Annotated in this window: 52 protein-coding genes (1 of these 52 running past the window's edge); 27 read left to right on the plus strand and 25 right to left on the minus strand. The window is 59.1% G+C overall.

All coding sequences use genetic code 11. The annotated features are described in order from the left end of the window. Nucleotides 1-64 precede the first annotated feature (64 nt). Entirely contained in the window at nt 65-1,264 is a 1,200-nt protein-coding gene (gene tyrS / locus ACM6IN_RS05315) for a tyrosine--tRNA ligase (RefSeq protein WP_414915544.1), read from the minus strand. Nucleotides 1,265-1,476: 212 nt separating this feature from the next. Here tyrS and ACM6IN_RS05320 point away from each other — a divergent pair, with 212 nt between their 5' ends. Together ACM6IN_RS05320 and ACM6IN_RS05325 are read left to right on the plus strand one after the other, a co-directional pair. Then, complete coding sequence (locus tag ACM6IN_RS05320; RefSeq protein ID WP_414915545.1) at nt 1,477-2,895, plus strand: peptidoglycan DD-metalloendopeptidase family protein; 1,419 nt, start codon at nt 1,477-1,479, stop codon at nt 2,893-2,895. Nucleotides 2,896-2,898: 3 nt separating this feature from the next. After that, a complete protein-coding gene (locus tag ACM6IN_RS05325) occupies nt 2,899-3,990 on the plus strand; it encodes an anhydro-N-acetylmuramic acid kinase (RefSeq protein WP_414915546.1) in 1,092 nt (363 codons plus the stop codon). Nucleotides 3,991-4,063: 73 nt separating this feature from the next. On the opposite strand, the gene erpA is transcribed toward ACM6IN_RS05325, so the two are convergent. Beyond that, complete coding sequence (gene erpA / locus ACM6IN_RS05330; RefSeq protein ID WP_007918905.1) at nt 4,064-4,414, minus strand: iron-sulfur cluster insertion protein ErpA; 351 nt, start codon at nt 4,412-4,414, stop codon at nt 4,064-4,066. A gap of 168 nt (nt 4,415-4,582) precedes the next feature. Next, on the minus strand, nt 4,583-5,617 hold the full coding sequence (gene argC, locus ACM6IN_RS05335) for an N-acetyl-gamma-glutamyl-phosphate reductase (RefSeq protein WP_007918900.1): 1,035 nt from the start codon (nt 5,615-5,617) through the stop codon (nt 4,583-4,585). A 133-nt stretch (nt 5,618-5,750) separates the two neighbouring features. Between argC and hemJ the strand changes: the two genes are divergently transcribed. The 6 genes from hemJ to coq7 all read left to right on the plus strand — a co-directional run bounded on the left by hemJ (nt 5,751) and on the right by coq7 (nt 10,328). Then, complete coding sequence (gene hemJ / locus ACM6IN_RS05340) at nt 5,751-6,179, plus strand: protoporphyrinogen oxidase HemJ (protein ID WP_007918898.1); 429 nt, start codon at nt 5,751-5,753, stop codon at nt 6,177-6,179. 33 nt (nt 6,180-6,212) lie between these two features. Continuing rightward, nucleotides 6,213-7,181, plus strand: coding sequence for an NAD(P)H-dependent flavin oxidoreductase (locus ACM6IN_RS05345; RefSeq protein WP_414915547.1), 969 nt, complete (start codon nt 6,213-6,215; stop codon nt 7,179-7,181). Nucleotides 7,182-7,259: 78 nt separating this feature from the next. Continuing rightward, entirely contained in the window at nt 7,260-8,210 is a 951-nt protein-coding gene (locus tag ACM6IN_RS05350; protein ID WP_414915548.1) for a DUF805 domain-containing protein, read from the plus strand. 61 nt (nt 8,211-8,271) lie between these two features. Continuing rightward, nucleotides 8,272-9,060 (plus strand): SDR family NAD(P)-dependent oxidoreductase, encoded by a 789-nt coding sequence (locus ACM6IN_RS05355; RefSeq protein ID WP_095112697.1) that lies wholly within the window; start codon nt 8,272-8,274, stop codon nt 9,058-9,060. A gap of 81 nt (nt 9,061-9,141) precedes the next feature. Beyond that, on the plus strand, nt 9,142-9,480 hold the full coding sequence (locus tag ACM6IN_RS05360) for a histidine triad nucleotide-binding protein (protein ID WP_003228789.1): 339 nt from the start codon (nt 9,142-9,144) through the stop codon (nt 9,478-9,480). Between the two features lie 200 nt (nt 9,481-9,680). Continuing rightward, nucleotides 9,681-10,328: a 2-polyprenyl-3-methyl-6-methoxy-1,4-benzoquinone monooxygenase gene (gene coq7 / locus ACM6IN_RS05365; RefSeq protein ID WP_007918889.1), complete on the plus strand. Its 648-nt coding sequence runs from the start codon at nt 9,681-9,683 to the stop codon at nt 10,326-10,328. A gap of 111 nt (nt 10,329-10,439) precedes the next feature. Here coq7 and speD read toward each other — a convergent pair whose 3' ends face one another. Together speD and ACM6IN_RS05375 are read right to left on the minus strand one after the other, a co-directional pair. Then, the gene (speD, locus tag ACM6IN_RS05370; RefSeq protein ID WP_007918883.1) at nt 10,440-11,234 is read right to left on the minus strand and encodes an adenosylmethionine decarboxylase; all 795 of its coding nucleotides are present in this window, start codon (nt 11,232-11,234) and stop codon (nt 10,440-10,442) included. 237 nt (nt 11,235-11,471) lie between these two features. After that, the gene (locus ACM6IN_RS05375; RefSeq protein ID WP_003228794.1) at nt 11,472-11,894 is read right to left on the minus strand and encodes an OsmC family protein; all 423 of its coding nucleotides are present in this window, start codon (nt 11,892-11,894) and stop codon (nt 11,472-11,474) included. Nucleotides 11,895-12,130: 236 nt separating this feature from the next. Here ACM6IN_RS05375 and crp point away from each other — a divergent pair, with 236 nt between their 5' ends. After that, complete coding sequence (gene crp, locus ACM6IN_RS05380; RefSeq protein WP_007918881.1) at nt 12,131-12,775, plus strand: cAMP-activated global transcriptional regulator CRP; 645 nt, start codon at nt 12,131-12,133, stop codon at nt 12,773-12,775. A gap of 9 nt (nt 12,776-12,784) precedes the next feature. Here the strand turns inward: crp and ACM6IN_RS05385 are convergent, their stop codons facing one another. The 4 genes from ACM6IN_RS05385 to ACM6IN_RS05400 form a co-directional block, all read right to left on the minus strand. Beyond that, nucleotides 12,785-13,486, minus strand: a complete 702-nt coding sequence (locus tag ACM6IN_RS05385; protein WP_414915549.1) for a biotin/lipoate A/B protein ligase family protein — start codon at nt 13,484-13,486, stop codon at nt 12,785-12,787. A 135-nt stretch (nt 13,487-13,621) separates the two neighbouring features. Beyond that, nucleotides 13,622-14,458 carry an indole-3-glycerol phosphate synthase TrpC gene (trpC, locus tag ACM6IN_RS05390; protein WP_007918803.1) on the minus strand — a complete coding sequence of 279 codons (837 nt, stop codon included), beginning with the start codon at nt 14,456-14,458 and terminating at the stop codon, nt 13,622-13,624. Then, nucleotides 14,455-15,504, minus strand: a complete 1,050-nt coding sequence (gene trpD / locus ACM6IN_RS05395; RefSeq protein ID WP_007918805.1) for an anthranilate phosphoribosyltransferase — start codon at nt 15,502-15,504, stop codon at nt 14,455-14,457. Before trpD ends, trpC begins: the two co-directional genes overlap by 4 nt. A 9-nt stretch (nt 15,505-15,513) precedes the next feature. Then, nucleotides 15,514-16,107: an aminodeoxychorismate/anthranilate synthase component II gene (locus tag ACM6IN_RS05400; protein WP_007918806.1), complete on the minus strand. Its 594-nt coding sequence runs from the start codon at nt 16,105-16,107 to the stop codon at nt 15,514-15,516. A gap of 408 nt (nt 16,108-16,515) precedes the next feature. Between ACM6IN_RS05400 and estP the strand changes: the two genes are divergently transcribed. Then, nucleotides 16,516-18,423, plus strand: coding sequence for an esterase EstP (gene estP, locus ACM6IN_RS05405; protein ID WP_414915550.1), 1,908 nt, complete (start codon nt 16,516-16,518; stop codon nt 18,421-18,423). 173 nt (nt 18,424-18,596) lie between these two features. Here the strand turns inward: estP and trpE are convergent, their stop codons facing one another. From trpE to ACM6IN_RS05455, 10 genes are all read right to left on the minus strand, one after another. Then, nucleotides 18,597-20,078: an anthranilate synthase component I gene (trpE, locus tag ACM6IN_RS05410; protein ID WP_414915551.1), complete on the minus strand. Its 1,482-nt coding sequence runs from the start codon at nt 20,076-20,078 to the stop codon at nt 18,597-18,599. A gap of 70 nt (nt 20,079-20,148) precedes the next feature. Next, entirely contained in the window at nt 20,149-20,967 is an 819-nt protein-coding gene (locus tag ACM6IN_RS05415; RefSeq protein WP_414915552.1) for a phosphoglycolate phosphatase, read from the minus strand. Next, nucleotides 20,964-21,638, minus strand: coding sequence for a ribulose-phosphate 3-epimerase (gene rpe, locus ACM6IN_RS05420; protein WP_007918813.1), 675 nt, complete (start codon nt 21,636-21,638; stop codon nt 20,964-20,966). Before rpe ends, ACM6IN_RS05415 begins: the two co-directional genes overlap by 4 nt. Nucleotides 21,639-21,752: 114 nt before the next feature. Then, nucleotides 21,753-22,901 (minus strand): iron-containing alcohol dehydrogenase, encoded by a 1,149-nt coding sequence (locus tag ACM6IN_RS05425; protein ID WP_007918817.1) that lies wholly within the window; start codon nt 22,899-22,901, stop codon nt 21,753-21,755. Nucleotides 22,902-23,189: 288 nt separating this feature from the next. Next, nucleotides 23,190-24,014, minus strand: a complete 825-nt coding sequence (locus ACM6IN_RS05430) for an ABC transporter permease (protein WP_007910157.1) — start codon at nt 24,012-24,014, stop codon at nt 23,190-23,192. 12 nt (nt 24,015-24,026) lie between these two features. Further along, nucleotides 24,027-25,274, minus strand: coding sequence for an ABC transporter permease (locus ACM6IN_RS05435; protein ID WP_007910155.1), 1,248 nt, complete (start codon nt 25,272-25,274; stop codon nt 24,027-24,029). 200 nt (nt 25,275-25,474) lie between these two features. Next, complete coding sequence (locus ACM6IN_RS05440) at nt 25,475-26,518, minus strand: ABC transporter substrate-binding protein (RefSeq protein ID WP_038363355.1); 1,044 nt, start codon at nt 26,516-26,518, stop codon at nt 25,475-25,477. A gap of 48 nt (nt 26,519-26,566) precedes the next feature. Then, nucleotides 26,567-27,691: an ABC transporter ATP-binding protein gene (locus tag ACM6IN_RS05445; RefSeq protein WP_007910151.1), complete on the minus strand. Its 1,125-nt coding sequence runs from the start codon at nt 27,689-27,691 to the stop codon at nt 26,567-26,569. A 348-nt stretch (nt 27,692-28,039) separates the two neighbouring features. Continuing rightward, nucleotides 28,040-28,669 (minus strand): response regulator transcription factor, encoded by a 630-nt coding sequence (locus tag ACM6IN_RS05450; RefSeq protein WP_007910149.1) that lies wholly within the window; start codon nt 28,667-28,669, stop codon nt 28,040-28,042. A gap of 84 nt (nt 28,670-28,753) precedes the next feature. Next, the gene (locus ACM6IN_RS05455; protein WP_414893110.1) at nt 28,754-31,150 is read right to left on the minus strand and encodes a PAS domain S-box protein; all 2,397 of its coding nucleotides are present in this window, start codon (nt 31,148-31,150) and stop codon (nt 28,754-28,756) included. Nucleotides 31,151-31,223: 73 nt separating this feature from the next. On the opposite strand from ACM6IN_RS05455, the gene ACM6IN_RS05460 reads away from it, so the two are divergent. After that, nucleotides 31,224-32,213, plus strand: coding sequence for an alpha/beta hydrolase family protein (locus ACM6IN_RS05460; RefSeq protein ID WP_095112707.1), 990 nt, complete (start codon nt 31,224-31,226; stop codon nt 32,211-32,213). A 122-nt stretch (nt 32,214-32,335) separates the two neighbouring features. Here ACM6IN_RS05460 and ACM6IN_RS05465 read toward each other — a convergent pair whose 3' ends face one another. The 3 genes from ACM6IN_RS05465 to ACM6IN_RS05475 are packed head-to-tail and all read right to left on the minus strand — an operon-like array spanning nt 32,336 to nt 34,792. Then, nucleotides 32,336-33,103 carry a TerB family tellurite resistance protein gene (locus ACM6IN_RS05465; protein WP_007910140.1) on the minus strand — a complete coding sequence of 256 codons (768 nt, stop codon included), beginning with the start codon at nt 33,101-33,103 and terminating at the stop codon, nt 32,336-32,338. 1 nt (nt 33,104) lies between these two features. Next, nucleotides 33,105-33,776, minus strand: coding sequence for an N-acetylmuramate alpha-1-phosphate uridylyltransferase MurU (gene murU / locus ACM6IN_RS05470; RefSeq protein ID WP_414915553.1), 672 nt, complete (start codon nt 33,774-33,776; stop codon nt 33,105-33,107). Then, nucleotides 33,773-34,792, minus strand: coding sequence for an aminoglycoside phosphotransferase family protein (locus ACM6IN_RS05475; RefSeq protein WP_414915554.1), 1,020 nt, complete (start codon nt 34,790-34,792; stop codon nt 33,773-33,775). The genes murU and ACM6IN_RS05475 overlap by 4 nt, the downstream gene beginning before the upstream one ends. A 130-nt stretch (nt 34,793-34,922) precedes the next feature. On the opposite strand from ACM6IN_RS05475, the gene ACM6IN_RS05480 reads away from it, so the two are divergent. The 11 genes from ACM6IN_RS05480 to ACM6IN_RS05530 all read left to right on the plus strand — a co-directional run bounded on the left by ACM6IN_RS05480 (nt 34,923) and on the right by ACM6IN_RS05530 (nt 49,013). Further along, nucleotides 34,923-37,718, plus strand: coding sequence for an LPS-assembly protein LptD (locus ACM6IN_RS05480; RefSeq protein ID WP_007910133.1), 2,796 nt, complete (start codon nt 34,923-34,925; stop codon nt 37,716-37,718). Continuing rightward, entirely contained in the window at nt 37,699-39,015 is a 1,317-nt protein-coding gene (surA, locus tag ACM6IN_RS05485) for a peptidylprolyl isomerase SurA (RefSeq protein ID WP_045121567.1), read from the plus strand. The genes ACM6IN_RS05480 and surA overlap by 20 nt, the downstream gene beginning before the upstream one ends. Beyond that, complete coding sequence (pdxA, locus tag ACM6IN_RS05490) at nt 39,012-40,001, plus strand: 4-hydroxythreonine-4-phosphate dehydrogenase PdxA (RefSeq protein ID WP_414915555.1); 990 nt, start codon at nt 39,012-39,014, stop codon at nt 39,999-40,001. The genes surA and pdxA overlap by 4 nt, the downstream gene beginning before the upstream one ends. Beyond that, nucleotides 39,998-40,816: a 16S rRNA (adenine(1518)-N(6)/adenine(1519)-N(6))-dimethyltransferase RsmA gene (rsmA, locus tag ACM6IN_RS05495; RefSeq protein ID WP_414915556.1), complete on the plus strand. Its 819-nt coding sequence runs from the start codon at nt 39,998-40,000 to the stop codon at nt 40,814-40,816. The genes pdxA and rsmA overlap by 4 nt, the downstream gene beginning before the upstream one ends. Nucleotides 40,817-40,929: 113 nt before the next feature. Continuing rightward, on the plus strand, nt 40,930-41,310 hold the full coding sequence (gene apaG / locus ACM6IN_RS05500; RefSeq protein WP_007910127.1) for a Co2+/Mg2+ efflux protein ApaG: 381 nt from the start codon (nt 40,930-40,932) through the stop codon (nt 41,308-41,310). Continuing rightward, complete coding sequence (locus tag ACM6IN_RS05505) at nt 41,310-42,191, plus strand: symmetrical bis(5'-nucleosyl)-tetraphosphatase (RefSeq protein WP_007910125.1); 882 nt, start codon at nt 41,310-41,312, stop codon at nt 42,189-42,191. Before apaG ends, ACM6IN_RS05505 begins: the two co-directional genes overlap by 1 nt. A gap of 33 nt (nt 42,192-42,224) precedes the next feature. After that, a complete protein-coding gene (glpE, locus tag ACM6IN_RS05510) occupies nt 42,225-42,554 on the plus strand; it encodes a thiosulfate sulfurtransferase GlpE (protein ID WP_016983139.1) in 330 nt (109 codons plus the stop codon). 297 nt (nt 42,555-42,851) lie between these two features. Beyond that, complete coding sequence (locus ACM6IN_RS05515; RefSeq protein WP_007910115.1) at nt 42,852-44,774, plus strand: PrkA family serine protein kinase; 1,923 nt, start codon at nt 42,852-42,854, stop codon at nt 44,772-44,774. A gap of 121 nt (nt 44,775-44,895) precedes the next feature. Continuing rightward, on the plus strand, nt 44,896-46,167 hold the full coding sequence (locus ACM6IN_RS05520; RefSeq protein ID WP_414893105.1) for a YeaH/YhbH family protein: 1,272 nt from the start codon (nt 44,896-44,898) through the stop codon (nt 46,165-46,167). Further along, entirely contained in the window at nt 46,164-47,726 is a 1,563-nt protein-coding gene (locus tag ACM6IN_RS05525; RefSeq protein WP_007910113.1) for a SpoVR family protein, read from the plus strand. The genes ACM6IN_RS05520 and ACM6IN_RS05525 overlap by 4 nt, the downstream gene beginning before the upstream one ends. 63 nt (nt 47,727-47,789) lie before the next feature. Next, the gene (locus ACM6IN_RS05530; RefSeq protein ID WP_095112711.1) at nt 47,790-49,013 is read left to right on the plus strand and encodes a multifunctional CCA addition/repair protein; all 1,224 of its coding nucleotides are present in this window, start codon (nt 47,790-47,792) and stop codon (nt 49,011-49,013) included. Nucleotides 49,014-49,101: 88 nt separating this feature from the next. On the opposite strand, the gene folK is transcribed toward ACM6IN_RS05530, so the two are convergent. Together folK and folB are read right to left on the minus strand one after the other, a co-directional pair. Beyond that, nucleotides 49,102-49,617, minus strand: coding sequence for a 2-amino-4-hydroxy-6-hydroxymethyldihydropteridine diphosphokinase (gene folK, locus ACM6IN_RS05535; RefSeq protein ID WP_007910111.1), 516 nt, complete (start codon nt 49,615-49,617; stop codon nt 49,102-49,104). Further along, nucleotides 49,608-49,964, minus strand: a complete 357-nt coding sequence (gene folB, locus ACM6IN_RS05540; RefSeq protein ID WP_007910104.1) for a dihydroneopterin aldolase — start codon at nt 49,962-49,964, stop codon at nt 49,608-49,610. The genes folK and folB overlap by 10 nt, the downstream gene beginning before the upstream one ends. Before the next feature lie 74 nt (nt 49,965-50,038). Between folB and plsY the strand changes: the two genes are divergently transcribed. Then, the gene (plsY, locus tag ACM6IN_RS05545; protein ID WP_007910103.1) at nt 50,039-50,608 is read left to right on the plus strand and encodes a glycerol-3-phosphate 1-O-acyltransferase PlsY; all 570 of its coding nucleotides are present in this window, start codon (nt 50,039-50,041) and stop codon (nt 50,606-50,608) included. A gap of 23 nt (nt 50,609-50,631) precedes the next feature. Here the strand turns inward: plsY and tsaD are convergent, their stop codons facing one another. Beyond that, on the minus strand, nt 50,632-51,657 hold the full coding sequence (gene tsaD, locus ACM6IN_RS05550; protein WP_007910097.1) for a tRNA (adenosine(37)-N6)-threonylcarbamoyltransferase complex transferase subunit TsaD: 1,026 nt from the start codon (nt 51,655-51,657) through the stop codon (nt 50,632-50,634). A gap of 199 nt (nt 51,658-51,856) precedes the next feature. Between tsaD and rpsU the strand changes: the two genes are divergently transcribed. The 4 genes from rpsU to ACM6IN_RS05570 form a co-directional block, all read left to right on the plus strand. Next, a complete protein-coding gene (rpsU, locus tag ACM6IN_RS05555; protein WP_002551877.1) occupies nt 51,857-52,072 on the plus strand; it encodes a 30S ribosomal protein S21 in 216 nt (71 codons plus the stop codon). Between the two features lie 485 nt (nt 52,073-52,557). Further along, nucleotides 52,558-54,522, plus strand: coding sequence for a DNA primase (gene dnaG / locus ACM6IN_RS05560; protein WP_095112712.1), 1,965 nt, complete (start codon nt 52,558-52,560; stop codon nt 54,520-54,522). A gap of 67 nt (nt 54,523-54,589) precedes the next feature. Next, complete coding sequence (gene rpoD, locus ACM6IN_RS05565; RefSeq protein ID WP_414915557.1) at nt 54,590-56,434, plus strand: RNA polymerase sigma factor RpoD; 1,845 nt, start codon at nt 54,590-54,592, stop codon at nt 56,432-56,434. 126 nt (nt 56,435-56,560) lie between these two features. Beyond that, nucleotides 56,561-57,671, plus strand: partial view of a bifunctional diguanylate cyclase/phosphodiesterase gene (locus ACM6IN_RS05570; protein ID WP_414915558.1) — the beginning only. Its footprint extends 2,636 nt past the window's final position; only the first 1,111 of its 3,747 coding nucleotides appear in the window; the start codon lies at nt 56,561-56,563; its stop codon lies beyond the right edge, outside the window.

Raw genomic sequence — 57,671 nt, forward strand, 5'->3', positions numbered from 1 at the left:
ACTGCGCCGGAAGTGGGGCGAATTATAGACATCTAAAATTCGCCGTCAACACTTATTTTCAGAATCACTCAGATTTCAGAGTGATGCGTGCAAATGCCTTCTTGCCTGCCTGGCAAACGTGGGTCGCACCCAGTACATATATAAAGGAGCGATCAACCACTTCACCATCAATGCGCACCCCACCAGACGCCAGCAGATCGCGCGCCGCCGCCGAGTTCTTCACCAGGCCTGCCTTATTAAGGACAGCCGCGATCGGCATATCTTCAGTAGAAGCCAGTTCGACCTCCGGCAGATCATCCGGCAACTCACCATCCTTCATACGGTTACCCGCCGCACGATGAGCGTTGGCCGCTGCCTCTTCACCATGGAAGCGCGCAACGATCTCTTCAGCCAGCTTGATTTTGACGTCGCGCGGATTGGCGCCCACTTCTACATCGGCACGTAACGCATTGATCTCATCCATCGAGCGGAAGCTGAGCAGCTCGAAGTAACGCCACATCAACGCATCCGGAATCGAAACCAGCTTGCTGTACATGACGCCCGGCGCTTCCTGAATGCCGACGTAGTTGCCCAATGACTTGGACATCTTCTTCACGCCATCCAGCCCCTCAAGCAGCGGCATGGTCAGAATGCATTGAGCCTCTTGACCATAACCGCGCTGCAGCTCGCGCCCCATCAGCAAGTTGAACTTCTGATCAGTGCCACCCAACTCCACATCCGCGCGCAGGGCCACCGAGTCGTAACCCTGAACCAGCGGATAGAGAAACTCGTGAATCGCGATTGGCTGGTTAGTCGTGTAGCGCTTGTCGAAGTCATCACGCTCAAGCATGCGCGCGACGGTGTACTGTGAAGTCAGACGAATGAAGTCCGCCGGCCCCATCTGATCCATCCAGGTGGAGTTGAATGCAACTTCAGTTTTCGCCGGATCAAGAATCTTGAACACCTGAGTCTTGTAGGTCTCGGCGTTTTCCAGAACCTGCTCACGAGTCAGCGGAGGACGAGTGGCGCTCTTGCCGCTCGGATCACCGATCATCCCGGTGAAGTCACCTATAAGGAAGATTACCTGATGCCCCAGCTCCTGGAACTGGCGCAGCTTATTAATAAGCACGGTATGACCCAGGTGCAGATCCGGAGCGGTCGGGTCAAAACCAGCCTTGATCCGCAGCGGCTGGCCGCGCTTGAGCTTCTCGATCAGCTCGGACTCGACCAACAGTTCTTCCGCACCACGTTTAATCAGCGCTAGCTGCTCTTCAACCGACTTCATAACAGACCCGCAAGGCTCAGATTCAAAGGGAACCAACCATACAAGATCGCGCACCAATTACAAGTTTTGCCCGGCGCACGGACACCAATCCACAGACGTGCTGTCTGTAGACTTGCTTCAGAGATGATTTGGTTATATTTTATACAGTTATTTCATCTTCATCATGTCATTCATCTTTTCCAATTCATCATTTTTCAAAGTCAAAATTACCTATGACCACAGAACCGTCTAAAGCGCCTCCGCTTTACCCGAAGACCCACCTGCTCGCCGCAAGTGGAATCGCCGCCCTTCTCAGCCTGGCTCTCCTGGTATTTCCTTCCAGTGATGTAGAAGCCAAAAAGACGACCCTGAGCCTTGAACTGGAAAGTCCTGCTGAACAACTGACACAAGATCAAGACGCAGCTGATGCGACTCAAGCCACAAATGAGCCAGTAACTTCGCCGTTTGCTCAAATCGAAAACAGTAACGAAAACACCCCGCAAACCGCCGAAGCAGCACCTGCGCCAGCCGCCGAAAAGCCAAAGTCACCTGGCCACCGTGAAGTCATCGTTGCCAAGGGCGATACGCTGTCGACCCTGTTCGAAAAGGTCGGCCTGCCTGCCGCCTCCGTTCACGAAGTCCTGGCCAGCGACAAGCAAGCCAAACAATTCAGCCAGCTTAAACACGGCCAAAAACTCGAATTCGAATTGAACCCTGAAGGACAGCTGACCAGCTTGCACAGCAAGGTCAGCGACGTCGAAACCATTACCCTGACCAAGAATGACAAGGGTTATGCCTTCAACCGGGTTACCGCAAAACCAACTGTTCGTACCGCTTACGTGCACGGCGTCATCAATAGCTCACTCTCGCAATCCGCGGCCCGTGCCGGCCTCTCGCACAGCCTGACCATGGATATGGCCAGTGTCTTCGGCTACGACGTCGACTTCGCTCAGGACATCCGTCAGGGTGACGAATTCGACGTGATCTACGAGCAGAAAGTGGTCAACGGCAAAGCCGTCGGCACTGGCCCCATCCTGTCCGCACGCTTCACCAACCGCGGCAAGACTTACACCGCCGTGCGTTACACCAACAAGCAAGGCAACAGCAGCTACTACACCGCTGATGGCAACAGCATGCGCAAGGCGTTCATCCGTACGCCGGTGGACTTCGCCCGCATCAGTTCGAAGTTCTCCATGGGCCGCAAGCACCCGATCCTCAACAAGATCCGCGCCCACAAAGGTGTCGACTACGCAGCGCCACGCGGCACGCCGATCAAGGCTGCCGGCGACGGTAAAGTACTGCTGGCCGGCCGCCGTGGCGGCTACGGCAACACGGTGATCATCCAGCACGGCAACACTTACCGCACGCTGTACGGCCACATGCAAGGCTTCGCCAAAGGCGTGAAGACTGGCGGTTCCGTGAAGCAAGGCCAAGTCATCGGCTACATCGGTACTACAGGCCTCTCAACCGGCCCACACTTGCACTATGAGTTCCAGGTCAATGGCGTTCACGTCGATCCGCTGGGGCAGAAGCTGCCAATGGCTGATCCGATTGCCAAAGCCGAACGTGCTCGCTTCCTTGCACAGAGCCAACCGCTGATGGCGCGCATGGATCAAGAGAAGGCCACCATGCTGGCTTCGAGCAAGCGCTAAGTCATGGCCCTGTATATCGGCGTGATGTCCGGAACCAGTCTCGACGGTCTGGACATTGCCCTGATCGAACAGACCTCGGCGATCAAACTGGTCGCCACGCACTACATTCCCATGCCTGCCCCCCTGCGCACAGAGCTGCTTGGCTTGTGCGCCAGCGGCCCCGATGAAATCGCCCGCTCGGCGATTGCCCAGCAGAACTGGGTGAAGCTCGCGGCGCAGGGCATTCATACCCTCCTCGATCAGCAGCAGCTCAAACCACGAGACATTCGCGCGATCGGCAGCCACGGCCAGACCATCCGCCATGAGCCGGCGCGCGGTTTCACCGTGCAGATCGGCAACCCCGCTCTGTTGACTGAGCTGACCGGTATCACCGTAGTCAGCGACTTCCGCAGTCGCGATGTCGCAGCTGGCGGCCAAGGTGCTCCGTTGGTTCCTGCATTCCATGAAGCTTTGTTCGAAGAGCGTACCGGCAATCAGGCCGTCTTGAATGTCGGCGGTTTCAGCAATTTGAGTCTGATAGAGCCGACCAAGCCTGTAGCCGGTTTCGACTGCGGCCCTGGGAATGTGCTGATGGACGCCTGGATTCAGCAGCAGCGTGGTGAAAACTATGATCGTAATGGCGAATGGGCAAAAACCGGTACGGTAGAACCGATGTTGCTGGAAGCACTGCTCAGCGATCCGTTCTTTATTACCAAGGGCCCAAAAAGTACCGGCCGCGAAGTATTCAACCTGCCATGGCTGGAGCAACATCTGTCACGGCTCCCAGCCTTCGCTGCGGAAAACGTGCAGGCCACGTTGCTTGAGCTGACTGCGCTGACCATCGTCGAGTCGCTGCACAGCGCTCAATCCGACACCCAAGAGTTGTTGGTCTGCGGCGGCGGCGCACACAACAGCACACTGATGAAACGCTTGGCCGACCTGCTACCCAACACGACGGTAGCCAGCACCCAGACCCACGGCGTTGATCCGGACTGGGTAGAAGCGATGGCTTTCGCATGGCTGGCCCATTGCTGCCTCGAAGGGATCGCCGCCAACCGCCCAAGCGTCACCGGCGCACGCGGTCTGCGGATACTCGGCGCCATCTATCCAGCCTGATCAACTCGCACACAGCAAAACGCCGCAGAACCGTAAGGCTCTGCGGCGTTTTGTTGTCTGTAACGAAGAGCGATCAGATCGAGAACGAAGACCCGCAACCACAGGTTGTGGTGGCATTCGGGTTCTTGATCACGAAGCGCGAACCTTCCAGACCTTCCTGGTAATCCACTTCAGCACCGGCCAGGTACTGGAAGCTCATCGGATCAACCACCAGACTCACGCCTTCGCGCTCAACGATCGTGTCGTCATCGGCCACGTCTTCATCGAAGGTGAAACCATATTGAAACCCTGAACAACCGCCGCCCGTAACGAATACGCGCAGCTTCAAGCGATCATTCCCCTCTTCATCGACCAGGCTCTTCACCTTGTGCGCAGCACCTTGAGTGAATTGCAAAGCCGTGGGGGTGAAGGATTCGACGCTCATGCTGACTATCTCCCGGCGTTACGCCGCCATAATGCGTGATGACGCGCATTATCCGCTTGTCCTAGAAAATCGGTCAACTATTGTTACGGTATATCAATAAAGCCGACGAGCTGTTCACAATGCAAAAAGGCCCGCTTGACGGGCCTTTTCGCTGTGCGGCTTAAAGTGTTACGGCAGCATACCGGCGTGGGACAGGCCGAAACGCTCGTCCAGCCCGAACAGAATGTTCATGTTCTGCACCGCCTGACCCGACGCGCCTTTGACCAGGTTGTCGATCACCGACAGTACGACCACAAGATCGCCATCCTGCGGACGGTGAACGGCGATACGGCAAACGTTGGCACCACGCACACTACGGGTTTCCGGATGGCTGCCGGCAGGCATTACATCGACGAACGGTTCGTTGGCATAACGCTTTTCGAACAGCGCCTGCAGATCCACCGAGCGATCAACCACGGTCGCGTAGAGCGTCGAGTGAATGCCACGGATCATCGGGGTCAGGTGCGGAACGAAGGTCAGACCAACGTCCTTACTCGCTGCGCGACGCAGACCCTGGCGAATTTCCGGCAAGTGACGGTGACCCTTTACCGCATAGGCCTTCATGCTTTCCGACGTCTCGGAGTACAACGAGCCTACAGCCGCACCACGACCGGCACCACTGACACCGGATTTGCAGTCGGCGATCAGACGCGAAGTATCGGCCAGTCCAGCTTCAAGCAGCGGCAGGAAACCCAGCTGCGTCGCGGTTGGATAGCAACCTGGCACAGCGATCAGGCGAGCTTTCTTGATCTGCTCGCGATTGACTTCCGGCAGGCCATAAACCGCCTCGTCCAGCAATTCAGGCGCGCCGTGCGGCTGGCCGTACCATTTGGCCCACTCTTCAGCGTCTTGCAGACGGAAGTCTGCCGACAGGTCGATGACCTTGGTGCCCGCCGCCAGCAATTCACCGGCCAATGCGTGAGCCACACCGTGCGGCGTGGCGAAGAACACCACGTCGCAAGCGCCGAGGGTCTTGATGTCCGGCACGCTGAAGGCCAGGCCGTCGTAGTGACCGCGCAGGTTCGGGTACATGTCAGCCACGGCCAGCCCGGCCTCGGATCGGGAAGTGATCACAACCACTTCTGCTTGCGGATGCTGCGCCAACAGACGCAGCAGTTCGACACCGGTGTACCCCGTGCCGCCGACAATACCGACCTTGACCATAACCTGCCCTCAAAGAACCCACTGGAAAGCCGTCGATAATAGGGGCCGCGCACGTCTGCGACAACCGTCAAGGTGACGTGCGGACGCTCAAGCCTCTACTATCCGGCTTACCGTGAATTAGGAATAACTAAAAATGCTCTATCTGTGGGTAAAAGCGTTTCACATTGTCAGCGTCGTTTGCTGGTTTGCCGGGCTGTTCTACTTGCCGCGTCTGTTCGTGTATCACGCGCAAAGCGAAGACACGATCAGCAAAGAGCGCTTCAGTGTCATGGAGCGCAAGCTGTATCGCGGCATCATGGGCCCGGCGATGATCGCCACGCTGATCTTCGGCGGCTGGCTGATCTATCTGAACCCGAGCCTCTTCAGCATGGGCGGCTGGATTCACGCCAAGCTGACCCTTGTCGTCTTGCTGATCGGCTACCACCACATGTGCGGCGCGCAGGTAAAACGTTTTGCCCGTGGCGAGAACACCCGCAGCCATGTCTTTTATCGCTGGTTCAATGAAGTACCGGTTCTGATATTGCTGGCTATCGTAATTCTGGTCGTGGTCAAGCCGTTCTAACTTCAACAACTACAGATCTTTGGGGTATCCATAATGTCGCTGCCCGCTTTGCTCGAACAACGTCTGCGTCTGCCCGTGGTGGCCGCGCCGATGTTTCTGATTTCCAACCCGGAACTGGTACTCGCCTGCTGCCGTAATGGCGTCGTTGGCAGCTTCCCGGCGCTGAACCAGCGTGAAAGTAGCGGGTTCAAGGCCTGGCTGGAACAGATCGAAGCGGGACTGGCGACACTTGAGAATCCGGCCCCCTATGCAGTGAACCTTATCGTGCACAACAGCAACCCGCGCTTGCAGGCGGACCTGAATATCTGCGTCGAACATAAAGTGCCGATCGTCATCACCAGCCTCGGCGCGGTAAAGGAATTGGTCGATGCGGTACACAGCTACGGCGGTCTGGTCTTCCATGACGTCACCACTCGCCGGCATGCAGAGAAAGCGGCCGAGGCCGGTGTCGACGGCTTGATCGCCGTTGCTGCGGGCGCCGGGGGCCATGCCGGGACCTGGAGCCCATTCGCGCTGATCGCGGAGATCCGCCAGTTCTTCGATAAAACCCTGTTGCTTGCAGGATGTCTTAACCACGGTCATGAGATTCTCGCCGCGCAACTGCTCGGCGCGGATTTGGCCTACTTCGGTACGCGATTTATCGGCACCACCGAAAGTCATGCGCCTGACGCCTACAAGGAGATGCTGCTGACAGCCAAGGCTGCAGACATCATCCATACTCCAGCGGTGTCGGGGGTACCGGCGAGTTTTATGCGCCAGAGTCTGGAGGCGGCCGGCTTCGATATGGCGGCTCTGCAAGGCAAAGGCGAAGTGAATTTTGGTGACAAGCTCAAGCCGATCAGTGATGAAGCCAAAGCCTGGAAAACCGTGTGGTCTGCCGGTCAAGGCGTAGGGCAGATCGATGATCTGCCGAGCGTGGATGATTTGATCGCACGACTGGATGCCGAGTATCGCCAGGCACAGGAACGCGCGGCACAATTGCCGAAACGCTGGCCACGCTAAGAAAAACCAGGCCGGCCCCAATGGACTGGCCTTACACTGCTGACCTTTCAATTCATTCGCGACAAGGATGCCTCGGCCATGAGCGAACCCCGTTACAAGATCGTGTTCGACGGTGCTCTACAGCCCGGTGTCGATATCACCACTGCCAAACTCAATCTGGCGGATCTGTTCAAAAGCGATGTGACCGCGATTGAGCGCCTTTTTAACGGCAGCGTCGTCGCACTCAAGCGCGAACTCTCCCACATTGATGCTCAAACGTACCTGCAGGCACTGAACAAAACCGGGATTGCTGCGCGAATCGAAACGGAAACAGCCATTGAGCTGAATCTGGCCGATGTCCATGAGCAGGCTCAGGTTGTTGCCGAACCTGACTCGCCTTACGCGGCACCTCGCGCCAACGTCGGTGAAAATCTGCCGGAGTTCGCCACGCTCAAGCCGTTCAGCGTCGAAGGGCGGATCGGACGCCTGCGTTTTCTGGCCTGGACAATGGTGCTGAGTCTGGTGACATTGCCCATTGTCGGCGTGTTCGCCCTGTTGGCTCTGGGGCTGGTCAGCGGTGATTCCACTACCGGCCTGATCATCGGCGGGATCTTCGCGTTTTTCCTGTTTATCGCTTTCCTGATTGTCAGCATTCTGTTCAGCGTTCAGCGTCTGCACGATATCGGCTGGTCGGGCTGGCTCTGGCTATTGAACCTTGTACCCTTTGTGGGCAGCTTCTTCCCGCTGGTGATCATGGTCGTACCGGGCAACACCGGCGCCAATCGCTATGGCCCTCCCCCTCCGGCAAACAGTACCGCAGTAAAAGTGCTGTGCTCCCTGTGGATTGTGTTCTTCGCGCTGATTTTTGCGGGTGGAATGCTGGGCGGGATCTCGGCGATCCAGCAGGAATACGAAAGCAACCTGGAAAGCAGCTACGAAAGTGGCTCGGTGACCACCGATGAAGTCGAAGTAGAAGTCGAATCACCCGTGGATTCCGCCGACGAAGCAGCCGAAGCGGCGCAGGCCCCTGTAGACTCTGCGAAAGAATGAACAGCGCTCCCCGCCGTGACACCCGCGTCGCTGGCGCGGAGCTGTTGCGATGGAGAATTGCATGACCCGTTACGCACTGATCACCGGCGCTTCCAGCGGCATTGGCTTGGCCATGGCCGAAGCGCTGGCCCGGCGCGGCCGCAGCCTGATTCTGGTGGCCCGACAGCGTGATCAGCTGGAAAGCATTGCGTTCGAATTGACCCAGCGTTTTGGCGTCGAGGTGCTGTTCCGCGCCTGCGATCTGGGCGAGCCGCTGCGCTTGTCCGGTTTCTTGCTGGAGCTGGAAGAAGGCGACCGGCAGATCGACTTGCTGGTGAACTGTGCAGGCATTGGCACCTGCGGCCCGTTTCTCGCGCAGGACTGGATGACCGAGCAGGACCTGATCGAAGTGAACATCCTCGCCCTCACCCGCCTGTGCCACGCGATCGGCAACAGCATGGCGCTGCAGGGTGGCGGGCAGATTCTCAACGTTGCTTCGGTGGCCGCGTTCAATCCCGGCCCGTGGATGAGCACTTATTACGCCAGCAAAGCCTATGTTCTGCACTTCTCCGAAGCCTTGCGAGTAGAACTCAAGCAAAGTGCTGTGAAGGTTTCGGTGCTTTGCCCCGGCCCGACGCGCACGGCATTTTTCCGCACGGCGCAACTCAACAGCGACAAAATCAAAGACAGCAAATTGCTGATGAGCCCGGAGGAAGTTGCGCTGTACACCGTGCGCGCCCTCGACAAGAACCGGGCGATCATCATCCCGGGGCGCCGCAACCGCTGGTTCGCCTTTTTGCCGCGACTCGGTTCGCGCTGGCTCAATCGCACCATTGTCGGCATGGTCAACAAGGCTTACTGCCCGCGCTGAAATGCCCTACAGGTAAAACACTGGGCGGGATAAGCCGCCCTGCGTACACTCAGACCAGCCCAAACAACGGAGAAAACAGCAGTGGATACTCTGTTCACCAAGATCATCAACCGGGAGATCCCGGCCAAGATCATTTACGAAGACGACCAGGTTCTGGCGTTTCACGACATCGCCCCTCAGGCACCGGTGCATTTCCTGGTGATCCCGAAGAAACCGGTGCGCACCCTCAATGACCTGACCGAAGACGACAAGGCACTGGCCGGGCATATTCTGTTCACTGCACAGCGTCTGGCGCTGGAGCTGGGTTGCGAAGAAGGTTTCCGCGTGGTGATGAACTGCAACGAGAAGGGTGGCCAGACGGTCTACCACATTCATATGCACGTCCTCGGTCAGCGTCAGATGAACTGGCCACCGGGCTAATATCCAGCAAACCTGTGTAGGAGCTGCCGAAGGCTGCGATCTTTTGATCTTCGAGTATCAAAAACAAGATCAAAAGATCGCAGCCTTCGGCGGCTCCTACATAAAGCAAAAAGCACATCCAGCGTGACTGATGACCCAGCGCAAACCTTCCTCGGCCGATTCGGTTAAACTGGTCGCCGAGATTCTTCCCGGAGGTCAGCATGACTACCCAACGTCACTACTCGCCGATTGACCGTCTTCTGCTGCAAGCCGATGCCGCGATGCGTACCCTGCTGCCCTTCAGCGGCCAGCCGTACCGTCCGTCGCCAGCCATTCTGCAGCCGGATACGCAAATGAGCGACGAAGACACCCGCCACGTCGCCGGTCTGATGCGCATCAACCATACCGGTGAAGTCTGCGCCCAGGCGCTGTATCAGGGGCAGGCGCTGACCGCCAAGCTACCGCAGGTGCGCGCAGCCATGGAGCACGCGGCCGAAGAAGAGATTGATCATCTGGTGTGGTGCGAACAGCGCATTCATCAGTTGGGCAGCCATACCAGCGTTTTGAATCCACTGTTTTACGGTATGTCGTTCGGTATTGGCGCGGTAGCCGGGTTGATCAGCGACAAGGTCAGCCTCGGGTTTGTCGCGGCGACCGAGCATCAGGTGTGCAAACATCTGAATGAACATCTGGAACAACTGCCGGCCGAGGACGAGAAATCCCGGGCGATTCTCGAGCAGATGCGCATTGATGAAGAACATCATGCCGAAAGTGCTTTGGAGGCTGGTGGGTTCCGTTTTCCGGCACCGGTGAAATTCGGGATGAGTATTCTGGCCAAGGTGATGACCAAGAGTACTTATCGGATCTGAGAACGGTATTGCTGCAGAGGGCAACTTCGCGAGCAGGCTCGCTCCCACAGGGGTTCGTGCCAGGAATGAAAAAGGCGACCGAAAGGTCGCCTTTTTTTGTGCCCGGGAATCTTAGGTCGGCATGTTGCGCGCGTAGAAGATTTCGAGCATTTCGTGTTTCACCCGGTCGGTCACCTGAGCGCGTTGCTCCGCAGACAGGTTGCTGGTGGCGTCGCCAAACAGGTAGTTATCCAGTTCGAAGTTCTTCAGCAGCATTTTGGTGTGGAACAGGTTTTCCTGGTACACGTTCACGTCGGTCATCTGGTACGCGTCGCGAGTGTCTTCGGACAAGTAGTTCTGGATCGAATTGATCTCGTGGTCGATGAAGTGCTTGTTGCCTTCAACGTCACGGGTGAAGCCGCGCACACGGTAATCCACAGTCACGATGTCCGAATCGAACTGGTGAATGAGGAAATTGAGCGCTTTCAGCGGTGAAATGACACCACAAGTCGACACATCGATGTCCACACGGAAAGTTGCAATACCGTCGTCCGGATGGATTTCCGGGTAGGTGTGCACCGTGATATGACTCTTGTCGAGGTGGGCCAGGATAATTTCGGGCAACGGGCCCGGCGATTCTTCGATCTGGCTTTCAGTCGGGGTTACCGGCTCTTCAGAAATCAGAATCGTGACGCTGGCGCCCTGAGGTTCATAGTCCTGACTGGCAATATTCAGGATGTTGGCACCAATGATCTCGACAACTTCTGTGAGAATCTGCGTCAGGCGTTTCGCGTTGTACTCTTGATTGATGTACTCAACGTAAGCCTGCTGGTCTTGCGGGGTTTCCGCGTAGCAGATGTCATAGATGTTGAAGCTCAAGGTCTTTGTCAGGTTATTGAACCCGTGGAGCTTGAGTTTGCTTTTCACCGTTAAAAACTCTCTATGTATGCGGCCCGGCCGCGTGATCAAGCATGCCCGTCAAGTGCGAACAACGCACCTGCGTAGGACGGTTAACACCTCTTCGCGATGGCGATTTTGGTTATCTGTTCAGGCGGCTGATCCGTCGGCTGACCGATCACTGCCCTGAAAAAAGTGGCGCATTATGCAGACGTCAGCGAGGGATCGCCAGAGTCTGCACTGCTTTTATGATAGTTGAATGTCGGTTCAACCGAGTTCGACGATTTCGTAATCGTGAGTGATTGCCACGCCAGCGGCGCCGAGCATGATCGAGGCCGAGCAATACTTCTCGGCGGACAGCTCGATCGCGCGTTTGACCTGGGCTTCTTTCAGACCACGACCCTTGACCACGAAATGCATGTGGATCTTGGTGAACACCTTCGGATCTTCGGTCGCGCGCTCTGCTTCGAGAAAGGCTTCGCAGCTTTCAACAGCCTGGCGGGACTTCTTCAGAATGCTGACCACGTCGAAGTTACTGCAACCGCCCACGCCCAGCAGGAGCATTTCCATCGGGCGAACACCCAGATTACGACCACCGGCGTCCGGCGGACCGTCCATCACCACGACATGACCGCTACCGGATTCGCCGAGGAACATGGCTTCGCCAGCCCATTGGATGCGTGCCTTCATCGCCCAGACTCCACTGTAAAAAAAGGGTCGCCAGCTTAGCACAGGGCTTTGCCCGGACAGCGAGCCACGTTCCTAGGACAGATGCTTCTGCCCTGTAGGTAATTTCTCGAATTTGCGACGAAGTGTCTGTTAAGCTGGCGCCAATTCGCTGGCGCCCATGCCGGCTGTGTAGCGACCGCCTTCAGCGCCTCATAAAAAAATCAAACATCACCGTGCAGTCTTTTCGGGATACAACCATGGTTGCTATTACCCCCACACCCAAAATCAAGAACCTCGACAAGCTGTTGATGCATTGTCAGCGCCGTCGCCATGCGGCCAAAAGCAATATCATCTGTGCGGGCGATCGCTCGGACACGCTGTACTTCATCATCAAGGGCTCGGTGACAATCCTGATCGAGGATGACGACGGCCGCGAGATGATCATCGCTTACCTTAATGCCGGGGATTTCTTTGGCGAATTGGGCCTGTTCGAGCAGGCGGGACAGGAACAGGAACGCAGCGCCTGGGTGCGGGCCAAGGTTGAATGCGAAACTGCAGAAATCAGCTACGCCAAGTTCCGCGAATTGTCGCAGCAAGACCCGGACATTCTTTACGTGCTTAGCGGACAAATCGCACAACGCCTGCGCAACACCACGCGCAAGGTTGGCGACTTGGCGTTCTTCGACGTGACCGGTCGTGTAGCCCGCTGCCTATTGGAGTTGTGCAAGCAGCCGGACGCGATGACGCACCCGGACGGCATGCAGATCAAGGTGACCCGTCAGGAAATCGGCCGGATTGTCGGTTGTTCGCGGGAGATGGTCGGTCGCGTGCTCAAGGATCTTGAGGAACGCAACCTGGTCGATGTGAAAGGCAAGACCATGGTGGTCTACGGTACGCGGTAAGCCCGAATATCAGGCGCTGTAGATCTGCGCCAGCATCAGACGAAACAACTCATCGAGACGCGCCAAGGCCTGTGGCGCGTTGAATTTCTCATGCAGGGCAATGTGGCTTTCAGCCCGCACCCGTTGCTCCAGGCCGCATGCTTCGTTGAAGCGATTGACCGCCGCAACCATCGACTCGCGCTCGTTATCCATCAGCATCGCACCGTGTACCAGACCGACCGGACGCTGTCCGCCCTGGCTTTGGCGCCAGCGCTGGGCCGTGCCGACCATTTTGCGGCCATCGAGGTTGACGTTGAAGCGACCGTCGCAGAATGCGCCATCGATTTCGCCCAATGATGATGCGCCACCCAACTCGTCGAGCAACTGGCAGATCGGATCGCAGAGACGGTGGTAGCCGGTTTCGATGCGGTTCAGATCGCCTTCGCTGCGCGGTGGCGCATAGACGAATGCGATATTGATTGTGGCGGCCGATTGCGGGACGGGCTCGCCGCCAGTTTCGCGCAAGAGCACCGGCCAGCCAGCGGCGGCAGAGACTTCGCAGGCACGGTCGAAACCGGGAAGACGATTGAGGCGGCGCGGCATGACCAGGGCGCGATCGCTGGGTTGCCAGAACAGCAGGCCGAATTCAGAGTCGCCGGCGCAGACCGAGGCCAGCAAATCCTGTTCGGCTTGCAGGCCGGCTTCGATGGTCAGGGGGGTTGGCAGCGACATGGAAGGCTCCGACAGATCTGGAATCTTTGGGGATTTCTAATACCTCATCGCGAGCAGGCTCACTCCTACAATTGGAACGCGTTCCCCTGTAGGAGTGAGCCTGCTCGCGATGGCGTCGACTCGGTCTGGAGCGAATCAGTCGAGGGTCGAACCGCTGATGGAAGTGCCACGCTCCGGGAAGAACAGTCGCTGCAGTTCAGTGCCAGGATTTTCCGCGCGCATGAACGCTTCACCGACGAGGAACGAATAGACGTCGCTGATTTCCATCAATTCGACATCGGCGCGATTGAGAATACCGCTCTCGGTAATGACCAGACGATCGCGCGGAATGCGCGGCAGCAGGTCGAGGGTGGTTTCCAGGCTGACGTCGAAGGTGTGCAGATTGCGGTTGTTGACCCCGACCAGTGGTGTGTCGAGGGTTTTCAACGCGCGCTCCAGCTCATCGCCATCGTGTACTTCGACCAGCACATCGAGACCGACGCTTTTGGCGACGGCGGCCAGCTCGGCCATTTTCACGTCATCCAGTGCGGAGACGATCAACAGCACACAGTCGGCGCCCAGCGCACGGGCTTCAACGATCTGGTAAGGATCAATCATGAAGTCCTTGCGGATCACCGGCAGGCTGCACGCGGCACGAGCCTGTTGCAGGTACGCATCGGCGCCCTGGAAGTAATCTATATCGGTCAGTACGGAAAGACAGGTCGCCCCACCCTTCTCGTAGCTTTTGGCGATATCGGCGGGAACGAAGTCCTCGCGAATCACGCCTTTGCTCGGCGAGGCCTTTTTGATTTCGGCAATCACCGCAGGCTGCTTCTTCTTCGCCTGCGCCAGCAATGCCTGGGCGAAACCACGGGGTGCATCGGCCGCCTTGGCCAGACTTTCCAGCTCGCTCAGGCTGACGCGAGCGCTACGCTCGGCGACTTCCTGGACTTTACGCGCCAGAATGTTTTCCAGAACCGTCGGTACACTCATCCCTCATTCTCCACTCTGAATACCGCGGTAAAGGCACCCAGCTCCTCAAGTTTTTCCCGAGCGAGACCGGTGTGCAAGGCGTCGTGCGCAAGCTCGACGCCCTGTTTCAAACTACTCGCCACGTCGGCGGCGTACAGCGCGGCACCGGCGTTGAGCACAATCATTTCGGCGGCTTTCTGACCGTTTTCGGTCTTGCGCTTGCCGAGAGCATCGCGGATCAGTGCCAGCGACGCCTCCGGGCCTTCGACCGACAGACCGTGCAGGCTCTGGCTCTTCATGCCGAGATCTTCTGGCTCGACCCAATACTCGGTGATTTCGTTGTTCTTCAGTTCCGCCACAAAGGTTGGTGCGGCGAGACTGAACTCGTCCAGGCCGTCCTTCGAATGCACCACCAGCACATGCTTGCTGCCCAAGCGTTGCAAGACTTCGGCCAATGGCCGGCACAGTGCCTGGGTGAACACGCCCACCACCTGATGTTTCACCCCGGCCGGATTCGTAAGCGGGCCGAGCATGTTGAACAGTGTGCGCAAGCCGAGATCGCGGCGCGGGCCAGCGGCGTACTTCATGGCTTTGTGGTGAGTCTGGGCGAACATGAAACCGATACCGACGTTGTCGATGCAACGCGCTACCTGAACCGGAGTCAGGTTCAGATAGATGCCGGCAGCTTCGAGCAAGTCGGCGCTGCCGCTCTTGCCCGAGACTGCGCGGTTGCCGTGCTTGGCGACAGTGCAACCGGCAGCGGCAACAACAAACGAAGAAGCCGTCGACACGTTGAAGATATTGGCACCGTCACCGCCGGTACCGACCACATCGACCACGCCGTCGAGGGTTTTCAGTTCAACCTGATCGGCCAGCTCACGCATCACCGACACCGCGCCGACGATCTCGTCGATGCTCTCGCTCTTCATGCGCATGGCCATCATGAACGCGCCGATCTGCGCGTCAGTGCATTGGCCGGTCATGATTTCGCGCATCACATCGCGCATCTCATCGGTGCTGAGGTCGAGGTGATCGACGATACGGCTCAGGGCTGTCTTGATATTCATGGGAAGTCCTTAGCGCGTGCCGCCGGTTTGTTTGAGGAAGTTGGCAAACAGTTCATGACCCTGCTCGGTCAGGATCGACTCGGGGTGGAACTGTACGCCCTCAATGTTCAGGGTCTTGTGACGCAGGCCCATGATTTCGTCGACCGAACCGTCATCGTGCTGGGTCCATGCGGTCAGTTCCAGGCAATCGGGCAACGTGTCGTGCTTGACGATCAGCGAGTGGTAACGGGTGACCGTCAGCGGATGGTTCAGGCCAGCGAAAACGCCCTTGTCCTCGTGGAATACCGGACTAGTCTTACCGTGCATTACCTGACGCGCGCGCACTACATCGCCGCCAAAAGCCTGGCCGATGGACTGGTGACCCAGGCAGACGCCGAGGATTGGCAGTTTGCCGGCAAAGTGCTTGATGGCTTCGATGGAGATACCGGCCTCGGTCGGCGTGCACGGGCCTGGGGACACCACGATGCGCTCAGGCTTGAGTGCTTCGATTTCGGCGACGGTCAATTCGTCGTTGCGCACGACTTTGACGTCGGCACCCAATTCGCCAAGGTATTGCACAACGTTGTAAGTAAAGGAGTCGTAGTTGTCGATCATCAGCAACATGGCGTTTCGAACCTCTTGAATTCTGATTTGAAAACAGCCTTCAGATCACTTGCCCGCAGGGCGCTGCACGATGTCGGACGCAGATAGACGCGTCGGCACAGCGGCATTTCAAACAGGCAAGGAAGGCAAAGCGATACAGATCCGGCGGGGCCGGCAGAAAAGATTCAGGCGCGCCAACGCCAGCGGGCGTGTGCCTTGATGACTTGATCCAGAAGTTTGCTGGTGATCAACACGGGGAAGGTCTCGTTCATACGTTCCAGCACAGTAACTTAGCTGGGCGGGGCGTGCAATATGGCCGGGGCTTTGGGGAATAAATCCAGGGGAGGATTCGCGACCGATGGCAAAACGCCGGGAGTTTTTGGTACTGTCGTTTCGTTCACCTACAACAATAAATAAACGGACTTGCTCATGATCAAACAGACGTTGTTTGTACCGCTGGCCGGCTGCCTGCTCGCACTGGCCTGCGCCCAGGCCAACGCAGCGCCCAATCCTTATTCCAGTTTCATTGTGTTTGGCGACAGCCTCAATGATGCCGGGACCTTCACCGACACTGGCGGACCGGCCGGCTCCACCGAGCGTTACACCAACCGGACCGGGCCGGTGTATCAGGATGGCAGCGGGGAACTGTATTCATTGAACTCCACGCAGTTGCTCGGCGGACGCCTTGGCTTTTCGCCAGACCAGACAGCCTCTTCCAGCTCCGCCGTGCGCGCCGAAAACGGCCAGCCGGACGGCAACAACTGGGCGGTTGGCGGTTATCGCACCGACCAGATCCTCGACTCGATCACGACGCAATCCGCCACCGGTGAACGCACCCGTGCCGGTTACCTGCCCTCAAACGGCTTCCGCGCCGACCCGAATGCGCTGTATTACATTTCCGGCGGCGGTAACGACTTCCTGCAAGGACGAATTCTCAGCCTGCCGCAAGCCAACGCCGCCGCCGATCGGCTGGCCGACAGCGTGCAAACCCTGCAAACTGCCGGTGCCAAATACGTGATGGTCTGGCTGTTGCCTGATGTTGGCCTGACGCCAGCGATCAACGGTACGCCACTGCAAACCTTCAGCAGTCAACTCGCCACCCAGTTCAACAGTCAGTTGGTCACACGCCTGCAAGGCATCAACGCCGAAATCATTCCGCTGAACATTCCGGTACTGCTCTCGGAAGTGTTCGCCGATCCTGGGCGCTTTGGCCTCGCGACCGATCAGAACCTGACCGCGACCTGCTTCAGCGGCAATAGCTGCACCGAGAACGCCCGTTACGGGATCAACAGCGCGACACCCGATCCGAGCAAGCTGATCTACAACGACGGCGTGCATCCAACCGAGGCCGGACAAAAACTGATCTCCGATTACGCCTACTCCCTGCTCGCCGCGCCGTGGGAACTGACGCTGCTACCAGAAATGGCCCACGCCACAGTGCGCGCGCATCAGGATGAACTGCGCAACCAATGGCAGGCGGATTGGGAGAATTGGCAAGCGGTCGGTCAATGGCGCGCCATTGTCTCGGCGGGCGGCCAGCATCTGGATGTCGACAGCCAAAGCAGCGGCGCCAGCGCTGATGGCAGCGGATACAACCTCAACGTCGGTGGCAGCTATCGCTTGAGTGAAGCCTGGCGCGTCGGTGTGGCGGGCGGTTTCTACCGGCAGAATCTGGAGGCCGGTCATAACGATTCGGACTACAAACTCAACAGCTACATGGCCACGGCATTTGCCCAGTACCAGCAAAACCGCTGGTGGGCTGACGCGGCGTTGACCGGTGGCAAACTCGACTACGACAACCTCAAGCGCAAGTTTGATCTGGGCGCCAGCGAAGGTGCGGAGAAAGGCGACACTGACGGCAGCCTCTGGGCCTTCAGCGCGCGTGTCGGTTACGACATTGCCCAGCCGGGCAGCGAGTGGCACCTGTCGCCATTCGTCAGCGCCGATTACGCCAGCGTTGATGTCGATGGCTACTCCGAGAAGAGCAATCGCGCCACGGCGCTGACCTTCGATGATCAGACCCGCGACTCGAAACGCCTGGGGCTGGGCTTGCAGGGCAAGTACAACATTACTCCGCAAACCCAGGTGTTCGGCGAATACGCCCACGAGCGTGAATACGAAGATGACGTACAAAAGGTCAACATCGCGCTCAATACCTTGCCGGCCAACGACTTCACACTTGAGGGCTATACGCCGCAAAGTCATTTGAACCGCTTGAGTCTGGGTGTGAGCCACAAACTCACGGCGGATCTGGCGCTGCGTGGCGGTTATTCGTTGCGCAAGGATGATGATTTTACCCAGCAGGGCGTTAACGTCGGGGTGGTGCTGGACTTTTAAACCCCTGGCACAAAAAAAGCGGCGCCCTCGCAGGCGCCGCTTTTTTATTGCCGAACACAGATCAAAATGCAGGAGTGAGCCTGCTCGCGATTGCGGTGATTCACTCAACAAATCCGTTGAATGTTAATCCGCTATCGCGAGCAGGCTCACTCCTACAAGGGTTTTGTGTGGACTCAGGCTTCCGGGGTTTGCTCGGCCAGGGCCACGGCGCGGAACATCGCGCGGCGTTTGTTCAGGGTTTCTTCCCATTCCAGCGCCGGCACCGAGTCGGCAACGATGCCGCCACCGGCCTGCACGTGCAGCTCGCCGTTTTTGATCACTGCCGTGCGAATCGCAATCGCGGTGTCCATGTTGCCGTTCCAGGCGAAATAACCGACCGCGCCACCGTACACGCCACGCTTGACCGGCTCCAGTTCGTCGATGATTTCCATCGCGCGAATCTTCGGCGCGCCCGACAAGGTGCCCGCCGGCAGAATCGCCCGCAGCGCGTCCATCGCCGTCAGCCCGGCCTTCAACTGGCCGGTAACGTTGGAGACGATATGCATCACATTGGAATAACGCTCGATGACCATCTTCTCGGTGAGTTTCACCGAACCGATTTCCGAAACGCGACCGGTATCATTACGACCGAGGTCGATCAGCATCAAGTGCTCAGCGATCTCCTTATCGTCCGACAGCAGGTCTTCTTCCAGCGCCACGTCCGCCTCTTCGGTCGCGCCACGAGGGCGAGTACCGGCGATCGGGCGCACGGTGATCAGGTTGTCTTCAACCCGCACCAGCACTTCCGGCGAACTGCCAACAACGTGGAAGTCGCCGAAGTTGAAGAAGTACATGTACGGCGTCGGGTTGAAGCAGCGCAGGGCGCGGTACAGATCGATCGGCGCAGCCTTGAAGTCGATCGACATGCGCTGCGACGGCACGACCTGCATGCAGTCACCGGCCAGGATGTATTCCTTGATGGTGTCGACGGCTTTTTCGTAATCGTCCTGAGTGAAACTGGAACGGAACAGCGGATCAGCCGCTTGCTGCTTGCTGAAGTCCAGGCCACGGCGCGGGGTGATCGGCTGGCGCAGTTTTTCCAGCAATGCCTGCAATTGCGCCTGACCTTGTTCGAAGGCATCCGCCTGCGCGGGGTCGGCCAGGACGATCGCGTGCATCTTGCCGGCGAGGTTATCGAACACCACAACAGCGTCGGAAACCATCAGCAGAATGTCCGGCACACCCAGCGGATCCGGGTTCGGGCACTTGCCCAGACGCTTCTCGACATAACGCACACAGTCGTAACCGAAGTAACCCACCAGACCACCGTTGAAACGCGGCAAACCGGCAATGGTCGGCACGTTGTAGCGCGCCTTGAAGGTTTCGACGAAGGCCAGCGGGTCTTCAACATCGTGGCTTTCGGTCTCGACGCCATCAACGGTCACGCTGACGTGATGGTCGTGAACCCGCAGCACGGTGCGGCACGGCAGGCCGATGATCGAATAACGGCCCCATTTCTCGCCACCCTGCACCGATTCGAGCAGGTAGGAGTTGGGCTGGTCGGCCAGTTTCAGGTAGATCGACAGCGGCGTGTCGAAGTCGGCCAGGGTTTCGCAGGCCAACGGAATGCGGTTGTAGCCGTCAGCGGCCAAGCGCAGGAATTCTTCGCGGATCATAAGGTGCCTCGTGGTGTGAGGTGCTATCAGTCAGGTATGCAAACGCGCCGGCAGGCCGGCCAGGAACAAGTCAGGCGCGCCAACGCCAGCGGGCCAGGGCCTTGATGACTTTCATCCAGAGTTTGCGAGTGACCACCACGATGGCGTTTCCAGAATGGGATTGAGCTGCGTCGGGCAACGTTATCTCAGCGGCCGAACCGAGGCAACCGGGAATTAGCTTGCGCAGATCGTCGATGACCAGCGCCGGTGATTCTTCGGCAATCGGTCGGCCATGGTTGTAGCCATAACTCAGCGCCACGCATTTGACCCCCGCCGCTTTCGCCGCCAGTACATCGCTGCGCGAGTCGCCGACGAACAACGATTGCGAGGCCGGAATGTTGGCCATTTTCATTACAAAAAACAGCGCCGCCGGATCCGGTTTCTTCTGCGGCAAGGTATCGCCACCAATGATCCACTTGAAGTAGCGGCCGATTTTCATCTGATCCAGCAACGGCGCGACGAAGCGCTCCGGCTTGTTGGTGATCAGCGCCATGGCCACGCCCTGCTTGTGCAGCCACTTGAGAGTGTCGCGCACGCCGGGATAGACCACGGTCAGCTCATGGCTGGCGCCGTAGGCTTGCATGAACACTTCCAGTGCATGCTCGGCCTCGACGTCATCCACCGCTGAATGATCGATGCCACCGGCCAAGGCGCGGCGCACCAGGACCGGCGCGCCGTTGCCCACCCATTCGCGCACCGATTCGATGCCCGCAGGCTTGCGGCCAAGTGAGAGCAGCATGGTGTCCACCGCCGCTGCCAGGTCTGGAACCGAGTCGATCAGTGTGCCATCCAGATCGAACATCACCAGCCGTGGCAGTTTCCCCGGGAACAGCTGCTCAAACCCGCTCATGGGCGCGCCAGCGCCAGTTCGGAACGCATCTTGTCGATGACTTCCTGATAGTTCGGCGCGTTGAAGATCGCCGAGCCAGCGACAAAGGTGTCAGCGCCAGCGGCGGCGATTTCGCGGATGTTGTTGACGTTGACGCCGCCGTCGATTTCCAGACGGATGTCACGGCCCGAGGCATCGATGATCGCCCGCGCTTCGCGCAGCTTGTCGAGGGTGCCAGGGATGAATTTCTGCCCGCCGAAGCCTGGGTTGACGCTCATCAGCAAGACCATATCGACCTTGTCGATCACGTACTTGAGCACGTCCAGCGGGGTCGCCGGGTTGAACACCAGACCGGATTTGCAACCGCCTTCACGGATCAGTTGCAGCGAACGATCGACGTGCAGCGTGGCTTCCGGGTGGAAGGTGATGTAGGTGGCGCCGGCTTCGATGAAGTCACCGACGATGCGATCCACCGGGCTGACCATCAAGTGCGCATCGATCGGTGCGGTAACGCCGTACTTGCGCAATGCCGCGCAGACCATCGGACCGATGGTCAGGTTAGGCACGTAGTGGTTGTCCATCACGTCGAAGTGAACGAAGTCGGCACCAGCGGCCAGAACGTTGTCGACTTCCTCGCCGAGGCGGGCGAAGTCGGCGGAGAGAATCGACGGAGCAATTACGAAGGGCTGCATGACGCACCTTTTCTGAGCTAAATCACGATGGCGCGCATTGTATACCTCAAGTTTCCAAGCGCGCACCGTGACCGCGATGATTGGGTTGTGCCATGACGGAGGACGGGCGCTGACTCAATACGCCGCGCGGTAGATCTTCTCGATGTCCCCAGCGCTGAGTTTGCGCGGATTGTTGCGCATCAGCCGCTCAATGCCCGCCGCTTCCACGGCCATCGCCGGGATTGCCTCTTCCGGGACACCGAAACTGCGCAGCCCGGCCGGAATTTCCACGGCTGCGCACAGATCGCTCATTGCCTGCACGGCTTTATCCGCTGCTTCGGCGGCACTCAGATGAGCAGTCTTCACCCCCATGGCTTCGGCAATATCCTGCATGCGTTCGACGCAGGCCATCTTGTTCCAGGTCATGACATACGGCAGCAGCAAGGCATTGCTGACGCCATGGGCAATGTTGAAACGCCCGCCCAGCGGATACGCCAGCGCATGCACCGCGCCGACCCCGGCATTGCCGAACGCCATGCCGGCCATCAGGCTGGCGGTGGCCATGTCTTCGCGCGCTTGCAGGTTGGTGCCGTTGGCGTAGGCCTTGGGCAACGCGTTGGCGATCAGCTTGATGGCGCCGATGGCAAGCGAGTCGGTGATCGGCGAGGCATTCACCGACAGATAGGATTCGATGGCGTGCACCAGCGCGTCGACGCCACTGGCGGCGGTGACGCTGCGCGGACAGGTCAGGGTCATCTGCGGGCTGACCAGCGCCACGTCCGGTAATAGAAAGTCGCTGACGATGCCTTTCTTCAACTGCGCGACTTTGTCCGAGAGGATCGCGACGTTGGTAACTTCGGAACCGGTGCCGGCGGTGGTCGGGATGGCGATCAGCGGCGGGCCTTTGCGCGGGACTTGGTCGACGCCGAACAGGTCCTCCAGCGCGCCGTGGTAACCGGCGTAGGCAGCGACACTCTTGGCGATGTCGATGGCACTGCCACCACCGAGACCGATCAAGCCGTCATGCCCGCCCTCACGGTAAACGCGCATGCAGTCTTCGACGATGGCGATTTCCGGGTCTGGCAGTACGCGGTCGAAAATCTCGTAGTCGCGCCCGCCGAGTTGCACCAGCGCCAGCTCCACCGTGCCGGATTTGACCAGCGCGGCATCGGTGACGATCAGGGGGTTGTCGATGTCGAGGCGTGTGAGTTCGGCGGCCAGTTGCTCGATGGCGGCGGCGCCGGTGATCAGTTTGTGAGCGATTTTGAACTGGGACAGACTCATCGTGCGCAGCCTCTTATAGATGTGGGAGCTGGGCACAAGATTAGCTGGGGATTTGGGGTTGTCTGCTATTCATCTGGTGAATGACCCGTTAAGGGCAAGAGCAAGAGCCCCTCACCCTAACCCTCTCCCGGAGGGAGAGGGGACTGACCGCGTTGTACTCTCGAAGTACACCGACCTGAAATACCGAGTCGAACTCAGGCCTCGAAAGCCATGAAGATCTGCTCCCTTTCCCCCTCGCCCCCCTGGGGGAGAGGGCTGGGGTGAGGGGGTAAGCTTTTGATCTGGCCCTTAAACCTGAGCCGTACGCAGTTTCTCGCTGCGCCCACGCAACCATTCCAGGGTCAGCAGCAGAATCACCGAGAAAGCGATCAGCAAGGTCGCCGCAGCGGCGATGGTCGGGCTGAGGTTCTCGCGAATCCCGCTAAACATCTGCCGAGGCAACGTCGCCTGCTCGGGACCTGCGAGAAACAGCGTCACCACCACTTCATCAAACGAAGTGGCAAACGCAAACAGCGCCCCGGAAATCACCCCCGGCGCAATCAGCGGCAAGGTCACCCGACGAAACGCGGTCAGTGGCGATGCACCGAGACTCGCCGCTGCACGCACCAGATTATGGTTAAACCCCTGCAACGTCGCCGACACGGTGATGATCACAAACGGCACACCCAACACCGCGTGCACCACGATCAGCGAGAAGAAGCTGTTACCCAAACCCAGCGGCGCAAAAAACAGATAACTCGCCACACCAATGATCACCACCGGCACCACCATCGGCGAAATCACCAGCGCCATGACCAGCGCTTTACCGGGAAAATCTCCCCGAGTCAGACCAATCGCCGCCAGCGTACCGAAGACCATTGCCAGTACCGTCGCCGCCGGGGCAACAATGATGCTGTTCTTCAGTGCGCGCATCCATTCCGCCGAGGCGAAGAAGTCGTGGTACCACTGCAGCGAGAAACCCTGCAGCGGATAGACCAGAAAACTCCCCGAGTTGAACGACAGCGGAATGATCACCAGCACCGGCAGAATCAGGAACAACAGAATCAAGCCGCAGAGAATCCGCAGGCTGTAGAACCACACCCGTTCAATGGGCGACATGTAAGGACTCAGCATTTCGAATTCCCCTTAGCTCAGGCGCAGGCGACTGGCGCCGACCAGCCAGCTGTAAATCAGATAAAGCACTACAGTCGCCAGCAGCAACAGCCCGCCCAGCGCGGTGGCCATGCCCCAGTTGATGCTGGTGTTGGTGTAGAAGGCGACGAAGTAGCTGACCATTTGATCGTTCGGGCTGCCGAGCAGCGCCGGGGTGATGTAGTAGCCGATGGCGAGGATGAACACCAACAGGCAACCGGCGCCAACACCGGCGTAGGTCTGCGGGAAGTACACCCGCCAGAAACTGGCGAACGGGTGGCAGCCGAGGGAAATGGCGGCACGCATGTAGGTAGGCGAGATGCCTTTCATCACGCTGTAGATCGGCAGAATCATGAACGGCAGCAGGATGTGCACCATCGAGATGTACACACCGGTGCGGTTGAACACCAGTTCCAGCGGTTTATCGATGATGCCCATGGCCATCAGGCCGCTGTTGATCAACCCGCCGGATTGCAGGAGCACGATCCACGCGGCGACGCGCACCAGGATCGAGGTCCAGAACGGCAGCAGCACCAGAATCATCAGCAGGTTGCTTTGCCGCGATGGCAGGTTCGCCAACAGGTAGGCCAGTGGATACGCGAGCACCAGACAGATCACGGTGATGACCAGACCCATCCAGAACGTGCGGGCGAAGATGTCGAGGTAGATCGCCTGATCCGGCGTGGCCGGGGCGATTTCGCCGAGGTCGTCGATGCGGTGATCGACTGCCGCCAGCAGGTAATACGGGGTGATGCTGCTGGTGTTGCGTTTGACCGCTTGCCAGTAGGCCGGGTCGCCCCAACGTTCGTCGAGTGCTTCCAGCGCTTCTTTATAAGAGGCCGGTTCGCTGGCGAATGGCAGCGCCCGGGCGGTTTTGGTCAGCAGGCTGCGATAGCCGGCCAACTCCATGTTCAAGCGCTTGGACAGATCGCCCAGCGTCTGGTTTTTGCGCGCTTCGGCGAGGTCTTCGCCGGCGGCTTTGTAGACCGGTTCAGCGGGCAGGCCGCGGCCGTCCCAACTGGCGATGGCCGCCACGGTGCGCGGCATGCCGCCGACCACTTCGGGGTTGCCGACGCTTTTGTAGAGCAGCGCCACGATCGGCACCAGAAACACCAGCAACAGAAACAGCACCAGCGGCGCAATCAGCGCTTGAGCCTTCCAGCGGTTGACCCGCTCGGCGCGCTTGAGCTTCTGCTTCAAGGTGGGGCTGTTGCCCTCGTTCAGGGGAACGGCGATGGCCATGACGTACTCCGCAAATCTTTGATCGTTACAGAGGTGGTGAATACCACCTCGAACTTTTGCTACTGATCGTTCCCACGCTCTGCGTGGGAATGAATCCAGTGACGCTCTGCGTCACACGGGGACGCGGAGCGTCCCGGGCGGCGTTCCCACGCAGAGCGTGGGAACGATCATCCGGAAAGCCGTCGGCCCGTATGCTCGGGTTACTTCGCAGCCCAGGAGTTGAAGCGCTGCTCCAGTTGCTCGCCGTTGTCAGCCCAGAAGCTGACGTCGATCTGCACCTGGTTGGCGATGTTTTCCGGGGTGGTCGGCATGTCTTTGAGGACGTCCTTGGCCAGCAGCGGTACGGCTTGGGTGTTAGCCGGGCCATAGGCGATGTTTTCCGAGTAGGTCTTCTGCTGCTGCGGCTGTACCGAGAAGGCGATGAACTTCTTCGCCGCTTCCGCGCGTTTGGCGTCCAGACCTTTCGGGATAGCCCAGGCGTCGAAGTCGTAGATGCCGCCGTTCCACACCACTTTCAGGTTGGATTCTTTTTGCACGGCAGCGATGCGACCGTTGTAGGCCGAGCTCATCACTACGTCACCGGAAGCGAGGTATTGCGGCGGTTGCGCGCCGGCTTCCCACCACTGAATGCTTGGCTTCAGCTCATCAAGCTTCTTGAACGCGCGATCCTGGCCGCCCTTGCTCGCCAGCTCTTTGTAGACGTCTTTCGGCGCTACGCCATCGGCCATCAAAGCGAATTCGAGGGTGTATTTGGCGCCTTTGCGCAGGCCACGTTTACCCGGGAATTTCTTGGTGTCCCAGAAATCCGCCCAACTGGTCGGGGCGGTTTTCAGCTTGTCGGCGTTGTAAGCCAACACGGTCGACCAAACGAAGAAGCCCACGCCGCACGGCTGAATCGCGCCTTTGACGTAGTCTTCAGTCTTGCCGAACAGCGCCGGGTCGAGTTGTTCGAACATGTCTTCGTCGCAGCCACGGGACAGCTCTGGCGATTCAACTTCGACCAAGTCCCACGACACGCTCTTGGTGTCGACCATGGCTTTGACCTTGGCCATTTCGCCGTTGTACTCGCCAGCGACGATCTTGCCATTGCCCGCCGCTTCCCACGGTGCATAGAAGGCTTTGACTTGCGCGGCCTTGTTCGCCCCGCCAAACGACACCACGGTCAAATCCGGGCCGGCGGCCATCGCGCTGGCCGCACCCATCAGGCCCAGGGTCAGGGCGGTGAACTTCAGGGATCTCAACATTTATTGTTCTCTCCACGTGCAGGGTTGGTGTTGGTATTGCCGGGGCGATCAGTTCGCCTCTAGAAGAGGATCGAGTGCGCGTACGTGCTCGACCTGCCAGCCAAGCGGAACCACGTCACCGACCGCGAGCGCTGGATCGAGCTCGGCAATCGGCTGTTTCACGAAGAAGTCGGTCTTGCCGCAGACTTCCAGGCGCACCCGGACGTGGTCGCCCAGATAGATGAATTCCGCCACCCTCCCTGAGAAGCGGTTAACGCATTGATCACTGGAACCGTTGAGACTGATGCGCTCCGGACGGATCGACAAAGTCACCGGTTCGCCGGTCTGGCCGACGTTGACCGCCAGCGCCTCGACCTTTTCGCCACGGCCCAACTCGACCACGCAACGCTCGCCGTTCTGGCTCAACAGGCGACCGTTAAGGCGGTTGTTTTCACCGATGAAGTTGGCAACAAAGGTATTTTTCGGTTCTTCGTAAAGTGTGCGCGGCGGGGCGATCTGCTGGATTTCGCCCTGATGGAATACCGCAACGCGATCGGACATGGTCAGCGCTTCGCCCTGATCGTGGGTCACGTAGACCACGGTTACGCCGAGGCGCTGGTGCAGGTGTTTGATTTCCATCTGCATGTGTTCACGCAGTTGCTTGTCGAGGGCGCCGAGGGGTTCGTCCATCAGCACCAGTTGCGGTTCGAACACCAGCGCGCGGGCCAGCGCCACACGCTGCTGCTGACCACCGGACAACTGCGCCGGGTAGCGCGAGGCAAACGCATCGAGCTGGACCATGCTGAGGACTTTCTTGACCTTGTCGTTGACGTCGCTTTTATTCAGGCCACGCACGCTCAGCGGGAACGCGAGGTTTTCGGCGACGGTCATGTGCGGGAACAGCGCGTAGTTCTGGAACACCATGCCGATGTCACGCTTGTGTGGCGGCACGTTGTTGATCGAACGCCCGGCCAGCAGGATCTCACCAGCGGTCGGCGTTTCGAAACCGGCGAGCATCATCAGGCTGGTGGTCTTGCCGGAACCGGACGGCCCGAGCAGGGTGAGAAATTCGCCTTTGCGAATGTCCAGGTTGAGGTCTTTGACGATCAGGTTCTCGCCGTCGTAGCTCTTCTGCACTCCACGAAAGCTGACCAGCACATCACTGGCCCCTGCGTTTGTATCGACCTGGCTCATACCCACACCTTTGTTGTTGATGACTGCTTGTGGGTTAAGCCTAGTGGCTGCTGACAGCCACGCAAATCGGGGCGCAGGAGAGAATCGCCTCAGCCGGATGGAAGGTTGGGGGTAGGGATTGCCCTACAAGGATGGCGCTAATGGATAAGGCAGTGGCGAGGGTTGAGCTGCAAGCTGCAAGAACAAGCAAAAGCGCCTGTCGCTAACAGATATGCTCACAATCCAGGGTTAAACAACGAAACCTGTGGGAGCTGGCTTGCCAGCGATAGCGGTGGATCAGCCGACATTGATGTGATTGACATGCCCTCATCGCTGGCAAGCCAGCTCCCACAGAGTTTTGTGGTGCATTTAGAGGAGTTTGTGTTCCATCGCGTATTTGACCAGTTCGGCCAGCGAGGTGATGTTGAGCTTCTGCATCAGCCGCGCCTTGTGGGTGCTGATGGTTTTGCTGCTCAGCGCCAGTTGCTGGGCGATGTCGTTGACGTTGGCGCCCTGGGCCAGGCGTTCGAACACCGAGAACTCGCGTTCGGACAGCAACGAATGCAGCGGCCGCGCATCAGTCAGGCCGACTTCAAACACCATGCGATCCGCCAGATCCGGATCAATGTATCGCCCACCCGCCGCGACTTTGCGAATGGCGGTGAGCAACAGCGCCGGGTCACTGTCCTTGGTCGCATACCCGGCGGCGCCGACCTTCAGCGCCCGCGCAGCCATCTGCGCTTCGTCGTGCATAGATAGCACCAGGATCGCCGGTGGATTGTTCAGCGCGCGGATTCGCGGGATCGCCTCCAGGCCATTGACCCCGGGCATGGAGATGTCGAGCAGCACCACTTCGCACGGCACGCTGCGCAGGGCCTCAAGCAATTGCTCGCCATTGCTCGCCTCGCCCACTACTTGCAGATCCTTGGCCAGGCCGATCAATTGCTTGATGCCTTCACGGACGATGGTGTGGTCTTCGGCTACCAGTACACGGATCACGTTTTTCTCCAGATTTCAGGTACACAGCAATCCCTGTGGGAGCGAGCCTGCTCGCGAAAGCGTCAGCCCAAACACCACATATCTTCAAACCTCACTCACCGGCACCCAAACATTCAGACTGGTGCCCTCCCCCGGCTCACTCTCCAGCACCAACCGCCCGCCCATGATCAGCACCCGCTCACGCATGCCGACCAGGCCAAACGAAGTCGGTCGACCGCTGGCGGGAACAAATCCTACGCCATCATCACTGACCGTCAGACATAACTCATCGCCTTCCAGCGCCAACGTCAGTTCCACAGTATGCGCCTGAGCATGGCGCATCACATTGGTCAGCGCCTCCTGCAAGATCCGGAACAAGCCAATTGCCTTGGCATCACTGAGTACCGGCAGATTATCCGGTACCTGCACCAGACACGGGATCTGCGTACGCGCCTCGAAGCGCCGCGCCTGCCACTCGATCGCCGAGGCAATCCCGGCATCGAGAATCGGCGGTCGCAGCGCCGTGGCCACGTCGCGCACCAACTGGAACAACTGAGCGATCAGGCGTTTCATGCTGTTCAACCGCTCGTTCAACCCCGGATCGAGTTGCGCGTAGGCTAACTCGCACATCGATGTTTCCAGCTTCAGCACGGTCAACATCTGCCCAAGTTCATCGTGAACCTCGCGGGCAATGCGCGCCTTCTCTTCTTCACGCACGCTCTCAAGGTGCGCCGACAGTTCGCGCAGTTGCTCACGGGAGGCCGCCAGTTCCAGCTCGATACGCTTGCTCTCGGTGATGTCCCAGACGATGCCGTCCCAGACATAGGCGCCATCCTCCAGTTGCCGGGTGATCGCCTTGATCTCGGCCCAGCGCTGCTGGCCTTGACGCGTGAGGATCCGGCCCTGCCACGACCAGTCACTGTCGGTGTCCAGAGCCTGATCCTGAGTGCGGTGATAACTCGCCTTATCGTCGGGATGCACCAGGCTGCGCAGACCCATGTCGCGATGGGCTATGGTGGCCGGGGCGTAACCGACCAGGCTTTCGCTGCCCTCGCTGATGTAGGCAAAGTCGATCTGCCCGGTCACCGGCGCGCGCTCCAGACGAAACACCAATCCCGGCACGTTGGCGGCGATGCCTTGCAGACGCGCCTCGCTTTCCTGCAACGCGGCGAGGGCGCGACGGCGCTCGGTGACGTCGGTGAGGTACACCACCAGGTATTCACTGTCGCGAAAGCGCAGGAAACTCAGCGAGACATCCGCCGGCAAAATACTGCCGTCAGCCCGCACGCAACTGGTTTCGAAACTCAGCGGACCTTCTTCACTGGCCCGCGCGCGCTTCCACAGATTGAGCCAGCGGTCCATGTGCAGACCCGGTTCGAAGTCGATCAATGGCCGTTCGATCAGTCCGCCCGAGGGATAACCGAGCATGATTTCCGCCGCGCGATTGGCGTAGCGCACATGGCTGTCCCAGTTGACCCAAAGGATGCCGACGGTGCTTTGGTCGATGGAGAACTGCGTCAACCGCAGCGCTTCTTCGTTGGCCGCGCGCAAGGCGATGTCTTCCCGGGCGGCCAGCAATCGCTGTTCGAGGCTGTGCTGTTGGCGACGCTGCCAGAACACGATTGCGACACAACTGAGCAGCATCACTGCAAACAACAAGCTGAGGTTTTGCCAGAACCCCGGCGACTCCGAGAGTCGCGGATATTTCGGTTGCAGCCACTGGTTGTGTAACTGCTCCAGATCCTTGGCCGGGATGGCACGCAGCGCACTTTGAAGGATGCCGGCCAACTCTGGCCAATCGCGGCGCGAGCCGACGCGCAGCAGTTGTGGCAGGCCGATATCGCCGACCACCACCAGCCCGGCGAACTCAGGCTCTACCGATAAGCGCCCGAGTTGCGCCTCATCGACCACGGCGTAGGCGGCCTGCTGACTCAACAGCAACTGCAACGCCTGACGCTCCAGTGGTACACCTTGCAGATTCAGATGGGGGTAGTTGCCGCGCAGGTAATCAGCCGTGCTGCTGGGCATGCGCACGGCGACGCGGATCTGGCTGTCGAGCTTCTCCAGATCGACCACACCACTGGCCTTCTGGTCGCTGACCACCAGTTGCGGCACGCGCATGTACGGATCAGAGAACTGCCACAGACGCAGGGCACTCGGGGTCTGGCTCAGGCCCGGAGCGATATCGATCTCGCCCTCGCGCATGGCGGCGTCCAATTGCGCGAGATCCTGAAAATTGCGCCAGCTCAGTTCGACATTGAGCACCTTGGCCAGCAACTTCATCAGCTCGACGTTGGCCCCCGACAGCCGTTGCAAGCGCCGGTCGTATTGCGCATACGGGGCTTGCAACACCAGGCCGACGCGTAATTCATTGTGCTGCGCCAGCCATTGCTGCTGGCTCGCCGACAACTGTGCGAGATGAGAAGGCGGCGCAGGCGCCGCCCAGCCCATCAAGGGAAACCACAAACAGCCGATAACCCACAGGCAGCAAAATCGCTTCATTGAAGTCTCATACACTGACAAATTCTGACCAACCCATTAGGCTGCCGGGATACTTTCTGGCCTGGAATAACCGATGCCCTCTGTCTACCGCCTGGCAATGCCAGCATTGTGCCTGTCGCTGCTCCTGCCTTGTGCGTTTTCCGTCGAAGCCGCCGATCCGGCACCCGCCGCCACAGCGGAAAAACCGGCCGAAGAAAAACCGGCCGAACGCCAGCCACTGCTTGAGCGTAGTCAGGAAGAGGCCGCCGCACTGGAACGTAAAGTCCCGGCGCAAGAACAGCAACAGTTGCAGGCCGGTACCGACACCTTCCTCGCCCTGTGGAAACCGGCCAACACTGCCGAACCGAAAGGCGCAGTGATCATCGTCCCCGGCACCGGCGAAACCGCTGACTGGCCGCAGGCAATCGGCCCGTTGCGGCGCAAACTGCCGGATGCAAAATGGAGCAGCCTGAGTATTACGCTGCCCGACTTGCAAAGCGACGCCTTTGCACCGCGCGTGGTCGAGGCACCCGCTGTGCCGAAAGCCCCGGAGTCCGGCAGCAAGGACTCCACCACCGCGCAGCCGATCGAGCAAGCCGCTGGCGGTGAAGCAGAAGTGGCGGATCAGGTAGTCGCCGAAACCACTGAAGAGCAATCCAAGGCCGACGCCGAACGCATCTTCGCGCGCATCGACGCCGCGATTGCTTACGCCGAGCAGCAGAGCGCACGCAGCATTGTCGTGCTTGGGCACGGCACTGGCGCCTATTGGGCCGCGCGATACCTGAGCGAGAAACAAACGGCGCAGGTAGAAAAGTTCGTCATGGTCGATGCGCAGATGCCAGCGAAGGCCAAACCGCCACTGGCCGAAGTGACGCCGACACTGAAGCTGCCGACCGCCGATATTTTCTATATGGACAAGCCGCTGGATCGCAACGCCGCGCTGGAGCGCATGCAGGCGAGCAAGCGCTTGAAGACCTCGGCGTTCAGCCAGGTCGCGCTCAAGGCTTTGCCGGATAACAAGGCTGAACAGGAACAGTTGTTCCGCCGGGTGCGTGGCTGGCTGAACCCGCAGAACACGGACTGACAGAAACACCGAGTCGCCCCCTTCGCGAGCAGGCTCGCTCCCACATGGATCTGCGTACACAGTCCATGGTGGGAGCGAGCCTGCTCGCGAAGAGGCCAGCGCAGTCGCTACACATCTAACGGTTAGCGAAAATCCCGCCGCTCACGAATCAACGTGTAGGCGTTGTGCAGCTCACGGGTTTTTTCGGTGGCTTCACGCACCTGCACTGGCGTCGCCCCCGACCCGGCAATCTTGTCCGGATGATGACGACTGAGCAGGCGCCGATAGGCGCGCTTGATCTGCGCCGGTTCACTGGACGCCGACACGCCCAATAAACGCATCGCCTCCTGATAACTCACAGCAGCGCTGACGATCGGTCGTTTGCCCGGCTCGTAATCATTGGCCAGCGCCTGCACCTGATGCGTCGTCCAGCCCAGCCACTTGCCCCATTGCGCCAGCAGTTCACGCTCACTGACACCCGCGCGACCATCGGCCCAGACCATCCGCCAACAGGCGCGCAACACACCTTCGGCGGCATGCGGCTGCGCACTCAGGCGCCGTAGATAACCGCGCAGATTGTCGCTGCCGGACTTGCCGCGATTGAACGCGGCAATCGCCCGACGCGTCGCCGGCTCACTCATTTCCAGCGCACGCATTTCGTTACGCGCCTGCTGGATATGCCCGTCAGTGACCCGACCGTCACTTTTGGCCAGACGCCCGAGCAGCACAAACAACAGTTCGTCATTGCGCAACATCGGCCGACCGCCGAGTTTTTCGCGCAAATGCCCCCAGCTTTGCAAGTGCAGGCGCCGATCCAGCGCCTGCCCCAACAATGCCCCAAGCATGGCCCCCGGAATGCTGGCAATCGCAAAACCCGCTCCGGCTCCAATCAGAGTCCCTGGCCACAACATGTCAGCGACTCGCTTCTATCAATGCTTCAGCTTCGGCCAGACGCTCGTGCGTGCCGACGTCCACCCAGTGACCTTTCAGACGTTCGCCCGTGACTTCGCCAGCCGCCATGGCGTTACGAAACAGCGGCGCCAGTTTGAAGGCACCGTCGGTACAGCCGTCGAACAGTTGCGGATGCAATACGGCGATGCCGCTGTAAGTCAGGGTCGCAGCGTCCGGCTGACCGTCGTGCACTTCGCCGTCGACCAGTGTGAAATCACCGCGCGGGTGGTGCGCCGGATTGTCCGCCAGTACCAGATGCGCGAGCCCGTTGATCGGCTGGTGCAGGACGCTGAAGTCGTAATCGGTCCAGATATCACCGTTCACCACCAGAAACGCATCATCGCCGAGCAACGGCAGCGCACGGAAAATCCCGCCGCCGGTTTCCAGTGGCTCACCTTCCGGCGAATACTGAATGCTCACGCCAAATTGCGAGCCGTCGCCCAGATAATCTTCGATCTGCTGACCGAGCCAGGCGTGATTGATCACGATCTCGTTGAACCCTGCGGCAGCGAGAGCCCGCAGGTGATATTCGATCAGTGGGACACCGCCGGCACGCACCAGTGGTTTCGGCGTAGTCAGGGTCAGCGGGCGCATGCGCTCGCCTTTGCCTGCCGCCAGAATCATTGCCTTCATGCTGTTGCTCCACCCCGCAGGCTGGTGAACAGCGCTTGCAGTTCTGCCAATTCAGGACGACGCGCAATCACCGCCTCTATATAAGAGAAGAAACGCGGTACGTCGGCCAGATAACGCGGCTTGCCATCACGATGACAAATGCGCGCGAAGATGCCGATGACCTTCAGGTGGCGCTGTACGCCCATCAGGTCACTGGCGCGCAGGAAGTCTTCGAAGTCCGGCTGCACCGGGATATTCAGTGCCGAGGCTTGCTGCCAGTAGCTTTCCAGCCAGCCACGCACACGCTCTTCAGGCCAGCTGAGAAAGGCATCCTTGAACAGACAGGTCACGTCGTAGGTCACCGGGCCGTAGACCGCATCCTGGAAATCCAGCACACCGGGGTTCGGCTCGCTGAGCATCAGGTTGCGCGGCATGTAGTCGCGGTGCACCAGCACTTTGGGCTGCGCGAGTGCGCTGTCGATCAGCAGATCGCTGACCTGCTGCCACTGCTGTTGCTGGGTCGCGTCGAATTCGACACCGAGTTCACGCTTCACGTACCACTCGGGGAACAGTTCCAGCTCTCGGCGCAGCAAGGCAACGTCGTAGCTCGGCAACGGTGCGACCATCGGCAATTGCTGAAAAGCCAGCAGCGCTTGCAGGGCATCACTGAATAATGCGTCGGCATTTTCGCCATCGATCACGTCGAGATAGGTCTTGTTACCCAGGTCATTGAGCAAAAGAAATCCACGCTCAAGGTCCTCGGCATAAATTTTCGGCACATTTATTCCGGATTTCGCCAGCAAAAAAGCGATATCCACGAACGGTTTGCAGTTTTCCTGGGGCGGCGGCGCGTCCATCACGACGAAGCTGCGACCCTCGCCTTCCCAGCGGAAGTAGCGGCGGAAACTCGCGTCGCTGCTGGCCGCGGTCAACGTGGCCGGGGGCACGGTGCCCCAGCCCTGATCTGCAAACAGGATTGCCAACTGCTCATCGAGCCAAACTTTCAGGTGTTGCAAGCGTACATCTTGGTCAGGCATTGCAAGGGTCTCCGACGGCGCTAGCCGTCAAGCGGGTCATGCTTTATTATCCAGCATCTTTTTCAGACCATCGAGAGGCGTGCGGCCCACACCGCGGGCAGATGGCACGCAGGAAGCCCGGACTAATAAGATGGCATTGAAATCCCCCGCGTTTCGTAAAAAATTTCCGTTGTTGGTAACCGGCAGTCTGCTGGCTATGCAACCTCTGGCCAGTCAATTCGTTGTTGCCGCCGAGCAGTATGACTGCTCCGTCTCGGCTTCGGGTGGTTGGGCCTGTGCGCCCAAATCAACCGCTGCTGCGTTGCCGCCGCGCCCAGTGCATGACGGCAGTGCCGTCAGCGCTACCGGCGAAGCCGCGACCGAGAACGGTTCGGTTGCCGACACAGCCCCTAAAACGGCGCTGGTCACCGAAGCCAAGGGCCGCGGTCTGAAATCCCGTAGCGAAGACTTCAGTCACCTCGACTGGGTTCCGCGCGAGAAGCTCACCGCCGCCCAATTGGCCGAGACCGGGCCTTACTGCTCTGGTGCCTATATCGAACCGATTCGTCCTGGCATGAATGACAAGACGAATAAAAGCGATGCACCGACCTTTATCGGCGCAAAAGCCTCGCGCTATAACACCGATGATCAAGTCGGTACGCTGGCCGGCGATGTCGTTCTGCGTCAGGGCAGCATGCAGGTCGAATCCGACGAGGCCAGCCTGTATCAGGCCGAGAGCCGCGCCGAACTCAATGGCGATGTACGCATCCGCGACAACGGTGCGCTGATCGTCGGCGACCACGCCGACGTGCAGCTCGACACCGGTGAAGCGAAAGTCGACAACGCCGAATACGTGATGCACAAATCGCGTATCCGCGGTAATGCGCTGTACGCCAAACGTGCCGAGAACGCGATCATTCGCTTGAAGGACGGCACGTACACCACGTGCGAACCGAACAGCAATGCCTGGCAGCTCAAGGGCAACAACATCACCTTGAACCCGGCCACCGGTTTCGGTACCGCGACCAACGTGACGTTGCGCGTTAAAGACATTCCGATTCTGTACACGCCGTACATCTATTTCCCGATCGACGACCGTCGTCAGTCGGGCTTCCTGCCGCCGACCATCGGCAGCGGCAGCGACACCGGCTTCATGCTGGTTACACCGTACTACTTCAACCTGGCGCCGAACTACGACGCCACGTTGTACCCGCGTTACATGAGCAAGCGCGGCATGCTGGTGGAAGGCGAATTCCGTTACCTGACCAAGTCGAGTGAAGGTCAGTTCGGTGCCGCGTATCTGAACGATGACGATACCGAGCGCAGCAAGCAGACCGACTACGAAAAAACCCGCTACATGTACAACTGGCAGCACAAGGGCGGTCTCGACTCCCGTGTGTTCACTGAAGTCGACTACACCAAGATCAGCGATCCGTATTACTTCCAGGATCTGCAGACCGATCAGATTGGCGTGAAGTCCAGCGACTTCGTGAACCAGCAAGGTTCGATCAGCTATCGGGGTGACAGCTACACCGCTCGCTTGAATGCCCAGCAGTACCAATTGGCGACCGTTGCGAGCATCACGCCGTATGGCCGCCTGCCGCAGATCACCTTCAATGGTCAGCTGCCGTATCATCCGCAAGGCCTGGACTTCGATTACGAGACCGAGTTGGTGCGGTTTGATCGTGATCTGAAAACCGGCAATTTCATCGATGAAAATGGCAATTCATCATCGCGCCTTGATACCAACGTAGCAGGCCTGGCTCGCGCCAACGGCGATCGTTTGAACCTGAAACCGGGTGTCAGCCTGCCGATGAACTGGACCTATGGCTTCCTGAAGCCATCGCTCAAGTATCAGTACACCCAGTACGATCTGGATCTCGACGGACAAGGTAAAGACGACCTGGTGACTAACCGCAACGGCGCTTCGGCGCTGGGTGAGAAGTACAGCAGCTCGCAAAACCGTGGCGTCCCGATCGCCAGTATCGACAGCGGCCTGTACTTCGACCGCAACACGTCGTTCTTCGGCAAGAACTATCGCCAGACCCTGGAACCGCGCCTGTTCTATCTCTATGTACCCGAGAAAGACCAGAACGATATCCCGGTGTTCGACACCAGCGAATACACCTTCAACTATGCGTCGCTGTTCCGTGATAACCGCTTCGCAGGCTCCGACCGTGTCGGCGACGAGAACAAACTGTCGCTGGGCGTGACCAGCCGCTGGATCGAAGACGACGGGTTCGAGCGTCAACGCATCAGTGTCGGCCAGGCCCTGTACTTCAAGGATCGTGAAGTTCAACTGCCAGGTATCGACGCGAAAACCCGTGACGACGCGCACTCCAATGTGTCTCCGTATGCGCTTGAATACGAATACCGCTGGAACCGCGACTGGCGCACCACTGCCGACTACAACTGGGATCCGGACAGCCGCAGCCCGCGTTCCGGCAGTGCGATGTTCCACTATCAGCCTGAAGACAACCCGAACAAGGTTATCAACGCCGGCTATCGCTATCGCAACGACCAGATCCGCTACGACCAGACAACGGGCAAGTGGCAGATGGGTGGCGACTACGGCACACCTGGCACAGCTGGCTATGTGAAGGACTACTACAAGATCCAGCAGCATGACTTCTCGGTCATCTGGCCGATCGTTCCGCAGTGGAACGCGATCAGCCGCTGGCAGTACGACTACAACCGCAACCGTACCCTGGAAGCCTTCGGTGGTTTCGAGTACGACAACTGCTGCTGGAAGTTGCGCCTGATCAACCGTTACTGGGTTTCCTATGACGAGTTCAGCCAGGATGCTCCGCAAAACGAAAAAGGCGACCATGGCGTCTTCCTCCAAATTGTTCTGAAGGGACTCGGCGGCCTCACCGGCGCCAAGGTAGAGAGCTTCCTCGACAAAGGCATTCAAGGTTATCGTGAACGTGAAGACCAAGCTTTCTGATTGTCTGCGCCCGCTGATGCTGGGCGCGCTGTTCCTGGGTACTGCGGCTAACGCCGCAGTTCAATCCATCGACAAAGTGGTAGCGATCGTCGACAACGACGTGGTCATGCAGAGCCAACTGGACCAACGTGTCCACGAAGTTCAACAGACCATCGCCAAGCGTGGCGGTGGCCTGCCGCCTCCTGGCGTACTGGATCAACAGGTGCTCGAGCGCCTGATCGTCGAAAACCTGCAACTGCAGATTGGCGAACGCTCTGGCATCCGCATCACTGACGAAGAGCTGAACCAGGCGGTCGGCACCATTGCTCAGCGCAACAACATGACTGTTGAGCAGTTCCGCTCCGCCCTGGCTCGCGACGGTCTGAACTATGACGACGCCCGTGAGCAGATCAAGCGCGAGATGGTCATCAGCCGTGTGCGTCAGCGTCGCGTGGCAGAACGCATTCAGGTTTCCGAACAGGAAGTGAAAAACTTCCTCGCCTCCGACCTGGGCAAAATGCAACTGTCCGAAGAACTGCACCTGGCCAACATCCTGATCCCGACGCCGGAAAGCGCCAACTCTGAAGCCATTCAAAGTGCAGCCCGTCAGGCCATGGAGGTTTACCAGCAGCTCAAGCAAGGCGCTGACTTCGGCCAGATGGCCGTTGCCAAATCCGGCAGCGACAACGCGCTGGAAGGCGGCGACATGGGCTGGCGTAAAGCCGCGCAACTGCCACCGCCGTTCGACCGCGAGTTGAGCAGCATGGCCGTCGGCGACATCACTCAACCTGCCCGCACACCGGGTGGCTTCATCATCCTCAAGCTGCTGGCAAAACGCGGTGGCGAAGCGCAGATGCGCGATGAAGTGCATGTACGTCACATTCTGGTCAAGCCGAGCCCGATTCGCGATGAAGCGAAGACCAAGGCGCTGGTTCAATCCTTGTACGAGCGCATTCTGGCCGGCGAAGATTTCGCCACTCTGGCCAAAAGCTACTCCGAAGACCCAGGCTCGGCGCTTAACGGCGGCGACCTGAACTGGATCGACCCGAACGCACTGGTTCCGGAATTCCGCGAAGTGATGGCCAAGACCCCACAAGGTCAGCTGTCCAAGCCGTTCCAGACCCAATATGGCTGGCACGTTCTCGAAGTCCTTGGCCGTCGCGCCACCGACAGCACTGAACAGGCCCGTGAGCAGCAAGCCATGACCGTACTGCGTAACCGCAAATACGACGAAGAGCTGCAAACCTGGCTGCGTCAGATCCGTGACGAAGCGTACGTAGAGATCAAACTCCCTGGTGCAGACCAGGCAGCGCAGTGAAACCCCAGCGTTTCGCGCTGACACCCGGCGAACCAGCCGGCATCGGTCCCGACCTGTGCCTGCTGCTCGCCTCGCAAGCCCAGCCACATCCCCTGATTGCCATCACCAGCCGCGACTTGCTCCTTGAGCGGGCCGCGCAGCTGGGGCTGGCTGTCACTTTGCTGGATGTTGCGCCTGATCACTGGCCGGACGCTCCGGCGCCCGCCAACAGCCTGTATGTCTGGGATACGCCGCTCAGCGCCCCCGTGGTTGCCGGGCAACTGGACAAGGCCAACGCTGCGTTCGTCCTCGAAACCCTGACCCGCGCCGGCAACGGTTGCCTCAACGGCGACTTCGCCGGGATGATCACCGCCCCTGTGCACAAGGGCGTGATCAACGAGTCAGGCATCGCCTTTTCCGGGCACACGGAATTCCTCGCCGACCTGACTCATACCGCACAAGTGGTGATGATGCTCGCCACGCGTGGTTTGCGCGTGGCACTGGTCACCACTCACCTGCCCCTGCGCGAGATTGCCGACGCGATCACACCAGAACGGCTGGAGCGCGTGACGCGGATTCTGCACAGCGACCTGCAACACAAATTCGGCATCGCCCAGCCACGCATCCTGGTCTGCGGGCTCAACCCGCACGCCGGTGAAGGCGGCCACCTGGGCCATGAAGAAATCGACATCATTGAACCGACATTAGAGCGCCTGCGCGGCGAGGGCATGGACCTTCGTGGCCCGCTGCCTGCCGACACTCTGTTTACCCCCAAATATCTGGAGCACTGCGACGCAGTGCTGGCGATGTACCACGACCAGGGCCTGCCTGTGCTCAAGTACAAAGGCTTCGGCGCTGCCGTCAACGTGACCCTGGGTCTGCCGATCATCCGCACGTCGGTCGACCACGGCACCGCCCTGGATCTGGCCGGCAGCGGCAAGATCGACACCGGCAGCCTGCAAGTCGCCCTGGAAACCGCCTACCAGATGGCCGAGACCCGTTTATGACCGAGCAATACCAACACAAGGCGCGCAAACGCTTTGGCCAGAACTTCCTGCACGATGCCGGCATTATTGACCGCATCCTGCGCTCCATCAGCGCCAAGTCTGAAGATCGCCTGCTGGAAATCGGCCCGGGCCAGGGCGCATTGACCGCCGGCCTGCTCAGTTCCGGCGCGCAACTCGACGTGGTGGAACTGGACAAGGACCTGATCCCGATCCTCAACCAGCAGTTTGCCGGCAAGAGCAATTTCAACCTGCATCAGGGCGATGCGCTGAAGTTCGACTTCAACACGCTCAATGCGGCGCCGAACAGCCTGCGAGTGGTCGGCAACCTGCCGTACAACATTTCCACGCCGCTGATTTTTCACCTGCTGAACAACGCCGGCATCATTCGCGACATGCACTTCATGCTGCAGAAAGAAGTGGTCGAGCGTCTGGCCGCGGGCCCGGGTGGCGGTGACTGGGGTCGCCTGTCGATCATGGTTCAGTACCACTGCCGTGTAGAGCACCTGTTCAACGTTGGCCCGGGCGCGTTCAACCCACCGCCGAAAGTCGACTCGGCGATCGTCCGTCTGGTGCCTCACGCCGTACTGCCGCACCCGGCCAAGGATCACAAGCTGCTGGAGCGCGTGGTGCGCGAAGCGTTCAACCAACGCCGCAAAACCTTGCGCAACACCCTCAAGCAATTGCTCAGCAACGCTGAAATCGAAGCCGCCGGCGTCGATGGCAGCCTGCGTCCGGAGCAACTGGATCTGGCCGCGTTCGTACGCCTCGCCGACCAGCTCGCCATTCAGGTTCCGGCCTCCCCCGCCGCTGACTGATAAACGATGAACGCTATCGGGCAGGACGCCACTCTGGTTTACTGCCCGATACTTGCCTAGACTGACTCCCCATCAGCTACGCCCCGCGTTCCGCTTCGTTTAAGGCCTCTTGCATGTCCGATTCCCGTTACCAGGTCGATGTCAGCGTCGTTACCCGCTATCTGGCAGACCAATCGCAACCCGAGCACGACCGCTTCGCCTTCGCCTACACCATCACCGTGCAGAACAATGGCGAGCAACCCGCACGCCTGATGTCGCGGCATTGGGTAATCACCGACGGTGACGGCCATGTCGAAGAAGTGCGCGGTGCAGGCGTGGTCGGTCAGCAACCGTTGATTGATGCCGGCCAGAGCCACACTTACAGCAGCGGCACAGTGATGACCACCAAGGTCGGCACCATGCAGGGCACCTACGAAATGGTTGCCGACGATGGCAAACATTTCGACGCCATCATCAAACCTTTCCGTCTGGCGGTGCCCGGAGCCTTGCACTGATGACGACGTATGCCGTCGGCGACCTGCAAGGCTGCCTCGAACCGCTCAAGTGCCTGCTCAAGCAAGTGGCATTCGACCCGACACTCGATCGTCTGTGGCTGGTCGGCGATCTGGTCAACCGTGGCCCGCAATCGCTGGAAACCCTGCGCTTTCTATATGGCATGCGCGAGTCGCTGGTCTGCGTTCTGGGCAATCACGACCTGCACCTGCTGGCTGCGGCTAGAAACATCGAGCGCCTGAAGAAGTCCGATACCCTGCGCGAGATTCTCGAAGCGCCGGACAGCGCCGAACTGCTGGAGTGGGTGCGGCAACAAAAGCTCATGCACTACGACGAGCAGCGCGATGTCGCCATGGTCCACGCTGGCATTCCACCCCAGTGGTCGCTGCGCCGGGCCTTGAAGTGCGCAGACGAAGTCGAGACCGCCCTGCGTGACGACAACATGTTGCCTGCCTACCTCGACGGCATGTACGGCAACGAGCCGGCGAAGTGGGACAACGACCTCAAGGGCGTAGCCCGTCTGCGCGTCATCACCAACTATTTCACGCGGATGCGCTTCTGCACCGCCGAAGGCAAGCTCGACCTCAAGAGCAAGGAAGGGCTCGACACCGCCCCGCCCGGCTACAAACCGTGGTTCCAGCACCGGGACCGCAAGACCAAAGGCTTGCGCATCATCTTCGGCCACTGGGCGGCACTCGAGGGCAATATCCATGAACCGGGTATTTCGGCGCTGGATACCGGTTGTGTCTGGGGCGGCAGCCTGACCCTGATGAACGTCGACAGCGGTGAACGCCTGTCGTGCAAATGCGATGAACATGGCGGCCTCGCCCCGACCGTCGCACCACTTATCTCCGAAACTTCGCCAGTCAGCGTCCCGCGTTAGACTGCGCTTTCAGCCGAGCAACAGGAACCCGCCATGAGCGAATTCAAACGAATCCCCCCGGAACAGGCCCAGGCCCTGCGTGAACAAGGTGCTGTCGTGGTCGACGTGCGCGACCCGGCGACTTTTGCCGCCCTGCACATCAGCGGCTCGAAGCATCTGGACAATCATTCGCTGCACGCCTTTATTCAAGGCGCCGACCTTGATGCACCGACCGTGGTCGTCTGCTATCACGGCAATTCCAGCCAGGGCGCAGCGGCGTACCTGATCAGCCAAGGCTTCTCCGACGTCTACAGCATGGACGGTGGCTTTGAGTTGTGGCGTACGACTTATCCTGCGGAAACGGCCCAAGGCACCGCCGAATAATTTTTTTGTCACGCGCAGGCCCCGGCTGCCGTGGGCCTGCGCGGGCAGACGAACGGTCTTGCCACAACTAATTACGTATCTCGCCTTTACCTCCCGAATTCCCAACTATCCTTAAGCCCAGGCCATCCAAATCAGGGGAGAGCCGGTACACCGGCGCACGGGTCATCGGGAGTGACTTTCACGATTGTCGATCGTGAAAGTGTTCTGGGGGGTAAACAATCAGCTGCTACTGCGGCTGCTTGCCAGCATCGACTGAGTGATCCGGCGTCGGCTCCACGTATCGAGCGAGGTGACGTCATGAGTATCTTTAGCCACTTCCAACAACGCTTCGAGTCCACACGCCAGGAAGAACTCTCGCTGCAAGAGTACCTGGAGCTGTGCAAGAAAGACCGTAGCGCCTACGTTTCCGCTGCCGAGCGTCTATTGCTGGCCATCGGCGAACCGGAACTGCTCGACACCTCGACCAATTCGAGGCTGTCACGCATCTTCTCCAACAAGGTGATCCGCCGCTATCCGGCCTTTGAAGACTTCCACGGGATGGAAGAATGCATCGACCAGATCGTCTCGTATTTCCGCCATGCCGCCCAAGGCCTGGAAGAGAAGAAACAAATCCTCTATCTGCTCGGCCCTGTCGGCGGTGGTAAATCGTCGCTGGCCGAGAAGCTGAAACAACTGATTGAAAAAGTGCCCTTCTATGCGATCAAGGGCTCGCCGGTATTCGAATCGCCACTGGGTCTGTTCAACGCCACCGAAGATGGCGCGATCCTCGAAGAAGACTTCGGTATCCCACGGCGCTACCTGAACACCATCATGTCGCCATGGGCGACCAAACGCCTGGCCGAATTCGGCGGCGACATCAGCCAGTTCCGCGTGGTCAAGCTGTACCCGTCGATCCTCAACCAGATCGCCGTGGCCAAGACCGAACCGGGCGACGAGAACAACCAGGACATTTCCGCCCTGGTCGGTAAGGTCGACATCCGCAAACTCGAGGAATACCCACAGAACGACGCCGACGCCTACAGCTACTCCGGTGCGCTGTGCCGGGCCAACCAGGGCCTGATGGAATTCGTCGAGATGTTCAAGGCACCGATCAAGGTGCTGCACCCGTTGCTGACCGCGACTCAGGAAGGCAACTACAACAGTACCGAAGGTCTCGGCGCGATTCCGTTCACCGGGATCCTGCTTGCCCACTCCAACGAATCGGAATGGCACACCTTCCGCAACAACAAGAATAACGAAGCGTTCATCGACCGGATCTACATCGTCAAAGTGCCGTACTGCCTGCGCGTCAGTGACGAGGTGAAGATCTACGACAAATTGCTGTTCAACAGTTCTTTGGCCAAAGCGCATTGCGCGCCCGACACCTTGAAGATGCTGGCCCAGTTCACCGTCCTGTCACGCCTCAAGGAACCGGAAAACTCCAACATCTATTCGAAAATGCGCGTCTACGACGGCGAAAACCTCAAGGACACCGATCCGAAGGCCAAGTCGATTCAGGAATACCGCGACTCAGCCGGTGTCGATGAAGGCATGAACGGTCTGTCGACCCGCTTCGCCTTCAAGATTCTCTCCAAGGTGTTCAACTTCGATCCGCATGAAATCGCCGCCAACCCGGTGCACTTGCTCTACGTGCTGGAACAGCAGATCGAACAGGAACAGTTCCAGGCCGAAACCCGCGAGCGCTATCTGCGCTACCTCAAGGAATACCTGGCACCGCGTTATATCGAATTCATCGGCAAGGAGATCCAGACCGCGTACCTCGAGTCTTACAGCGAGTACGGCCAGAACATCTTCGACCGCTACGTGCTCTACGCGGACTTCTGGATTCAGGATCAGGAATACCGCGATCCGGAAACCGGCGAGATCCTCAACCGCGTCGCCCTGAACGAAGAACTCGAGAAAATCGAAAAACCGGCCGGCATCAGCAATCCGAAGGATTTCCGCAATGAAATCGTCAACTTCGTCCTGCGCGCGCGGGCCAACAACAACGGCAAGAATCCGACTTGGCTCAGCTACGAAAAACTGCGGGTGGTCATCGAGAAGAAAATGTTCTCGAACACCGAAGATCTGCTGCCAGTCATCAGCTTCAATGCCAAGGCCAGCAAAGAGGATCAGCAAAAGCACAACGACTTCGTCACTCGAATGGTCGAACGCGGCTACACCGACAAACAGGTACGGCTTCTTTCCGAATGGTACCTGCGGGTACGGAAGTCGCAGTGAAGCAGCTGCAAGCTTCTAGCTACAAGCTGCAAGAACAAAGCGCGTAACCCACTGATGCCCGGGAACCTGCTTTTACTTGCGGCTTGAAGCTCACAACTTGAAGCTGCCCGGAGGGCTTCCTATGAGTTATGTGATCGACCGACGTCTCAATGGCAAAAACAAGAGCACGGTGAACCGCCAGCGTTTTCTGCGGCGTTACCGTGACCACATCAAGAAGGCTGTCGAAGAGGCGGTCAGCCGGCGTTCCATTACCGATATGGAGCACGGTGAGCAGATCAGTATTCCCGGTCGCGACATCGACGAACCGGTGCTTCACCACGGCCGTGGCGGCAAACAGACCGTGGTTCATCCCGGCAACAAAGAATTCACCGCTGGCGAACACATCGCCCGGCCACCGGGCGGTGGAGGCGGACGAGGTCCGGGCAAGGCCGGCAACTCCGGCGAGGGCATGGACGAATTCGTCTTCCAGATCACTCAGGAAGAATTCCTCGAATTCATGTTCGAAGACCTCGAACTGCCGAACCTGGTCAAACGCAACCTCAGCGGCACCGACACCTTCAAAACCGTGCGCGCCGGGATCAGCAACGAAGGCAACCCTTCGCGGATAAATATCATCCGCACCCTGCGTTCGGCCCATGCACGGCGCATCGCCCTTTCCGGCAGCAGCCGGGCGAAGCTGCGCGAAGTCAAAGTAGAACTTGAACGTCTGAGACGTGAAGAGCCAGACAACTTCGGCGATATTCAGGAACTCGAGGCCGAAGTCGAAAAACTCAGCGCGCGTATCCATCGTGTGCCGTTCCTCGACACGTTCGACTTGAAATACAACCTGCTGATCAAACAGCCCAACCCTAGTTCAAAAGCGGTGATGTTCTGCCTGATGGACGTTTCCGGCTCCATGACCCAGGCGACCAAGGACATCGCCAAACGCTTTTTCATCCTCTTGTATCTGTTCCTGAAACGAAACTACGACAAGATCGACGTGGTGTTCATCCGCCACCACACCAGTGCCCGGGAAGTCGATGAAGAAGAGTTTTTCTACTCGCGGGAAACCGGCGGCACCATCGTTTCCAGTGCCCTGAAGCTGATGCAAGAGATCATGGCCGAGCGCTATCCGAGCAACGAATGGAACATCTACGCGGCTCAGGCTTCCGATGGCGACAACTGGAACGACGACTCGCCGATCTGCCGCGATATCCTGATCAACCAGATCATGCCGTTTGTGCAGTACTACACTTACGTGGAGATCACCCCGCGCGAACATCAGGCCTTGTGGTACGAGTACGAACGCATCGCCGAAGCTTTCTCTGACACTTTTGCCCAGCAGCAACTGGTCTCGGCCGGGGATATCTATCCGGTCTTCCGTGAACTCTTCCAGCGCAGGTTAGTGACATGACCGCCAAAGAGCAGAAGCGCCAACCCATTTCCACCGGCTCCGAATGGACGTTCGAGCTGATCCAGACCTACGACCGCGAAATTGCCCGGATCGCGGCCCGCTATGCGCTGGATACCTACCCCAATCAGATCGAAGTGATCACCGCCGAGCAGATGATGGACGCCTATGCCTCGGTGGGCATGCCGCTGGGTTACCACCACTGGTCCTACGGTAAACACTTCCTCAGCACCGAAAAGTCCTACAGTCGCGGGCAGATGGGCCTGGCCTATGAAATCGTGATCAACTCCGATCCGTGCATTGCCTATCTGATGGAAGAAAACACCATCTGCATGCAGGCGCTGGTGGTAGCGCACGCGTGCTATGGCCACAACAGCTTCTTCAAGGGCAACTACCTGTTTCGCACCTGGACCGACGCGAGTTCGATCATCGATTACCTGGTGTTCGCCAAGCAGTACATCATGCAGTGCGAAGAGCGCCATGGCATCGATGCGGTGGAAGACCTGCTCGACTCCTGCCATGCGTTGATGAACTACGGCGTCGATCGCTACAAACGTCCATATCCAATTTCCGCCGAAGAGGAGCGCCGGCGGCAGAAAGATCGCGAAGAACACCTGCAGAAACAGATCAACGATCTGTGGCGCACCATTCCCAAAGGCGCAGACAAGTACAGCGACAGGGACAACGCGCGTTTCCCGGCCGAGCCGCAGGAAAACATCCTGTATTTCATCGAGAAACATGCGCCGTTGCTGGAGCCGTGGCAGCGTGAAATCGTGCGGATCGTGCGCAAGATCGCTCAGTATTTCTATCCACAACGTCAGACCCAGGTGATGAACGAAGGCTGGGCGACGTTCTGGCACTACACGCTGATGAACGACCTCTACGATGAAGGGCTGGTCACCGATGGCTTCATGATGGAGTTCCTGACGTCGCACACCAGCGTGGTGTTTCAACCGGGTTTCGACAGCCCCTACTACAACGGGATCAACCCCTACGCGCTGGGCTTCGCGATGTATCGGGACATCCGGCGCATGTGTGAAGAACCTACCGAAGAAGATCGTCACTGGTTCCCGGAAATTGCCGGGAGCGACTGGCTGTCGACCATCAAATTCGCCATGAGCAGCTTCAAGGATGAGAGTTTCATCCTGCAGTATCTGTCGCCAAAGGTGATCCGTGACCTGAAACTGTTCAGCATCATGGATGACGATCAGAAGGACGACTTGTTGGTGCCTGCAATTCATGACGAACCCGGCTACCGGATCATTCGCGAAACCCTTGCTGCGCAGTACAACCTCGGCAATCGTGAGCCGAACGTGCAGATCTACAGCATCGATCGACGCGGTGATCGCTCACTGACCTTGCGTCACCAACAGCACGACCGCAAACCATTGGGTGACTCCACCGAAGAAGTGCTCAAACACTTGCATCGCCTGTGGGGCTTCGACATTCATCTGGAAACCCTGCAAGGCGACCAGATCATGAAAACCCATCACGTTCCGCCACGCAGCGAACACAGCGAAGGGGATTACGGTCGACTGGATCTGGCCGTCATTCATCTTTGATCCGGTTCCGGCCTCCGAAAGTCCGACGCAAGGGTTATCCTGTCGGGCTAACGGAGGTTTTTTATGCAGATTTTCAAGGTTGGCGGCGCAGTACGTGATCGCTTGCTGGGCAAACCGGTTACTGACATCGATTGGGTGGTGGTCGGCGCTACCACGGAAGAAATGCTCGCCCAGGGATACCGCCCGGTCGGCGCAGATTTTCCGGTGTTTCTTCACCCAAAAAGCGGCGAGGAATATGCCCTCGCCCGCACCGAACGCAAGAGCGGTCGCGGTTACGGCGGCTTCACCTTTCACGCCAGCCCTGAAGTGACGCTCGAAGAAGACCTGATTCGTCGCGACCTGACCATCAACGCCATGGCCGAGGACGATCAGCACAATCTGACTGATCCGTACCATGGCCAGCGCGATCTTCAAGCCCGAATTCTGCGCCATGTATCTCCGGCGTTCGCCGAGGATCCCCTCCGTGTCTTGCGCGTAGCCCGATTCGCTGCGCGTTATGCCGGACTCGGTTTCACCGTGGCACCCGAAACGCTCGAACTGATGCGACAGCTCAGCGAATCCGGAGAACTGGAGGCGCTGACCGCCGAACGCAGCTGGAAAGAAATCTCCCGTGCACTGTTGGAAGAACAGCCGCAGGTGTTCATTCAGGTGCTTCGCGACTGTGGCGCGTTGAAGGTCTTGATGCCGGAAGTCGACGCACTTTTTGGTGTACCACAGCCGGAAGCGCATCACCCGGAAATCGATACCGGCCTGCACACGCTGAGCGTTTTGGAGCAATCGGCGCTGCACAAACAACCGCTGACGGTTCGTTGGGCTTGCCTCTTGCACGACCTTGGCAAAGGCTTGACCCCGGAAGATCAATGGCCACGACATATCGCCCATGAGCACACGGGGTTGAAGCTGATCAAAGCGGTCAACGAGCGCTTCAAGGCGCCGAAGGATTGCCAGGAATTGGCCTTGCTGGTTGGCAAGTACCACACCCACGGGCACCGCGCCCTGGAGCTGAAGGCTTCGACGTTACTGGAGTTGTTGCAGAGTTTTGACGTGTATCGCCGGCCGCAGCGCTTTGAAGAATTTATCGCCGCATGCGAAATGGACGCCCGAGGCCGTAAAGGGCTGGAGCAGAGAAGTTACCCACAGGCGGATTACTTGCGCGGTGCGGCAAAGGCAGCGCGGGAAGTTGCGGTGCAACCGTTGCTGGAGAAGGGATTCAAAGGGCCGGAACTGGGCGAAGCGCTCAAGCGTGAACGGCTAAAAGCGCTGAAAGCCTACAAAGAGAACGCTTGAGCAAGATCAAAAAATCGGAGCCTGCGGCAGCTCCTACACGGGATTATGTTTCTCCTGTAGGAGCTGCCGCAGGCTGCGATCTTTTGCTTTAAAGGTTCTCAGGCGTGAGTTGCTCACCCCGCCATTCGAACGCCACCGGCGCCAGCACCTGATCAATCTGCGCCTCAGCCCACAACGTGGCGAAGCTTTTTCCCACACCGGGATGCACGCGATCCGGTGCAATCAGCGACAACGGCCACAGCACAAACGCGTTTTTCAGAATCTCGGCCCGCGGCAAAACCAGACCGTCGAAATTCCCCACCAGATCGCCATACAGCAGCACGTCGATATCCAGCGGCAACCCCTTGCGATCCGGCGCGTAGCGGCCATTATCCGCCTCGATGAATTTCAAGCGTCGGTCCAGCTCCATCAACGGCAGATCGGTATACGCCGACACCACGAAGTTGAAGAACGGCCCGCTCTTGATCCCCACAGGTGCGCTCTCGAACACCGCCGAACAGCGGATATCCACCAGAAACGTCGCCAAAGCATCGAGCCCGGCGCGCAAATGGGTTTCGCGCTCGATATTGCTACCGAGCCCGAGGTAGACCTGAGTCAGCGACATCCGCGCTCGATCTCCACACCCACGCCACCTTTGGCAGCCGGTACGGCGCCTGGCTTGGTCAACTTCAGACGAACCCAAGTAATCTTGAATTCATTCATCAGCACCTCGACCAAGCGCTCGGCGAACGTTTCGACCAGCTGGAACTGCGCCTGCTCGGCAAACGCCTGAATTCGGCTGGACACGCTGGCGTAGTCAAGCGCCAGGGTCAGGTCATCACCGGCGGCGGCCGGGCGATTGTCCCAGGCGAAGCTCAGATCAAGTCGCAGGCACTGTCGGATGCCGCGCTCCCAGTCGTAGGCACCGATCACGGTGTCGACTTCCAGGCCCTCGATAAACACTCTGTCCAAGCACTTCTCTCCGCTGCACGACAAGGGCGCAATGCGCCGTTAGAATCAGGGCGTCCTCGCCCGGAATAGTTAGCATGTTTTGGTTACTGGCGACTTTCGCCTACCTGCTCGGCTCGCTGTCCTTCGCCATTTTGCTCAGCCGCCTGACCGGAAATCCGGATCCGCGAATGAGTGGCTCGGGCAATGCCGGTGCCACCAACATGCTGCGCCTGGCCGGCCGCAAACTCGCGATCCTGACCCTGCTGGGTGATTTGTGCAAAGGCCTGGTGCCGGTGCTGATCGCCTCGGCTGCAGGCCTTTCGCTGCAGGATCAGGCATGGATCGGCGTGTGCGCCGTGATCGGTCACCTGTTCCCGCTGTACTTTCGCTTTCGTGGCGGCAAGGGCGTCGCCACCGCCGCCGGCATGCTGCTCGGCCTGTATCCCCCCGCCGCGCTGCTGGCAGTATGCACCTGGTTGCTGACGTTTTACCTGACCCGTACCAGCTCGCTGGCCGCGCTGATTGCCACGCCGCTGACCCTGCCGTTGCTGGCCTGGCAGGAACCGGAGGCGCTGTTGCCAATGAGCGCACTGACCTTGCTGATCGTCTGGCGCCACCGCGGCAATTTACGCGACCTGTTTGCCGGGCGCGAACGGCATTTTTAAATGGCGCCCGTGAGCGCCTCTCATCACAGCGGCGACAATTGCTCCATCGGCCAGCGCGCCTGCACGCTGATCGCCAGGCTTTCCTGCTGACCGGCCTGCAAGCGCTGGCAACCGGCGAACGCGATCATTGCGCCATTGTCGGTGCAGAACTCCGGGCGGGCGTAAAACACATCGCCCTTCATGTCGCCGAGCATCTTCTCCAGCGAAACACGCAAGGCCTTGTTGGCACTGACGCCGCCAGCGATCACCAGACGCTTCATGCCCGCCTGTTTCAGGGCTCGCTTGCACTTGATGGTCAAAGTCTCCACCACGGCCTGCTGGAACGCCAGCGCGATGTCGCAACGGGCTTGCTCGTTGTCGTCTCCGGCGCTGACGCACTGCTGCCAGGCGTTGAGTGCAGAGGTTTTCAGGCCACTGAAGCTGAATTGCAGACCCGGGCGATCACACATCGGACGCGGAAAGGTGAAACGTCCGGCGACGCCCTTCTCCGCCAACTTGGCGATTTCCGGTCCGCCCGGATAATTGAGGCCCATCATCTTTGCAGTCTTGTCGAACGCTTCGCCAGCGGCATCGTCGAGCGTCTCGCCAAGCAGGCTGTATTGACCGATGCCATCGACCTGAACCAGTTGCGTGTGACCTCCAGAGACCAACAAAGCGACGAACGGGAACTCCGGCGGTTTTGGCTCCAGCATCGGCGCCAGCAAATGCCCTTCCATGTGGTGCACGCCAAGCGCCGGAATGCCCCAGGCAAACGCCAGCGCCTGAGCGCAGGAAGCACCAACCAGCAGCGCGCCAACCAGGCCAGGACCCGCGGTATAGGCGATCGCATCGATCTCGGTCGGCACACAGTCAGCCTCGGCCAACACCTGACGAATCAAGGGCAGCATGCGTTTGACGTGGTCACGCGAGGCGAGCTCCGGCACCACGCCGCCATAGGCGCGGTGCAGGTCGATCTGGCTGAACAATGCATCGGCCAGCAAGCCGCGTTCACTGTCATATAATGCGACGCCGGTTTCGTCGCAGGAGGTTTCTAATCCCAGTACTAGCATGGGTTTGCGCCTTGTTTAGGCTGAATTCGAAGGCGCGCATAATAGTCGCCGCGTGATGCCCCGACCAGCGGTTTTCGATCAGAGGCTTTGCATTCCGAGCGATGAGGGGTTAACATCCGCAACCCTTAAAAACCGACGTCTTCAAGTGCTCTTTTGCCGCGAGGATGTTGACCCCGGTAATGAATGAAGGTAGCTCTGGATGCCAGCCGTCAAAGTTAAAGAGAACGAACCCTTCGACGTAGCTCTGCGTCGTTTCAAGCGCTCCTGCGAAAAAGCCGGTGTACTGGCTGAAGTTCGTAGCCGCGAATTTTACGAGAAGCCAACTTCTGAGCGTAAGCGCAAAGCAGCAGCCGCTGTTAAGCGTCACGCCAAGAAAGTTCAGCGCGAACAGCGCCGCGCCGTTCGTCTGTACTAATACACAGACGTTCGTAGCAAGCTTCTTGCCTAAGCCCGGCTCTCAGCCGGGCTAATGGCATTTGCGTAAAACGCTTGATGCTTCACCGTCGAAGCCGCACACGCGACCGAGACAAATCTGCTTCACGCGTCAGACCTGGCTCTTTTGCCAGCGGTGCACGTCTTTTCTGACGAGCCTTTCAAGGCTACTGACGAGCACACCCACTGATTCCTCTCACGACGATCAGCCCAAGGCACCTGCATGCGTGCCCGCTTTATTGAGCTATCCGAGGCCCTTAACCGGCCGTCAGCGGATTCAGCGCAACACTTTCAAATAGTCGAAGGCTGATGAGTACTAACGTCAGTGGATTTTCGGCAGATACAATTCCCGACAGCGATTACGCAGACGACACCGGTCGAGCCGCATATTTTGCGCGCTTCAAACAATGACCCGCGTCCGCCAGCCTTACGCATCGGACTTATTACAGCGCAGACGACGAGAACGCCATGGCCGGGCTGATTCCCCAGAGCTTCATTGACGACCTGCTGAACCGCACCGACATTGTCGACGTGGTCAGTTCGCGCGTGCAATTGAAGAAGGCCGGCAAGAACTACACCGCCTGTTGCCCGTTCCACAAAGAGAAAACCCCGTCTTTCAGCGTCAGCCCCGACAAGCAGTTCTACTATTGCTTCGGCTGCGGTGCCGGCGGTAACGCCCTCGGCTTTCTCATGGATCACGACAACCTGGATTTCCCCCAGGCCGTTGAAGATCTGGCGAAAGCCGCCGGCATGGAAATCCCCCGCGAAGAAAGCGGTCGCCCGCACAAACCGCGCCAGCCGACCGATTCGCCGTTGTATCCGCTGCTCAGCGCTGCCGCCGATTTTTATCGTCAGGCGCTCAAGAGTCATCCTTCGCGCAAAGCCGCAGTGGATTACCTCAAGGGCCGCGGACTGACTGGCGAGATCGCCCGGGATTTCGGGCTCGGCTTTGCGCCGCCCGGCTGGGACAACCTGTTCAAGCACTTGAGCAGCGACACCCTGCAGCAGAAGGCCATGATCGACGCCGGCCTGCTGATCGAGAACGCTGAAACCGGCAAACGCTATGACCGCTTCCGCGATCGCGTGATGTTCCCGATCCGCGATACCCGTGGGCGCATCATCGCTTTCGGCGGCCGCGTACTCGGCGACGACAAGCCGAAATACCTGAACTCACCGGAAACCCCGGTTTTTCATAAAGGCCAGGAACTCTACGGCCTCTATGAAGCACGCAAGAACAACCGCAACCTCGACGAAATCATCGTCGTCGAAGGCTATATGGACGTCATTGCTCTCGCCCAGCAGGGGTTGAAAAATGCCGTCGCGACGCTGGGCACTGCGACCAGCGAAGAACACTTGAAGCGCCTGTTCCGGGTAGTGCCGAACGTACTCTTCTGCTTCGACGGTGACCAAGCCGGCCGCAACGCTGCGTGGCGAGCCCTGGAAGCAACGCTATCGAGCCTGCAAGACGGGCGCCGGGCGCGATTCCTGTTTCTCCCCGAAGGCGAAGACCCGGACACCCTGGTGCGCGCCGAAGGCACTGACGCGTTCAAAGCACGGATCAATCAGCATGCTCAACCGCTGGCGGACTATTTTTTCCAGCAACTGACTGAAGAAGCCGATCCGCGTTCGCTCGAAGGCAAGGCCCATATGGCCACCCTTGCCGCACCGTTGATCGACAAAGTGCCGGGCGCCAACCTGCGCATCCTGATGCGTCAACGCCTGACCGAAATTACCGGCCTGAGCAGTGAAACCGTCAGCCAACTCGCACAAAGTGCGCCGCAGGAAGCGCCGCCCGCCTACGATCCGGGCATCGATTACGACGCAATGCCGGACTACAGCGACTACCATCAGCCGCAGGCACAGGACATGTATGTGCCGCAGCAGGAGTGGACGCCGAAGAAACCCGGCGCTGGCGGCAAGAAGTGGGACAAGAAGCCCTGGGACAAGAACGGCAAGCGTGGCGGTGATCGCGATCAGCAACGCCCGCGCACGCCGATTGGCGTCGAGTCGCCGACCCTGACCGCCCTGCGCACATTGCTCCATCACCCGCAATTGGCCGAGCGCGTCGAAGATGCCGGGCACATAGCGGACGAGAATCAGACCAACGCCCAGTTACTTGTGGCGCTGCTCGAAGCTGTACAGAAGAATCCCAAGCTAAACTCATTTCAGTTGATCGCGCGATGGCACGGCACTGAACAGGGACGCTTGCTCAAGGCACTGGCAGAAAAGGAATGGCTGATTGACGGAGATAACCTTGAACAACAGTTTTTCGACACCATTACTAGCTTGTCAGCCCGCCAACGCGAGCGAAATCTGGAACAGTTGCTCAGGAAAGCGCGTCAAAGCGAACTGAGCGTTGAAGAGAAAAATCAACTGCGCGACCTTTTAAGTCGCAATGTTTCCGCATCAAACCCGACCTCAACTGGCGCGTGAGGTCATAGCTCAGGTATAATCCTCGGCTTGTTTTTTGCCCGCCAAGACCTTCAGTGGATAGGGTGTTATGTCCGGAAAAGCGCAACAGCAGTCTCGTATTATTGAGTTGATCAAACTGGGTCGTGAGCAGAAGTATCTGACTTACGCCGAGGTCAACGACCACCTGCCCGAGGATATTTCAGATCCAGAGCAGGTGGAAGACATCATCCGCATGATTAACGACATGGGGATCCCCGTACACGAGAGTGCTCCGGATGCGGACGCCCTTATGTTGGCCGACGCCGATACCGACGAGGCCGCTGCGGAAGAAGCAGCGGCTGCGTTGGCCGCGGTGGAGACCGATATCGGTCGCACCACTGACCCAGTGCGCATGTACATGCGTGAAATGGGTACGGTCGAGCTTCTGACTCGTGAAGGCGAAATCGAAATCGCCAAGCGTATCGAAGAGGGCATCCGTGAAGTGATGAGCGCAATCGCGCACTTCCCTGGCACGGTTGACCACATTCTCTCCGAGTACACTCGCGTCACCACCGAAGGTGGTCGCCTGTCCGACGTCCTGAGCGGTTATATCGACCCGGACGACGGCATTGCGCCGCCTGCCGAGGTGCCGCCACCGGTCGAAGCGAAAGCGGCGAAGACCGACGACGAAACCGATGACGATGAAGCCGAATCTTCCGATGACGAAGAAGAAGCCGAAAGCGGTCCGGATCCGGTCATCGCTGCCCAGCGCTTTGGCGCCGTGGCTGACCAGATGGAAATCACCCGCAAGGCGCTGAAAAAGCACGGTCGCAACAACAAGGCAGCGATTGCCGAGTTGCTGGCACTGGCCGAGCTGTTCATGCCGATCAAACTGGTACCGAAGCAATTCGAAGGCCTGGTCGAGCGTGTTCGTGGTGCCCTGGATCGTCTGCGTCAGCAAGAGCGCGCGATCATGCAACTGTGCGTACGTGATGCACGTATGCCACGCGCTGATTTCCTGCGTCAGTTCCCCGGCAACGAAGTCGACGAAAGCTGGTCCGACGCCCTGGCCAAAGGCAAGAGCAAGTACGCCGAAGCCATCGGTCGCGTGCAGCCGGATATCATTCGTTGCCAGCAGAAACTGATCGCGCTGGAAACCGAAACCGGTCTGACCATCGCAGAAATCAAGGACATCAACCGTCGCATGTCGATCGGTGAGGCCAAGGCCCGCCGCGCGAAGAAAGAGATGGTTGAAGCCAACCTGCGTCTGGTGATCTCGATCGCCAAGAAGTACACCAACCGCGGCCTGCAATTCCTCGATCTGATCCAGGAAGGCAACATCGGTCTGATGAAAGCGGTGGACAAGTTCGAATACCGTCGTGGTTACAAGTTCTCGACTTATGCCACCTGGTGGATCCGTCAGGCGATCACTCGCTCGATCGCCGACCAGGCCCGCACCATCCGTATTCCGGTGCACATGATCGAGACGATCAACAAGCTCAACCGCATTTCCCGGCAGATGTTGCAGGAAATGGGTCGCGAACCGACCCCGGAAGAGCTGGGCGAACGCATGGAAATGCCTGAGGACAAGATCCGTAAGGTATTGAAGATCGCTAAAGAGCCGATCTCCATGGAAACCCCGATCGGTGATGACGAAGACTCCCATCTGGGTGACTTCATCGAAGACTCGACGATGCAGTCGCCAATCGATGTCGCCACTGTTGAGAGCCTGAAAGAAGCGACTCGCGAAGTGCTGTCCGGCCTCACTGCCCGTGAAGCCAAAGTACTGCGTATGCGTTTCGGTATCGACATGAACACCGACCATACACTCGAAGAAGTGGGCAAACAGTTTGACGTAACGCGTGAGCGGATCCGTCAGATCGAAGCCAAGGCGCTGCGCAAGCTGCGCCACCCGACGCGAAGCGAGCATCTGCGCTCCTTCCTCGACGAGTGATACCAGAACCCCCGGCCCAGGCCGGGGGTTTTGTTTATATGGCAGATTAAATCCTTCGCAACGCCCCTCCCCCGCATACCCCGTCTACACTCGAAACAATCATCCCCGAGCCATAACGAGAGCGTTATGCCCAGATTGGCGTCCGTGCTTTTTTTGCTGTCACTGATGATCTGGACCGCAACGGCTGACGCGCTGACTCTGACCGATGAAGAACGTAGCTGGCTGGCGGCTCACCCGGACTTGCGCCTGGGTGTCGATGCGTCGTGGCCGCCCTTTGAATTTCGCGATGACCAGAACCGTTATCAGGGCCTGGCGGCGGACTATATCGACGTGATTCGCCAACGCTTGGCGATCAAATTGACGCCCATCGAACCGGTGAGCTGGACGGTGGTGCTCGAACAGGTCAAATCGGGCAAGATCGACCTCCTGCCCGGCATCATGTCCACCCCGGAGCGCCAGACCTACCTGTCGTTCACCCGCCCTTATCTTGATTTCCCGATTGTCATCCTTGCCCATATCGGCGGCGCGCAACCACGCAAGCTCGACGACCTGTACGGTTTGAAGATTGCCGTAGTGGAGAACTACGCGCCCCACGAACTGCTGCGCACTCACCACCCCGATCTGAATCTGGTCGCCATGCCCAATGTCAGCTCGGCATTGCAGGCGCTGGCGACCGACGAAGTGGACGCCGTTGTCGGTGACCTCGCGTCCAGCGTCTGGAGCCTGCGCCAGCTCAAGCTCGACGGCCTGTACGTCAGCGGCGAAACCCCATATCGCTACCAACTGGCGATGGCCGTACCCCGCGACAACAAGGTATTGGTGGGGATTCTCGACAAAGTCCTCGCGGACATGAGCCCTGATGAAATCAGCAGCATTCAGGAGCATTGGGTCGGCAACGTCCTTGATCATCGGACATTCTGGTCGGACCTGCTGATCTACGGCTTGCCCGGGCTGTTGCTGCTGGTGACGATCCTCGCCGTGGTGATCCGCATCAACCGACGCCTGAGCTCGGAAATCGCCCGACGCATCGACCTCGAACAGGAACTGCGCAGCAGCGAGTATCACTACCGCGGCCTGGTCGAGAGCCTGTCGGCCATCGCCTGGGAAGCGCGGATGAGCGACTTCACCTACAGCTATGTCTCGCCCCACGCCGAAGACTTGCTCGGCTATCCACAATCGCACTGGCTGATCCCCGGTTTCTGGCACAACATCATTCACCCGGCCGATCTGACCCGTA

The organism is Pseudomonas sp. IT-P395 (assembly GCF_949767675.1).
In the GTDB taxonomy this organism is placed as follows: domain Bacteria; phylum Pseudomonadota; class Gammaproteobacteria; order Pseudomonadales; family Pseudomonadaceae; genus Aquipseudomonas.

Excerpts from the sequence above, each read along its gene's own strand:
- tyrS (WP_414915544.1), bottom strand. The coding sequence starts at position 1,264 with ATGAAGTCGGTTGAAGAGCAGCTAGCGCTGATTAAACGTGGTGCGGAA.
- ACM6IN_RS05320 (WP_414915545.1), top strand. The coding sequence starts at position 1,477 with ATGACCACAGAACCGTCTAAAGCGCCTCCGCTTTACCCGAAGACCCAC.
- ACM6IN_RS05325 (WP_414915546.1), top strand. The coding sequence starts at position 2,899 with ATGGCCCTGTATATCGGCGTGATGTCCGGAACCAGTCTCGACGGTCTG.
- erpA (WP_007918905.1), bottom strand. The coding sequence starts at position 4,414 with ATGAGCGTCGAATCCTTCACCCCCACGGCTTTGCAATTCACTCAAGGT.
- argC (WP_007918900.1), bottom strand. The coding sequence starts at position 5,617 with ATGGTCAAGGTCGGTATTGTCGGCGGCACGGGGTACACCGGTGTCGAA.
- hemJ (WP_007918898.1), top strand. The coding sequence starts at position 5,751 with ATGCTCTATCTGTGGGTAAAAGCGTTTCACATTGTCAGCGTCGTTTGC.
- ACM6IN_RS05345 (WP_414915547.1), top strand. The coding sequence starts at position 6,213 with ATGTCGCTGCCCGCTTTGCTCGAACAACGTCTGCGTCTGCCCGTGGTG.
- ACM6IN_RS05350 (WP_414915548.1), top strand. The coding sequence starts at position 7,260 with ATGAGCGAACCCCGTTACAAGATCGTGTTCGACGGTGCTCTACAGCCC.
- ACM6IN_RS05355 (WP_095112697.1), top strand. The coding sequence starts at position 8,272 with ATGACCCGTTACGCACTGATCACCGGCGCTTCCAGCGGCATTGGCTTG.
- coq7 (WP_007918889.1), top strand. The coding sequence starts at position 9,681 with ATGACTACCCAACGTCACTACTCGCCGATTGACCGTCTTCTGCTGCAA.
- ACM6IN_RS05375 (WP_003228794.1), bottom strand. The coding sequence starts at position 11,894 with ATGAAGGCACGCATCCAATGGGCTGGCGAAGCCATGTTCCTCGGCGAA.
- crp (WP_007918881.1), top strand. The coding sequence starts at position 12,131 with ATGGTTGCTATTACCCCCACACCCAAAATCAAGAACCTCGACAAGCTG.
- ACM6IN_RS05385 (WP_414915549.1), bottom strand. The coding sequence starts at position 13,486 with ATGTCGCTGCCAACCCCCCTGACCATCGAAGCCGGCCTGCAAGCCGAA.
- trpC (WP_007918803.1), bottom strand. The coding sequence starts at position 14,458 with ATGAGTGTACCGACGGTTCTGGAAAACATTCTGGCGCGTAAAGTCCAG.
- trpD (WP_007918805.1), bottom strand. The coding sequence starts at position 15,504 with ATGAATATCAAGACAGCCCTGAGCCGTATCGTCGATCACCTCGACCTC.
- ACM6IN_RS05400 (WP_007918806.1), bottom strand. The coding sequence starts at position 16,107 with ATGTTGCTGATGATCGACAACTACGACTCCTTTACTTACAACGTTGTG.
- estP (WP_414915550.1), top strand. The coding sequence starts at position 16,516 with ATGATCAAACAGACGTTGTTTGTACCGCTGGCCGGCTGCCTGCTCGCA.
- trpE (WP_414915551.1), bottom strand. The coding sequence starts at position 20,078 with ATGATCCGCGAAGAATTCCTGCGCTTGGCCGCTGACGGCTACAACCGC.
- ACM6IN_RS05415 (WP_414915552.1), bottom strand. The coding sequence starts at position 20,967 with ATGAGCGGGTTTGAGCAGCTGTTCCCGGGGAAACTGCCACGGCTGGTG.
- rpe (WP_007918813.1), bottom strand. The coding sequence starts at position 21,638 with ATGCAGCCCTTCGTAATTGCTCCGTCGATTCTCTCCGCCGACTTCGCC.
- ACM6IN_RS05425 (WP_007918817.1), bottom strand. The coding sequence starts at position 22,901 with ATGAGTCTGTCCCAGTTCAAAATCGCTCACAAACTGATCACCGGCGCC.
- ACM6IN_RS05430 (WP_007910157.1), bottom strand. The coding sequence starts at position 24,014 with ATGCTGAGTCCTTACATGTCGCCCATTGAACGGGTGTGGTTCTACAGC.
- ACM6IN_RS05435 (WP_007910155.1), bottom strand. The coding sequence starts at position 25,274 with ATGGCCATCGCCGTTCCCCTGAACGAGGGCAACAGCCCCACCTTGAAG.
- ACM6IN_RS05440 (WP_038363355.1), bottom strand. The coding sequence starts at position 26,518 with ATGTTGAGATCCCTGAAGTTCACCGCCCTGACCCTGGGCCTGATGGGT.
- ACM6IN_RS05445 (WP_007910151.1), bottom strand. The coding sequence starts at position 27,691 with ATGAGCCAGGTCGATACAAACGCAGGGGCCAGTGATGTGCTGGTCAGC.
- ACM6IN_RS05455 (WP_414893110.1), bottom strand. The coding sequence starts at position 31,150 with ATGAAGCGATTTTGCTGCCTGTGGGTTATCGGCTGTTTGTGGTTTCCC.
- ACM6IN_RS05460 (WP_095112707.1), top strand. The coding sequence starts at position 31,224 with ATGCCCTCTGTCTACCGCCTGGCAATGCCAGCATTGTGCCTGTCGCTG.
- ACM6IN_RS05465 (WP_007910140.1), bottom strand. The coding sequence starts at position 33,103 with ATGTTGTGGCCAGGGACTCTGATTGGAGCCGGAGCGGGTTTTGCGATT.
- murU (WP_414915553.1), bottom strand. The coding sequence starts at position 33,776 with ATGAAGGCAATGATTCTGGCGGCAGGCAAAGGCGAGCGCATGCGCCCG.
- ACM6IN_RS05475 (WP_414915554.1), bottom strand. The coding sequence starts at position 34,792 with ATGCCTGACCAAGATGTACGCTTGCAACACCTGAAAGTTTGGCTCGAT.
- ACM6IN_RS05480 (WP_007910133.1), top strand. The coding sequence starts at position 34,923 with ATGGCATTGAAATCCCCCGCGTTTCGTAAAAAATTTCCGTTGTTGGTA.
- rsmA (WP_414915556.1), top strand. The coding sequence starts at position 39,998 with ATGACCGAGCAATACCAACACAAGGCGCGCAAACGCTTTGGCCAGAAC.
- apaG (WP_007910127.1), top strand. The coding sequence starts at position 40,930 with ATGTCCGATTCCCGTTACCAGGTCGATGTCAGCGTCGTTACCCGCTAT.
- ACM6IN_RS05505 (WP_007910125.1), top strand. The coding sequence starts at position 41,310 with ATGACGACGTATGCCGTCGGCGACCTGCAAGGCTGCCTCGAACCGCTC.
- glpE (WP_016983139.1), top strand. The coding sequence starts at position 42,225 with ATGAGCGAATTCAAACGAATCCCCCCGGAACAGGCCCAGGCCCTGCGT.
- ACM6IN_RS05515 (WP_007910115.1), top strand. The coding sequence starts at position 42,852 with ATGAGTATCTTTAGCCACTTCCAACAACGCTTCGAGTCCACACGCCAG.
- ACM6IN_RS05520 (WP_414893105.1), top strand. The coding sequence starts at position 44,896 with ATGAGTTATGTGATCGACCGACGTCTCAATGGCAAAAACAAGAGCACG.
- ACM6IN_RS05525 (WP_007910113.1), top strand. The coding sequence starts at position 46,164 with ATGACCGCCAAAGAGCAGAAGCGCCAACCCATTTCCACCGGCTCCGAA.
- ACM6IN_RS05530 (WP_095112711.1), top strand. The coding sequence starts at position 47,790 with ATGCAGATTTTCAAGGTTGGCGGCGCAGTACGTGATCGCTTGCTGGGC.
- folK (WP_007910111.1), bottom strand. The coding sequence starts at position 49,617 with ATGTCGCTGACTCAGGTCTACCTCGGGCTCGGTAGCAATATCGAGCGC.
- plsY (WP_007910103.1), top strand. The coding sequence starts at position 50,039 with ATGTTTTGGTTACTGGCGACTTTCGCCTACCTGCTCGGCTCGCTGTCC.
- tsaD (WP_007910097.1), bottom strand. The coding sequence starts at position 51,657 with ATGCTAGTACTGGGATTAGAAACCTCCTGCGACGAAACCGGCGTCGCA.
- rpsU (WP_002551877.1), top strand. The coding sequence starts at position 51,857 with ATGCCAGCCGTCAAAGTTAAAGAGAACGAACCCTTCGACGTAGCTCTG.
- dnaG (WP_095112712.1), top strand. The coding sequence starts at position 52,558 with ATGGCCGGGCTGATTCCCCAGAGCTTCATTGACGACCTGCTGAACCGC.
- rpoD (WP_414915557.1), top strand. The coding sequence starts at position 54,590 with ATGTCCGGAAAAGCGCAACAGCAGTCTCGTATTATTGAGTTGATCAAA.